61 protein-coding genes and 4 tRNA genes are annotated in these 46020 nt (G+C 51.9%); 11 read left to right on the top strand and 54 right to left on the bottom strand.

Annotated elements, in window-relative coordinates:
• From BUA93_RS14805 to BUA93_RS14785, 5 genes are all read right to left on the bottom strand, one after another.
• The coding region (locus BUA93_RS14805; RefSeq protein WP_139258098.1) for a GTP-binding protein at window positions 1-95 on the bottom strand (95 nt) is incomplete at its 3' end.
• Between the two features lie 22 nt (window positions 96-117).
• Window positions 118-189, bottom strand: a tRNA-Thr gene (locus BUA93_RS14800).
• 46 nt (window positions 190-235) lie between these two features.
• Window positions 236-318, bottom strand: a tRNA-Tyr gene (locus tag BUA93_RS14795).
• Window positions 319-327: 9 nt separating this feature from the next.
• Window positions 328-400: transfer RNA gene (locus BUA93_RS14790), tRNA-Thr, on the bottom strand.
• A 233-nt stretch (window positions 401-633) separates the two neighbouring features.
• On the bottom strand, window positions 634-1518 hold the full coding sequence (locus BUA93_RS14785; RefSeq protein WP_072980713.1) for a hypothetical protein: 885 nt from the start codon (window positions 1516-1518) through the stop codon (window positions 634-636).
• 102 nt (window positions 1519-1620) lie between these two features.
• On the opposite strand from BUA93_RS14785, the gene BUA93_RS14780 reads away from it, so the two are divergent.
• The 4 genes from BUA93_RS14780 to BUA93_RS14765 all read left to right on the top strand — a co-directional run bounded on the left by BUA93_RS14780 (window position 1621) and on the right by BUA93_RS14765 (window position 5508).
• Entirely contained in the window at window positions 1621-2031 is a 411-nt protein-coding gene (locus BUA93_RS14780; protein WP_072980711.1) for an acyl-CoA thioesterase, read from the top strand.
• A 19-nt stretch (window positions 2032-2050) separates the two neighbouring features.
• Window positions 2051-2905 carry a hypothetical protein gene (locus BUA93_RS14775; RefSeq protein WP_139258117.1) on the top strand — a complete coding sequence of 285 codons (855 nt, stop codon included), beginning with the start codon at window positions 2051-2053 and terminating at the stop codon, window positions 2903-2905.
• 182 nt (window positions 2906-3087) lie between these two features.
• A complete protein-coding gene (locus BUA93_RS14770) occupies window positions 3088-4065 on the top strand; it encodes a T9SS type A sorting domain-containing protein (protein WP_072980707.1) in 978 nt (325 codons plus the stop codon).
• Window positions 4066-4221: 156 nt separating this feature from the next.
• Window positions 4222-5508 carry a replication-associated recombination protein A gene (locus BUA93_RS14765; protein WP_072980705.1) on the top strand — a complete coding sequence of 429 codons (1287 nt, stop codon included), beginning with the start codon at window positions 4222-4224 and terminating at the stop codon, window positions 5506-5508.
• A gap of 58 nt (window positions 5509-5566) precedes the next feature.
• Here BUA93_RS14765 and BUA93_RS14760 read toward each other — a convergent pair whose 3' ends face one another.
• Window positions 5567-5887 (bottom strand): hypothetical protein, encoded by a 321-nt coding sequence (locus tag BUA93_RS14760; RefSeq protein ID WP_072980703.1) that lies wholly within the window; start codon window positions 5885-5887, stop codon window positions 5567-5569.
• A 219-nt stretch (window positions 5888-6106) separates the two neighbouring features.
• Here BUA93_RS14760 and BUA93_RS14755 point away from each other — a divergent pair, with 219 nt between their 5' ends.
• Window positions 6107-7060, top strand: a complete 954-nt coding sequence (locus BUA93_RS14755) for a WYL domain-containing protein (RefSeq protein WP_072980702.1) — start codon at window positions 6107-6109, stop codon at window positions 7058-7060.
• Between the two features lie 35 nt (window positions 7061-7095).
• Here the strand turns inward: BUA93_RS14755 and BUA93_RS14750 are convergent, their stop codons facing one another.
• From BUA93_RS14750 to BUA93_RS14725, 6 genes are all read right to left on the bottom strand, one after another.
• Complete coding sequence (locus tag BUA93_RS14750) at window positions 7096-7728, bottom strand: FISUMP domain-containing protein (protein WP_072980700.1); 633 nt, start codon at window positions 7726-7728, stop codon at window positions 7096-7098.
• A 148-nt stretch (window positions 7729-7876) separates the two neighbouring features.
• Entirely contained in the window at window positions 7877-8809 is a 933-nt protein-coding gene (locus tag BUA93_RS14745) for a patatin-like phospholipase family protein (protein ID WP_072980698.1), read from the bottom strand.
• Window positions 8796-9431, bottom strand: coding sequence for an OmpA/MotB family protein (locus tag BUA93_RS14740; RefSeq protein ID WP_072980696.1), 636 nt, complete (start codon window positions 9429-9431; stop codon window positions 8796-8798). Before BUA93_RS14740 ends, BUA93_RS14745 begins: the two co-directional genes overlap by 14 nt.
• 8 nt (window positions 9432-9439) lie before the next feature.
• Window positions 9440-10777 carry a hypothetical protein gene (locus BUA93_RS14735; RefSeq protein ID WP_139258116.1) on the bottom strand — a complete coding sequence of 446 codons (1338 nt, stop codon included), beginning with the start codon at window positions 10775-10777 and terminating at the stop codon, window positions 9440-9442.
• A 52-nt stretch (window positions 10778-10829) separates the two neighbouring features.
• Window positions 10830-12065 carry an AAA family ATPase gene (locus tag BUA93_RS14730; RefSeq protein WP_072980692.1) on the bottom strand — a complete coding sequence of 412 codons (1236 nt, stop codon included), beginning with the start codon at window positions 12063-12065 and terminating at the stop codon, window positions 10830-10832.
• Between the two features lie 12 nt (window positions 12066-12077).
• A complete protein-coding gene (locus tag BUA93_RS14725; RefSeq protein ID WP_217651021.1) occupies window positions 12078-13208 on the bottom strand; it encodes an ATP-binding protein in 1131 nt (376 codons plus the stop codon).
• A gap of 308 nt (window positions 13209-13516) precedes the next feature.
• Between BUA93_RS14725 and BUA93_RS14720 the strand changes: the two genes are divergently transcribed.
• Both BUA93_RS14720 and BUA93_RS14715 read left to right on the top strand, forming a co-directional pair.
• Window positions 13517-14269, top strand: coding sequence for an FISUMP domain-containing protein (locus BUA93_RS14720; protein WP_072980688.1), 753 nt, complete (start codon window positions 13517-13519; stop codon window positions 14267-14269).
• A gap of 434 nt (window positions 14270-14703) precedes the next feature.
• Window positions 14704-15624 carry an Rpn family recombination-promoting nuclease/putative transposase gene (locus BUA93_RS14715; protein ID WP_072980686.1) on the top strand — a complete coding sequence of 307 codons (921 nt, stop codon included), beginning with the start codon at window positions 14704-14706 and terminating at the stop codon, window positions 15622-15624.
• Between the two features lie 45 nt (window positions 15625-15669).
• Here BUA93_RS14715 and BUA93_RS14710 read toward each other — a convergent pair whose 3' ends face one another.
• The 3 genes from BUA93_RS14710 to BUA93_RS14700 all read right to left on the bottom strand — a co-directional run bounded on the left by BUA93_RS14710 (window position 15670) and on the right by BUA93_RS14700 (window position 17954).
• Window positions 15670-16722 (bottom strand): M48 family metallopeptidase, encoded by a 1053-nt coding sequence (locus BUA93_RS14710; RefSeq protein ID WP_072980684.1) that lies wholly within the window; start codon window positions 16720-16722, stop codon window positions 15670-15672.
• 180 nt (window positions 16723-16902) lie between these two features.
• Window positions 16903-17463, bottom strand: coding sequence for a LemA family protein (locus BUA93_RS14705; RefSeq protein ID WP_072980682.1), 561 nt, complete (start codon window positions 17461-17463; stop codon window positions 16903-16905).
• A 98-nt stretch (window positions 17464-17561) separates the two neighbouring features.
• Window positions 17562-17954, bottom strand: a complete 393-nt coding sequence (locus tag BUA93_RS14700) for an NADH-quinone oxidoreductase subunit A (RefSeq protein WP_072980680.1) — start codon at window positions 17952-17954, stop codon at window positions 17562-17564.
• Between the two features lie 68 nt (window positions 17955-18022).
• Between BUA93_RS14700 and BUA93_RS14695 the strand changes: the two genes are divergently transcribed.
• Entirely contained in the window at window positions 18023-18925 is a 903-nt protein-coding gene (locus tag BUA93_RS14695; RefSeq protein ID WP_072980678.1) for an FISUMP domain-containing protein, read from the top strand.
• A gap of 116 nt (window positions 18926-19041) precedes the next feature.
• On the opposite strand, the gene BUA93_RS14690 is transcribed toward BUA93_RS14695, so the two are convergent.
• On the bottom strand, window positions 19042-19356 hold the full coding sequence (locus tag BUA93_RS14690; RefSeq protein WP_072980676.1) for a hypothetical protein: 315 nt from the start codon (window positions 19354-19356) through the stop codon (window positions 19042-19044).
• Window positions 19357-19399: 43 nt separating this feature from the next.
• A complete protein-coding gene (locus BUA93_RS14685; RefSeq protein ID WP_072980670.1) occupies window positions 19400-20275 on the bottom strand; it encodes a hypothetical protein in 876 nt (291 codons plus the stop codon).
• A gap of 68 nt (window positions 20276-20343) precedes the next feature.
• Between BUA93_RS14685 and uvrC the strand changes: the two genes are divergently transcribed.
• Window positions 20344-22242, top strand: coding sequence for an excinuclease ABC subunit UvrC (gene uvrC / locus BUA93_RS14680; protein ID WP_072980668.1), 1899 nt, complete (start codon window positions 20344-20346; stop codon window positions 22240-22242).
• 417 nt (window positions 22243-22659) lie between these two features.
• Complete coding sequence (locus BUA93_RS14675; protein ID WP_072980666.1) at window positions 22660-23688, top strand: hypothetical protein; 1029 nt, start codon at window positions 22660-22662, stop codon at window positions 23686-23688.
• 120 nt (window positions 23689-23808) lie between these two features.
• Here the strand turns inward: BUA93_RS14675 and clpX are convergent, their stop codons facing one another.
• The 4 genes from clpX to BUA93_RS14655 all read right to left on the bottom strand — a co-directional run bounded on the left by clpX (window position 23809) and on the right by BUA93_RS14655 (window position 27141).
• Window positions 23809-25158: an ATP-dependent Clp protease ATP-binding subunit ClpX gene (clpX, locus tag BUA93_RS14670; protein ID WP_072980664.1), complete on the bottom strand. Its 1350-nt coding sequence runs from the start codon at window positions 25156-25158 to the stop codon at window positions 23809-23811.
• Window positions 25158-25748, bottom strand: coding sequence for an ATP-dependent Clp protease proteolytic subunit (locus tag BUA93_RS14665; RefSeq protein WP_072980662.1), 591 nt, complete (start codon window positions 25746-25748; stop codon window positions 25158-25160). The genes clpX and BUA93_RS14665 overlap by 1 nt, the downstream gene beginning before the upstream one ends.
• Before the next feature lie 12 nt (window positions 25749-25760).
• On the bottom strand, window positions 25761-27020 hold the full coding sequence (gene tig, locus BUA93_RS14660; protein ID WP_072980719.1) for a trigger factor: 1260 nt from the start codon (window positions 27018-27020) through the stop codon (window positions 25761-25763).
• A gap of 41 nt (window positions 27021-27061) precedes the next feature.
• Window positions 27062-27141: transfer RNA gene (locus tag BUA93_RS14655), tRNA-Leu, on the bottom strand.
• A 66-nt stretch (window positions 27142-27207) separates the two neighbouring features.
• Between BUA93_RS14655 and BUA93_RS14650 the strand changes: the two genes are divergently transcribed.
• Window positions 27208-28440 carry an oligosaccharide flippase family protein gene (locus tag BUA93_RS14650; protein WP_072980660.1) on the top strand — a complete coding sequence of 411 codons (1233 nt, stop codon included), beginning with the start codon at window positions 27208-27210 and terminating at the stop codon, window positions 28438-28440.
• Here the strand turns inward: BUA93_RS14650 and BUA93_RS14645 are convergent.
• The 33 genes from BUA93_RS14645 to BUA93_RS14485 all read right to left on the bottom strand — a co-directional run.
• Window positions 28363-29718, bottom strand: coding sequence for an O-antigen polymerase (locus BUA93_RS14645; RefSeq protein WP_072980658.1), 1356 nt, complete (start codon window positions 29716-29718; stop codon window positions 28363-28365). The two genes, BUA93_RS14650 and BUA93_RS14645, sit on opposite strands and share 78 nt — an antisense overlap.
• A 3-nt stretch (window positions 29719-29721) precedes the next feature.
• Entirely contained in the window at window positions 29722-30927 is a 1206-nt protein-coding gene (locus tag BUA93_RS14640; RefSeq protein WP_072980656.1) for a GumC domain-containing protein, read from the bottom strand.
• 6 nt (window positions 30928-30933) lie between these two features.
• On the bottom strand, window positions 30934-32109 hold the full coding sequence (locus BUA93_RS14635; RefSeq protein WP_072980654.1) for a polysaccharide biosynthesis/export family protein: 1176 nt from the start codon (window positions 32107-32109) through the stop codon (window positions 30934-30936).
• Window positions 32110-32113: 4 nt separating this feature from the next.
• The gene (locus BUA93_RS14630) at window positions 32114-33058 is read right to left on the bottom strand and encodes an acyltransferase family protein (protein ID WP_139258115.1); all 945 of its coding nucleotides are present in this window, start codon (window positions 33056-33058) and stop codon (window positions 32114-32116) included.
• A gap of 77 nt (window positions 33059-33135) precedes the next feature.
• On the bottom strand, window positions 33136-33600 hold the full coding sequence (rplQ, locus tag BUA93_RS14625) for a 50S ribosomal protein L17 (RefSeq protein ID WP_072980650.1): 465 nt from the start codon (window positions 33598-33600) through the stop codon (window positions 33136-33138).
• Between the two features lie 2 nt (window positions 33601-33602).
• Entirely contained in the window at window positions 33603-34577 is a 975-nt protein-coding gene (locus BUA93_RS14620) for a DNA-directed RNA polymerase subunit alpha (RefSeq protein ID WP_072980648.1), read from the bottom strand.
• 18 nt (window positions 34578-34595) lie between these two features.
• Window positions 34596-35036 (bottom strand): 30S ribosomal protein S11, encoded by a 441-nt coding sequence (gene rpsK, locus BUA93_RS14615; protein ID WP_083564584.1) that lies wholly within the window; start codon window positions 35034-35036, stop codon window positions 34596-34598.
• Between the two features lie 11 nt (window positions 35037-35047).
• On the bottom strand, window positions 35048-35416 hold the full coding sequence (rpsM, locus tag BUA93_RS14610; RefSeq protein WP_072799956.1) for a 30S ribosomal protein S13: 369 nt from the start codon (window positions 35414-35416) through the stop codon (window positions 35048-35050).
• A gap of 9 nt (window positions 35417-35425) precedes the next feature.
• Window positions 35426-35542, bottom strand: coding sequence for a 50S ribosomal protein L36 (gene rpmJ / locus BUA93_RS14605; protein ID WP_014546097.1), 117 nt, complete (start codon window positions 35540-35542; stop codon window positions 35426-35428).
• 28 nt (window positions 35543-35570) lie between these two features.
• Window positions 35571-35789 (bottom strand): translation initiation factor IF-1, encoded by a 219-nt coding sequence (gene infA, locus BUA93_RS14600; RefSeq protein WP_014546098.1) that lies wholly within the window; start codon window positions 35787-35789, stop codon window positions 35571-35573.
• Window positions 35789-37150 carry a preprotein translocase subunit SecY gene (secY, locus tag BUA93_RS14595; protein ID WP_072980646.1) on the bottom strand — a complete coding sequence of 454 codons (1362 nt, stop codon included), beginning with the start codon at window positions 37148-37150 and terminating at the stop codon, window positions 35789-35791. The genes infA and secY overlap by 1 nt, the downstream gene beginning before the upstream one ends.
• Window positions 37150-37590: a 50S ribosomal protein L15 gene (gene rplO, locus BUA93_RS14590; RefSeq protein WP_072980644.1), complete on the bottom strand. Its 441-nt coding sequence runs from the start codon at window positions 37588-37590 to the stop codon at window positions 37150-37152. The genes secY and rplO overlap by 1 nt, the downstream gene beginning before the upstream one ends.
• Window position 37591: 1 nt before the next feature.
• Window positions 37592-37771, bottom strand: a complete 180-nt coding sequence (gene rpmD / locus BUA93_RS14585; protein ID WP_072799953.1) for a 50S ribosomal protein L30 — start codon at window positions 37769-37771, stop codon at window positions 37592-37594.
• A 13-nt stretch (window positions 37772-37784) separates the two neighbouring features.
• The gene (rpsE, locus tag BUA93_RS14580; protein ID WP_072799952.1) at window positions 37785-38267 is read right to left on the bottom strand and encodes a 30S ribosomal protein S5; all 483 of its coding nucleotides are present in this window, start codon (window positions 38265-38267) and stop codon (window positions 37785-37787) included.
• 11 nt (window positions 38268-38278) lie between these two features.
• Window positions 38279-38650 carry a 50S ribosomal protein L18 gene (gene rplR, locus BUA93_RS14575; protein WP_072980642.1) on the bottom strand — a complete coding sequence of 124 codons (372 nt, stop codon included), beginning with the start codon at window positions 38648-38650 and terminating at the stop codon, window positions 38279-38281.
• Window positions 38651-38659: 9 nt separating this feature from the next.
• On the bottom strand, window positions 38660-39199 hold the full coding sequence (gene rplF, locus BUA93_RS14570) for a 50S ribosomal protein L6 (RefSeq protein WP_072980715.1): 540 nt from the start codon (window positions 39197-39199) through the stop codon (window positions 38660-38662).
• Between the two features lie 2 nt (window positions 39200-39201).
• Window positions 39202-39597, bottom strand: coding sequence for a 30S ribosomal protein S8 (gene rpsH, locus BUA93_RS14565; protein ID WP_072980640.1), 396 nt, complete (start codon window positions 39595-39597; stop codon window positions 39202-39204).
• 13 nt (window positions 39598-39610) lie between these two features.
• A complete protein-coding gene (locus BUA93_RS14560; protein ID WP_072980638.1) occupies window positions 39611-39796 on the bottom strand; it encodes a type Z 30S ribosomal protein S14 in 186 nt (61 codons plus the stop codon).
• Window positions 39797-39805: 9 nt separating this feature from the next.
• On the bottom strand, window positions 39806-40345 hold the full coding sequence (rplE, locus tag BUA93_RS14555; protein WP_072980636.1) for a 50S ribosomal protein L5: 540 nt from the start codon (window positions 40343-40345) through the stop codon (window positions 39806-39808).
• Window positions 40346-40354: 9 nt separating this feature from the next.
• The gene (rplX, locus tag BUA93_RS14550) at window positions 40355-40654 is read right to left on the bottom strand and encodes a 50S ribosomal protein L24 (protein ID WP_072980634.1); all 300 of its coding nucleotides are present in this window, start codon (window positions 40652-40654) and stop codon (window positions 40355-40357) included.
• A complete protein-coding gene (gene rplN, locus BUA93_RS14545; RefSeq protein ID WP_072799946.1) occupies window positions 40654-41022 on the bottom strand; it encodes a 50S ribosomal protein L14 in 369 nt (122 codons plus the stop codon). Before rplN ends, rplX begins: the two co-directional genes overlap by 1 nt.
• Before the next feature lie 21 nt (window positions 41023-41043).
• Window positions 41044-41298, bottom strand: a complete 255-nt coding sequence (rpsQ, locus tag BUA93_RS14540; protein WP_072980632.1) for a 30S ribosomal protein S17 — start codon at window positions 41296-41298, stop codon at window positions 41044-41046.
• 18 nt (window positions 41299-41316) lie between these two features.
• Complete coding sequence (rpmC, locus tag BUA93_RS14535; protein WP_072799944.1) at window positions 41317-41508, bottom strand: 50S ribosomal protein L29; 192 nt, start codon at window positions 41506-41508, stop codon at window positions 41317-41319.
• The gene (rplP, locus tag BUA93_RS14530) at window positions 41508-41921 is read right to left on the bottom strand and encodes a 50S ribosomal protein L16 (RefSeq protein WP_072980630.1); all 414 of its coding nucleotides are present in this window, start codon (window positions 41919-41921) and stop codon (window positions 41508-41510) included. The genes rpmC and rplP overlap by 1 nt, the downstream gene beginning before the upstream one ends.
• A gap of 2 nt (window positions 41922-41923) precedes the next feature.
• Window positions 41924-42583, bottom strand: a complete 660-nt coding sequence (gene rpsC / locus BUA93_RS14525; RefSeq protein WP_072980628.1) for a 30S ribosomal protein S3 — start codon at window positions 42581-42583, stop codon at window positions 41924-41926.
• A gap of 5 nt (window positions 42584-42588) precedes the next feature.
• Window positions 42589-42936, bottom strand: coding sequence for a 50S ribosomal protein L22 (gene rplV / locus BUA93_RS14520; RefSeq protein ID WP_072799941.1), 348 nt, complete (start codon window positions 42934-42936; stop codon window positions 42589-42591).
• On the bottom strand, window positions 42936-43220 hold the full coding sequence (gene rpsS, locus BUA93_RS14515; protein WP_072980626.1) for a 30S ribosomal protein S19: 285 nt from the start codon (window positions 43218-43220) through the stop codon (window positions 42936-42938). The genes rplV and rpsS overlap by 1 nt, the downstream gene beginning before the upstream one ends.
• A 3-nt stretch (window positions 43221-43223) precedes the next feature.
• Window positions 43224-44054, bottom strand: a complete 831-nt coding sequence (rplB, locus tag BUA93_RS14510) for a 50S ribosomal protein L2 (RefSeq protein ID WP_072980624.1) — start codon at window positions 44052-44054, stop codon at window positions 43224-43226.
• 2 nt (window positions 44055-44056) lie between these two features.
• Window positions 44057-44365, bottom strand: a complete 309-nt coding sequence (rplW, locus tag BUA93_RS14505) for a 50S ribosomal protein L23 (RefSeq protein WP_072980622.1) — start codon at window positions 44363-44365, stop codon at window positions 44057-44059.
• Window positions 44365-44985 (bottom strand): 50S ribosomal protein L4, encoded by a 621-nt coding sequence (gene rplD, locus BUA93_RS14500; RefSeq protein WP_072980620.1) that lies wholly within the window; start codon window positions 44983-44985, stop codon window positions 44365-44367. The genes rplW and rplD overlap by 1 nt, the downstream gene beginning before the upstream one ends.
• A complete protein-coding gene (gene rplC, locus BUA93_RS14495) occupies window positions 44985-45602 on the bottom strand; it encodes a 50S ribosomal protein L3 (protein ID WP_072980618.1) in 618 nt (205 codons plus the stop codon). Before rplC ends, rplD begins: the two co-directional genes overlap by 1 nt.
• A 5-nt stretch (window positions 45603-45607) precedes the next feature.
• Complete coding sequence (gene rpsJ, locus BUA93_RS14490; protein WP_072799935.1) at window positions 45608-45916, bottom strand: 30S ribosomal protein S10; 309 nt, start codon at window positions 45914-45916, stop codon at window positions 45608-45610.
• Window positions 45917-45925: 9 nt separating this feature from the next.
• On the bottom strand, window positions 45926-46020 hold a 95-nt coding region (locus BUA93_RS14485), incomplete at its 5' end, for an EF-Tu C-terminal domain-related protein (protein WP_139258114.1).

Raw genomic sequence — 46020 nt, 5'->3', positions numbered from 1 at the left:
ATTGCGGCGGTCAGAGTGGTCTTGCCGTGGTCAACGTGGCCGATGGTGCCGATGTTGCAGTGCGGCTTGCTTCTGTCAAAATGTTCTTTTGCCATGATTCTATCTCCAATTAGTGAGAGCCCAGATCGGGAGTCGGACCCGAGACCTCTTCCTTACCAAGGAAGTGCTCTACCACTGAGCTACCTGGGCTTAATCGCCTGCTGAAGCACTCTCTGCTTCAGCAGGCGTTTTATCGTGGGCCGTCGTGGTTTCGAACCACGGTAGGCGTAAGCCAACGGATTTACAGTCCGTCCCCTTTAACCACTCGGGCAACGACCCATTATGTCGAGCCAAAGATAGGAATCGAACCTACGACCGGCTGATTACAAATCAGCTGCTCTACCAGCTGAGCTACTTTGGCGTATCCTATTTTCATTACTGTAGATAGGAGTGAGCCAAATTTAATAAGATTTCCCCCGTCTTGTCAACGAAAAACCGCATTTTTTTCAAAAAAAAATCAAATTTTTCAAATTTTATGTACACACAATGCACAAAAGAGTGTTTATAGATTGTTGATAAAGTTCAAAACTCCTAAAAAAGGCCCTCTCCCTACCGGAGAAGGCCTCAATACTAATAAAACTTCCCTATCTGGTATTACTCGAAATCCTCGAACCACATTTCCTCAAGAGTGAGGTTTCCACTCAAGAGGGCCGGGCACATGCCGTCCCTATAGAAAGAAACAATCGATTCCAGCGGAGCACCTTCCGTAAGCTCCGTCGAGGTAATCGTCGCACCGTCGCAAACGACATTCACCGATTCCGCATCAGACTTGTAAGCATCGCATACAGCCTGCAAGGTCGCCGCGTCAACACCGGTATAGGATTCCGTGATAGTGATGTAATCGCCCCTGTACTCGCCCACGACAGTCACCGTCCTACTCGGGAAGACGACTTTCTGGGTCACGATATTTCCCGCGACATCGACATCGCAAGAAACCGCCCGCTCCGCGGAAACATCCCCCGGGGTTGCACTAAACTTATCAGCCACTTTCTGCATTTCTTCGCGGAAATCATCGCAGCTTTTCTTCAGACCCTCGACTATTTCCTGAATCAACTCATCATCCAGAGGACGCGCAGCGTCTTTCGAAATACTGCGATCCACACTGACGCGGTCTTCGGAACACACGACATAGTCGGCACCGAACCTGTCCTTCATACATTCGCACGCATCGTCAACCACCATCAAGTATCCCCCCGACATACGCTCGTCTACCAAGACACGATAAGACCCGTCTGCATTCCAGGTTCCCGATTCTTCCACTCTAATCGTCGAGCCGAACGCTTCCGCGCTGGCAATCTTAGTCACCGACGAGGACGTCGCATAGACATCGCAACGCCCCGTCACGTTCCCTTGTTTTATAGGGGCGCTGTACTTTGTTGCACCATACGGGGAACCGCCGTCCGACGAGGTCGAAGAATCGCAAGCGACGAGAGCCCCTGCAACAGCAAACGCAGACACATACTTGAGGGTATTTTTCATTTGTTCTCCTTTTTCTGGCAATTTGTATGAATAATGTAATAAACAGAATCAAAAAAACAAGGTTCGCATCGAGTTTTCACCCCTTTTTTATATATTTAGGCCATGGAAATTTGCACATTCAAGCACACCGCGCGGATTGACGTCCGCTACGCAGAAACCGACCAGATGGGAATCGTCCACCACGCCGTTTATCCCGTATGGTTTGAACAGGCCCGCACCGAGTTTTTTCGCGCCGTAGGCGCAGGTTACGCCGAAATGGAAGCCGAGGGCTTTGCCGCTCCAGTTCTGGAACTCTCCGTGCGCTACAGACAACCTACCCACTACGGGGAATTCGTGGATATCGAGACGACCATGGTCCGCGAAGGGAGCCTCAAGTTCCGCTTTGAATACAAGGCTTACGTGAACGGGACGCTCTGCACCACGGGATCATCGCTGCACTGCATGACCAAGGGCGGCCGTCCCACCCGCGAACTACCGAGTGGATTTAGCAAACTTGAATTTGTGACCGAATAACAAAAAGGAATGAGAACAAATGAAATTCACCAAGCTCGCATTGCTTACTTTACCGTTTGCCTTTTGGGCATGTGACGGATCCTCTTCGGGAACAGGTTCCCTAGGCGCGTCCTCCACTATGGGCGGCTACTACGGGGAATTGGTTCACGAACGTAGCGCTACCTTAGATGACTTTTTAAATAAGGAATGCAAAGTCTACGCGACCGATTCTAAAGTCGTTTTTGTGGGCACAGCCAGCGCCGAAGGAATGGACCCCTACATCAGCTTTTCCGAAATTGACATTTCAGGAAAAATGAAACTCAGGGACGAGTTTCACACAACAGAACCCTTATTTGAAGAAGTGATACAGGGGCAATGCGCCGTAATAAAGCAGTCTTACTCCAGCCTCGATAATCCTCACGTCTCGTGCTCGGACACAGCGATAATCGCCACCGCCGAAAGCAACGTCAAGAGGACCCTTGACGAAATCAAGACCTACGTGAACAACGTATGCGACAACTACATCAAGCAGGTAGAAAGCGGCTCCTACGAAAAAGCCCAGTCCTGCACAGTCGACTACGCAGGGAACATTGCCTACCTAAGTGCTCTTTACGCAAGCAAGGCGGCCACCGTCAAGGCGACCTACCTTGAGGGCGGAATGGTCCTTTGGGAAGAAACCTATGTAGGAGTCGACTCAGACTTGTTCCTTCAGGCATGCGAAAGCCATCGCGGCAAGGAAGGCATCTCCAATGTCAGCTGCGAAGGAAATACGCTTACGTATACAGAAACCGGGATAGACGTAACCTTCGAAAAATTCATCTCGGCATTGAATTTCAGCTGCTTCGTGGTCCGTCACGGACTGATTCCTTTAGAGAACATGATGTTCGAAGAATAAGTCAAGCGACTCACCTTGACAGAATAAGCCTCGACCCATAAGGTCGGGGTTTTCGTTTATGCATTTTTCCGTAAAAATCGTCACAGGTGCAATATATTTTTTTGCTATAAAAGTATTTTGTTGTTCGATTTGTATAAAATAAGATATATTTGGATTGTTGCCCTTGAGGTAAAGGAGTGATTATGAAACAGACAAAATTTATTCTTCCCGCCGTTGTGCTTTCTGCAGCGGGTTTCGCCATGGCTGCGGGCAGTCTCTGGAATATGGATGTCGATGCTTACCAGGTCCAGATGCCGGATGATCCCATTACCTGCAACAAGACTACTGACGACTACACTGCAGCTTGCTACAGTAACAACGCCGGTTGGTGGTATGCCTATTCCAGCGGCAACGAGAACGAGGTGGTATCGTTTGATCCCATTACGAAAAACGATGACGGAACCTACAAGTTGATTATGGCCGATGACGACGGCGACATTATTCCCGACGGAAACCTTGTTAAAGATGTCGGCCTTGTTGTGACCATGTCTGCTGCAGGCGGAACTCTTTCTGCCCCTGCAATTGCCGGTATTGGTTTTGACTGGAAGAAACTCAAAACCGAAATCGATATTTCTGTAAGCCACGACGGTTACTGTATTCTTTACCAGTGGACCAGTCCTACGCCTCTCCAGATGGAACTTTCCTGGGACGAAGATGCCAACGGTTACGATACCTGGTATGCAGAGCTCCCTATGGGATATAAATCCCTTGACTTTGCTTGGTCCGACTTCAAACAGAACGGCTGGGACAAGAAACCGATTACCATCGCCATGGAAAAGTCCGTCGGTTTGAAGATTCGCCTGAGGAATTCGAGTACCACAGAAGTCAAGGGAACCTTCACCCTGGTTGAGCTCGGTTGGAAAGACGAATGTTCTATAATCAGTACTGATTATTTAAAAACAGCAAGGGCAAATTCCGCCAAGGCGACCCTTACGAACCGTACGCTTTCTTTCAGCGGCATCCGTGGTGATTCCAGCGTAGAAATCGTAAACCTCCAGGGTCAAGTCATGCTGAAAGGTTCGACCGCATCGGCAATGGACCTTTCCCGCCTCGATGCGGGCGTGTACATGGTGCGCATTGCAGGCTCCATGAATCTTGCGCAGAAGATTCTGCTTAAGTAACTACTTTTTAAATTTCAAATGAAAAGGCGCCGGATTTTCCGGTGCTTTTTTTGATAGACTTGACAAACTCCCTAATTTTAGTGTATATTTGTGCAGTGCAGGATTAGGCCAGGCCTCCCCTGCGAAGGAATTCACACGTTTTAGTATATTTGAATTATGGACCAGCCGCTCGCCGAAAGATTACGCCCCAGGAACCTCGATGAGTTTTTAGGCCAGAACAAGATTCTGGGCGAGCAGAGCCTGTTGCGCAAGAGTCTTGAAAACGACAGCGTGCCGAGCATGATTTTCTGGGGCCCGCCGGGCTGCGGAAAGACGAGCCTCGCCCACGTGATCCGCCAGCATACCAAGAAGGCGTTTGTGGCACTTTCGGCGGTGGCCAGCGGCGTGAAAGAAGTCAAGGAAGTCTTGGCGGATGCCCGCAAGATGAAGGCGATGTTCAAGGACACAATCCTCTTTATCGACGAAATCCACCGGTTCAACAAGGGGCAGCAGGATGCGCTGTTGGGTGCCGTCGAGGACGGCACGGTGACGCTCATAGGCGCCACCACCGAGAACCCGGGGTTCGAGGTCAACAGCGCCTTGCTTAGCCGCTGCCAGCTGATTTTATTTGCGCCCTTGAGCAAAGAAGATTTGCGCACGCTGATTTTTAGCGCACTCCGCGACCATCCGCGTGGGCTTCAACTGAAGGACGTGGAAGTCGAAGAAGCCGTTGTAGACAAGTTAATCGCACAGTCCGATGGAGACGCAAGATTCCTGCTGAATCAAATCGAATGGATCGGCAAGAATCTTGGCGACAAGAAAGTCATCGACGAAAAGCTCCTCGAAGAGTTCCAGTACAAAAAGCCCCTGCGTTACGACAAGGGCGGCGAAGAGCATTACAATTTAATTTCTGCCTTGCATAAGTCCGTTCGCGGCTCGGATCCCGACGCGGCTCTTTACTGGCTGCACCGTATGCTGCAAGGTGGAGAAGACCCGCGATTCATTCTGCGCAGACTCATGCGCATGAGCATGGAAGACATCGGCCTTGCCGACCCGAACGCATTGCTACTTGCCACGAGTGCACGCGAAGCCTACGACTTCATGGGAATCCCCGAAGGACTCATCGCCCTCGACGAGCTCGCCATTTACCTTTCGCTTGCTCCCAAGAGCAACAGCGTGGAACTGGCGGGAATGAAAGCCGACCAAATCGTGAAGCAGACAGGCACGCTCCCTGTACCTCGCGCCTTCCGCAATTCCGTCACGAAGGTCGGCGAAAAGTTGGGCTACGGAATCGACTACCAGTACGATCACGACAGCCCCGGCGCTTACTCCGCCCAGGAACATTTGCCCAAGCAGCTCGAAGGCGTCGAAATTTATGCGCCCAAGCCCTACGGCAAGGAAAAACAACTCGGCGAAAGACTCGCGCAATTAAAACAGATTAAGCGGGAAAAGAATCAGAAGTAACATGCCGACGCTGGTCCTGAAACAAGTTCAGGGAAACCAGCAGTATGAAACGCTGCGCTTAGTCGCGATGATTGCGTTCGTAGATCTGGTCGATCGCGGCCCCGATGGGACTGTGCTGCACCTTGTCGATTGCCTTCAGGCTCTTTTCCTCGGCACCATCCAAAAAGTTCATTACCTTGTTGAAGATGCGGTCGCAGCCCGCCTCCCACGAGGGCGTGATGTTTTCGATGTAGTTGACGGCACTCTCCAGCATGTCGCCCACCTTCTTGTGAAATCTTTCGGTCGCATCAGGGAAAATGTCATGGGCGATGTCATAGATGTCGTCGAGGATGCTTGACGATTCTTCGGTTTCAAATTCGATTTCTTCTTTCTTAGCCATAACGGCCTCCTTTGTTTTTTGAATAAATCTAGCCTCGGGCGGGGCTTGCTCAAACAGACATTATTTTTTTGTTCTACAGGCAGGAACTTTTACGAGAATGGACTTTGGCGAAAACGACCGAAATTCGCAATTTTTTTTATAAAGCGGCCCATTTTCTGGAACTTTCGTTTTTAGGGCGCTGGGGTTCCTCTTTGGCGTTTTGAAATGTATCTTTATGACATGATTAATGTATCGCAGAAAATAAAAGTCGCCGTATCGCACCTGCTGCGTTCGCAAATGGAACTCGACGCCGAAGATTACGGACTCAAGAGCCTGAGCGACCTGTGCAACAGGATACTCGCCCGCTATGCGGAATTTGCGCCGCCCGACCCGACCAAAATCGGCGCCGACGATACTTTGTACAAAAACGTGCCGCCGCTGCAGTTCTCGCTGAACCAGGCAGGCGAAAGCTTTGCGAACTTCGCGAATTCATTTAACAAGAACGCGGGCACCAAAATCGCGACCCTCTGCCGCTACTATTTCGAATGCTACGTGAACATGCCCCGCGGCAAGCGCGAATGCTTCATTTTTCGCAACGAACTGGACAAGTTGACCGCCGCCGCGGAGTCCCGCACCAATGTTTCACTCACCTACCGCGGAGAACGAAAGTGCGTTTCGCCCTGCTTCTTGGCGTTCTCGCCGTCGCAGGTGCGGGCATACGTGGTGGTGTGCGACGACAAAGTAGACTGCACCGCTGCCGGTGCGCGATTCCATTCACTGCGGCTCTGCCACATCCGGGGAGTCGCTCCCGATACCGCAAGCAAGGCGTTCCACTGCGAAAACTTTGAACTCTCGCACCAGGCGGAAATGTTCCGCGAACACTTCGACCCGTTTTTGTGTTACGGACAAAGTGTCAAAGTAAAACTCACCGAAGAAGGCGCCAAACGCTACAACAAGCTCACCACCAACCGCCCGAAAGTGATCGCCAAAGTTGGCGAAAGCGGATCAGCGCAAGCTGCCGCAACCGCCGAGGTAAACAGCGCCGGCACCTACACCTTCGAATGCTCCGAGAAACTCGCAAAGGTGTATTTTCCGCAATTCCTAAGCGACGCCGATGTCCTCGCCCCGCGTGAACTGCGCCTCTGGTTCAAAGAAGAGTTCGAGAAGGCTGCGGGGGTGTATAAGGGCATTTAACATTTTGTATACTACAAAATGTTAAATGGATTTCGTTATTCCGCATCCTTAATCAGACGGACAGACGCATAAGCCGGATAATCCTCGTCATCGATTTCGTCACAGCCGTCTTCGAAACGCACACACGTATAGAATTTTTCGCGACCAATCGCATGGCTTATCGGGTCAACCGTTTTTTCGACACACCAAAAATAAGCCGAAAAATCAATTAAATCAAAATCTCCGTTTTCACAACGCATTCCACCTGCGACCATAGAAAAGCCGTACTTGTCAGAGCTTGACTCGATCCATTCCTCCGAGGCAATAACGCTCAAAACGTCCTTGCAACGGGAATCCTTCTTTGCAAAGCGGACCATCGTCTCCCATTCCTTTTTGCTCGGCAAGTGCCAACCCTCGGGAACCGCTTCCTTCAAGCCTTTTTCGCTATATAGATAACCGTATTTGTCAAAATACTGGTAATCCTCATCGTAGGCGACGCAGTCGTCTGAATCCAGCTCGAATTTCAGATTCTCGGCCAACCAGACCTGGTTGCCGATTTTGCAGGTCTTGTATTCGGTACCGTCGCGCGTGTCAACGAATGTACCCATTTCGGCGGCGGTTCTCTTTGCAGTCTTTTCCCCCTCGGCCTGGGGCTGGGCGGTTTTCTTGGCCATAACCATAATGGACATAAGCTTTCCTTTTTAAGTGATTTACCTTTTGCTATAAGGCAAATCTAGGTAAAAAGGGATGCTTCAGGAACGATTTTTAAATTAAGCCATTTTTCTGGAACTTTTGAGGATATGTAAAAGTTCCAGTTTAGAACGGATTCTTAAAACATCAGTCGAATATAATTTTGGGCAATATCGTAGAATTGCTTAAAAAACTCTCTAAGTCCAATTGAACCTCGTTATGGTTCAACCATTTTAAACCATCTTTATACCCAAGATCAATTAACTCATTCACAAACGATTGTTCAAATTTTATCGTTCCATCTATAAAATCGCCCAAATGTTTAGATGGAACAATTTTAGCAGTATGGAAACCTTTTTTTGTCTTTTGAATGCAATCATTATTGTTTTTAAATTCTAATTCCAGCGTAATGATTAGATCAAGCGGCAACCTTTGCAGAGGAGCTTTAGGGGCATTGTCATATTCATCGCTTTCATAGTCAAACAAAAAATTTAGAACTCCGCCACCACCATCATTATATTCTTTCCCCCGAATATTTACAGAAGAATATATTACGGGAATAGCCGCGGATGCCAATAAAATATCTGTTATTTCTTTTGGCGACCAATCATCTTTGGAATTAATCGCGAAATATTCAGGGCAAGATTTTTCAATGGAATGTGCACAAACAAAAATAGGAAGCCAAAGATTTCGCCTATTTAAGTTCAGATGGTGTTCTATCAATTCTTGTAACCCATCCTGCAAACAAAATCCATCTTCTTTTGAAGATATTCCTAACAATTCCATAATTGTAGTTGCAGAAAAATTGTAACATGTCCAAAAAGCTGTTGGCAGGCCCTTCATAATAATGTTAAAAAGATCGGGGTGCAAAAGTCTCCAGGAGTCTATTTCATTCCAAGCACATGTCGCTTTTTTTATATCTCCTTGAGCATATAGACAAGCGTTTAGTGCACCAACAGAAGTGCCTGATACAACTTTCGCTCTATACCCTTTTTCCTCAAATGCCTTCCATACACCTAATTGCCAAGCGCCCTTTGCACCACCACCTGAAAAAACAAATCCGAAATTATTCAGCATCATCTTTTTCCGGCTCCTGCACAACTAAACGAATTTCTACTCGGCGGTTTTCCGCAGCTTCAGGATTTTTTTTTATCTTTAACTTATCGGAAGCATAACCGACTACAGCAATTCTCTGGGCAATCTCTTTATCATTGTCTACAGCATTCAAAATGGCCTTGCGCGCTTCTCTGGCTCGACCAGCAGAAAGGCTATAATTGTCATCAAAAAGGGCGCATTTTGCTTTAATGTCCGTAGATATATTTTTTACAGGCAAAATGTCCGTATGTCCTTCTATATACACTCGAATATTCGGGTATTCTTTCATCTTCTTTGATAAGATTGGTGCAATTTTTTGCGTGAGTATTGAATCCATTTTTTCACTCAAACATGCACTTCCGCGCTCAAACGCAGCATCTTTTAAAGTAAGGCCTCTATCAGTCACTTCAACATTTTGTGTACCTTTATCCAAACTATCACTAATTTCTTTTATCGCATAGAAGATACCTTTTTTTTGGTTTAATTCTGCCTGTGCAGACATTACCATCGTCCGAACAACCATAACAACCAGCATCAACATGATTACTGCAGAAACTCCAGCCATCAAGTCGGAGATAGAAACGAATGGATTTGGTTTTTCACGCATAAAACTTTTTATTTACCAGCCTTTTCGTGTCCTAGAGCTATAGATTGCGTTGATTTATTTCTTGAATCAGTTGATTGCATTGCATTTTTCAAGGAAACATCAATATATTCATTTATTTTATTCAAAGGTATTTGATCAATGACGTCTTTCAGCATAATATTGGAAGAGGCAATGCTAACCAAACGATCACAAATTTCTTCTCTTATCTTGGCCATTTCATCCTTTGATGTTTTTGCTTGACGACCTATATCTTTTGTCATTCTCGAAATGTCCATCATAATATCGCCCAATTCTGTCCTGAAAGTACTTAATGTTGAGTTTAAAGAGTTTTGTCCATCTTCTGTTTTCTTTGACATTTTCTCAACTGCGTTTCGGATGTCAACACCAGCACGTTCCATTATTTGGCCACTAGCATTTATGCTATTTACAAATTTAGTCTGAATATTGTCTAAAGTTGTTTGAACTGCCGGTGTGAAATTTTCAACGGATTTTTTCAATGATGAAGATGCCTCGCTCATTTCCTTGGCAGAATCTGCAACAGAGTTAAATGAGCTAATCATTGTCTGGTTCAATTCCTTTAATGCATCAGCGGTTTCTGCAGTATCATCCGCAACAGCCTTTAAACTCCTTTTAGCCGATTCAAAGCCTTTAGATATAGTTTCTTTCATAGATTCTCCCAGACTTTTATTAATCGTCAACAAAGAATCGTTAATATGACGCATCCCTTCATTCAACACATTTATCAGCACTTCTTTCAAGTCATTTCCCAAACTTTTGGACACATTATTCAATGCACCAATTATGGGTTCGGTTTCATCCATTTTTTTCTTTGCAAGCAACGCATTACATTTTTCTATGCAAAATTTTAACCTTTTCCCATCTGTGCCAAATTTGCTGTGCCATGCAGAGAATAGGAAAAAGAAGATTATTCCATATATGGAGGACTTAAATAATGCACCCATCTTGTCAAGCATTTCCGTCATACCAGCCAATATCGGCTTCATTTGCCCTATCATATCCGCATTTGGCTGCAATGACAAAGCCGGACTGTTGAGAATGCCCGCCGCCTCATTCAAAGAGAGCCCAATACCTAAAAATGTACCTAGTAAGCCAATAATCAAAAGCATACTAGGTAATGCATTTGCAAATTTTTCTATTGGTGTAGCGATAGCTTCTGACAACTCAAAAACAGAGCCATGTTCCACATTCAAATCATCCATTGTGGTATCTTGCGTCTTGCCAATCCAATTAAATTCCCATGATTCTATAAATTTCAAGCATTTCTTTCTTGCCTTGAAATGAATGATTAGCATAGTTCCGAAAGACAATACTACAATTACACGCAAAAAATCTTTTCAATACCATTTTGAGGGATGAGAAATTCAATACACTCGTTCATTATGCAACCCCGACAACGACATTTACAATTTCTTCAGCTCGTTTTGCAGCAGCTATTTTGAAAATATTTGAGAAATCTTGAATCAACATCCTTTCTTCGGTAGAGAGATCCTCCCAATTTTTTCCACCTTCCATACACTGCAGAATCGCATTAGCAACATTTTCAATCTGGTTCTTTATAGCTTCAACAAGCCTATTCAAGTCTACACGCCCTTCAAGTGCAGAACGTAGGGCATCATCACCTTCGTAAACCAAAAGCATTCCTTCAGCAGCTTCAATATAACATTGCCTATGATTAATGGATTTTTTCAACAATTCCCGTTCGTTTGCAAGAGCTTCTAGCTTCTCAACCAATTCCTTATAACGCGCTTCCTTCTTTTCATCCATCCTACCAAATTTACGATATTCCTCTAAAGTTTCCTTGTCTATTTCTATATCGCATATCGTATCAGATATTTCTTCTTCTTTCTTTCTATCCAACTCCAAGTCTGCAGCCCATTGCTTTACCATTTCATCAAACACAATCGCAAGAATTGGCTTTCCAAACATAGATTCAACTATATCGCCAAATTTATTCGCTTCAGTTTCAGAAACTTCCCGTCCAACAATCAAATTCTCTGTAAATTTTAACACAAACGCATCTTCGCTTGTAAAATCCGAGGCTTTCAATTCATGAGCGTTCCATTTTTTCTGCATTTGTTCTAGTATCCTACTTGCCGCACGAAGTTGCAAATAACTATCCATATAGCTAACATCATTTTCCTTTATCTTTTCAGCAACCTTAGACACTAATATCTTGTGGTGTAGAAGAATCTTGCAAACGAGAAGTTCTTCTCTCTGTCGATTCGTCATTTCTTCTCGTTCTGCCTCCTCTACTTTTTTTCTAGCAGCCTCGGCTTCCTTGATCTCAGCCCAATCCTTCAGTTTTTCACCGATGCGACCAACTATAGGCAACCATTTTTCTGCCAACGATCCGACAGCTCTTAAAAGAGGAGATTTATCTAATGCTAAAAGGCCCTGTGCCGCAGAAGCCAAATAAGGACCTATTCCAGGTATTTCAGCTAACTTACTGCCAAATTCTTCCAACCAGGGCTTTATTCTAGGCCAAACCTCCTTTACTGTTTTAATAACCTTTTCCCCTACTTCAGCGACTTTAGTTAAGACGGTTCCAACAACTTTAACCGCCTTGACAGCAAAAGTTTTTACGCCATTCCATATGTTTCCGAAGAATCCCATTATGTACTCCGATTATTTATTGGTTGAATTTTCATTTGAAATCTTTGCACCGAGCATTTTCAAAGCAGCTCGATTCTCTTCCTGTCGAGAGCTGCCTATTTCCATTCCTACGGAATAGTTCTGCGTTCTGACATCTTGAATAGCGGAATCAAAATCCGTCCAAGAGACTTTGATTTCGTCATCTCCACATCGATGGATTGCTTTGGGTAGCGCGAGGCGCATACAGGTTCGAATATCTCGTCCAGAAAAACCACCTGAATTGTCGGCCAACTTAGACAGTAACGATTCGCGTTCGTCCCCTAAGGGAATGCCCGAAACAAGGAACTTGTCCCAAATATGGCGACGACCGTCTGCATCAGGAAGTTCAAAACACACATGCTGTGTTATTCGGCTTACAAAAGCTTTATCGTAGTTTCTCTCAAAATTTGTTGCAAATATGACAATTCCTTCAAATCGCTCTAATTCTATAAGTAACGTGGAGCGTAAAGAATTGACTTCGTTATCAATGCCTTGCGTAACATTAGAAAGTCTTGCTCCAAGAAGTGTGTCAGCTTCATCAAAAAAAAGTACAGCATCTTTTTTCTGTGCAAATTCAAAAGCCAATTGGATATTCTGTGCCGTTTCTCCCATAAATTTGCTTTCGACATCAGACATGCCAAGACAGAGCATTTCTTTTCCAAGCGTTCCGGCCAAGGCTTCGGCAGTCAATGTTTTTCCAGTACCAGGCTTACCATAAAAATTCAAAATAGTCCCCGCTCCATCGGGATCAGCACTTTTGAAATTCCATTCTAGATAGATTTTTTTGTAGTTCTTAATTTTAGAAAGAGCTTCATCTATCTGTATCTTTGCCTTTGGCATTAAATACACATCTCCAAGAGTGAATCTTGGATGTTGTAGGACAAAAGTTTTTTCTTTCGGTCGGTCCATCATATCCTTGTCTTTCCGTAAAGAAAGTTTTCTAGTTTCTGCTTGTGCACAAAAAGGGCATTTCTTTCCTTCGATTTCTGCAAGATAATTACAAGTTGATTCCATATCTTTGGATGGATTATTTCGGTCATATCCACCCGCAGAACCGACCCATTTCCCTCCACACTTAGGACAGGAATATTCTTGCGTTTTCTTTTTTTTGAAACTAAATACCATCGGTGGATTAGCGTTAAAATTTGTGAAACAAGCTCTATTTCTTTTTTGAGCCTTTACAAAGCATATTTTTTGTCTCTGAATAAAACATTTATTCTAGCACCTTTCTAAAAAAATACAAAATCTCTACAATTATCAATATGACCTATATTAACAAAATATATAAAAAACTCATTCCAACTTGGAATACACATTTTTAAAGCATGAATTCATTTTTTGATAAAAGTTCCACTTTCTGGAACTTGGATTTTTTGTGTATTTGAATCCGGCCATAGCCGAGGTATATTTATCCTCCCTACCAAAGGATTCTTATGAACAGCGAAAACGAAGCGATAAAGTATTGCCCATTTTGCAAGAACCAAGTAAAGAAATCTCTTGACGACATCCGTAGCGACATCAACAAGTTCCTGTCGCCTTATTTTGACTTGTACGGAGACGACATTATTACCGATATTCTTGATGACGAGATTATTCAGAGAAAACCCGCAATGTCTGCGTTGCACATTGAACAAGGCTTATTTGAGGACCCGCGCGATGGCGAGCTCTACGAGACGGTCACTATCGATGGCAGGGAATGGTTTGCCGAGAACTTGCGATTCCATTGCAGAAATAGCGTCGTTCTCGACGACAACAACATTTATCAAGGCACTTTCGGTCTACTGTACACTTACCACGACGCCAAGAAATACATTCCCGAGGGGTGGCGGCTGCCCACGATCGAAGATTGGGATTCCCTGATTAATTTTGCCGATGAAATCACGTGCAATTCCACCAGGTCGCTTATGCATAAAGACGGCTGGAAAGGCACCGACGGTGTGTACCCTATTGACAATTTCGGTTTCGGAATTTATGCCGCAGGCTATGTCGACATCCTTGGAGAATCCGTCTATGTTGCAGAATCGAGAGATTCCGAGGTGACGTGTTTCTGGGCCGACAGTTCAACGGATTGCGATAGCGAAGGCCACCACGCTGTCAATAGTTTGTCTTTGAGCAAGCACGGGTGGGAAAAGAATTACCGCGCCCCGGATTACAAGTTCTCCGTCCGGTTGGTGCGAGAAAAGTAAGAACGTTCCATCCCTCGCCTCTTGCTTTTCCCACGCAAGTATTGTATATTACTCCCTGTAAATTCCGACAATCCTGCTGACTCCGAGAAAATGACGCTGAGGGCGTCCGTATCATAGTCTCAGTCATCGTTTCAAGCAAGCTTAAAACTGCGACTTTCGACTCAGTACTATTCAGGGCAGGAAGTTTCACTATCTGCTTGAGGTCGTTACTCTTTGCGCAGTTGACCACTTCGCAAATTGCGACAGTTGCCCTGCAGGGAACCGGCCCTGTGGCTATCAACGTAGAGCACCGTCTGGCGTGCATTATTCGCCTGACGTAAAACAATCAGTCATTTAACTGGTTTGCGAGCGGCAACCGTCTGGTGCCGCAGGTGTTCTACGTCCCAGCATTTTCCGTTTGCAAGCCAAAACCAAAAAACTTTCGAACGGAGATTATGATGATTCGTAAACCCCATGATTCCTTCTTTCGCTGGCTATTTGCCATAGCAGCCCATCTTCATTCATTGCTCAAACTTGCTGAAAAATTCAACTGCGAAATCGCCGAATTTCTCAAGGCGGTGAACCTCGATACGCTGGTGCGTATTCCCGACTCGTATTCGGAGGTGGATGATACTGGCGAGGCGGATCTCGCCTTCCGCGTGAACGTCTCCACGGGGGCGCCCCTGATTGTTGGCGTTTTGTTGGAACACAAGTCCGGACGCGATTCGAATGTCTTTGAACAGATTGCCGATTACGTGCATTCCGTTATGAGGATTTACGACAAGACGCGTGCGTACAGCGGAATCCCGACAATGACTATCATCATTTACAATGGCCCCACTAATTGGAACCCCCTCGATAAGCTCGAAGACGGGTATCCCGAATTCTTCCGCGGTAGGGTTCTGCCTTTCCGGTGTGCATTCGTGAATGTGGCAGACATTCCCGATAGCGCATGTTTCGCGTGCGACGATATCGCGACGGGGATGGGCGTTATCGCAATGAAATATGCATTCAACGAGCAGAAAATCAAGGAAATCTTACCGAAATTCGCAGACGCCCTGCGCAAGTTGCCGCACTACGAGGCCTCTTGCTTGCTACATAAAATTAGTGTATATTTGGCAGAGTACCTCAGCGAAGAGGCGCAAAAGGAGCTTGATATGGCATTCGTAAGCGTGGGACAGAAATACGGGTTCGTCAGTGCCGGCGATGTTTTCCGTCAGCGGATTGCCGATGAACGCAAGAAAGCAGATGAAGAGCGCGCGAAATCCGAAGCCGAGAAGCTGAGCACCGCCCGCGGGCTCCTGGAAGATGGCGTTGCGATGGATATGCTTGTACGCAGGTTCAACTTGACTGAAGAGCAGATCCGCGGGAAATAATTACTCAAACAGCCCCCAAATGAACGGGGGCTCTTTAAGCCCCCCCTAAAACTGCTTCAACAGTCTAATCCTTTCAGGTGTATCGGGATGGGTGCAGAACATGATGTTCGCCTTCGCGATGATGCCCTTGAGTTTCATGTCGTTGTCGAATTCTTCGTCGGGGTGGATGATGTAGAGTTGCGCCACATCGCTACGGCGCACGGTGTCGAGGCCGGGGTAATCCGAGATTTTCTGCAGGGCAGAAGCGAGCGCCCACGGGTCGCCACAGAGTTCGGCGCCGCCGGCATCGGCCACGTACTCGCGCGAACGCGAAATGGCTAGACGCGTGAGCCAGCTGAAAATGTAGCCGATTGTGCTCCAAATCAAAACAAGAATCAACGCAAAGATGATGATGACGCCACCGCTTCCACCGCCGCGTCTGTTGCGGGAATGGTTGCGGGGGCCGCGGAGCATTGCCGAAAGTAGCTTCATCGATACCATCTGAATGGTCGAAAAGATTCCAACGAACACGATGCACACCACCATGAGTCGCGTGTCGCGGTTCTTGATATGCGTGAGTTCATGCCCCACGACGGCGGCGAGTTCCGCATCGTTTAATTTGTCTATAAGTCCGGTCGTAAGCGTAATCGTGAACGAGGGAATGTCAATTCCGCTCGCAAACGCATTCAGGCCGTTATCCTCGACGATGTTGATTTGCGGCATCTCGATTCCGCCTGCAATGCAGAGGTTCTCGACAATGTTGTAGACGCGCAGGTTATCCTTGCGCTCAAGGGGTTTCGCATGCGTCGCATGCCGTATAATGGCGGTATTCGCGCAATAGGCGATAATGAACCACACGCCGACAATCTGCAAAGTGTAGGGAAGCACCTCCCAAAAACTATGCCGCACTTCGGGCCAGTGCAGAATGCCGTACTTCATGTATGTGGCGTGGCCTTCGGGGCACCCGCCTTCGACAATCGGGCAGAGTACGCCAAAAAAGTCCAGACACAAAATGACCGCAAACACCATCACCAAGATAATAACGGGGAACAGGCACAGCAGCAAGATGCTGTTGCGGTTGTTCCGCCAAATCTGGGTCTGGAGTCCAACGTATTTCATTACAGGTCGCTCGCGTCGCTCGCTTTGAGGTGTGGGCACGGTCACCCTATCGCTACGCTCCAGGGTTCCCTTTGAGGCATGAGGTTTTCAGAACTGCATCGAAGGCAGGTTGCTTTAACACAAAGTATTGCATCGCATGCCGCCCCCAAAGGGCGTAGCCCGACCTCGCCGCTCATACCTCTAAAACTTCACCTCGGGAGCCTTGTTCAGGTCTTCGCGGCTTTCGGTGGCCTCGTACATGGAGGCACGCTTGAAGCCGAACATGCCAGCAACAATGTTGCTCGGGAATACTTCGCAGGCGTTGTTCAATTCGCGAGTGGTAGAATTGAAGAAGCGGCGGGCGGCAGAGAGTTTGTTCTCAATATCGGCGAGTTCGTTCTGCAACTGCAGGAAGTTCTGGTTCGCCTTGAGCTCAGGGTAGGCCTCGAGCGAAATACGGAGCCCCGCAAGCGCACCGGACAGCGCCTTGTCGGCGGCAACCTTTTCGTCGACAGTCGTCGCGCTCATGGCGGCGGCACGGGCGGCGGTCACCTTCTCCAAGGTTTCCTTTTCGTGCCCCGCATAGCCCTTGACGGTGTTCACCAGCTGCGGCACCAGGTCATAGCGCTGCTTGAGCTGCACGTCGATATTCGCGAATGCGTTCTCGCGGTTGTTGCGCAGCTTCACGAGTCCGTTGTACATCATGATAAACCAGGCGACAAAGACGACCGCCACGATGGAGACAACTAATCCGACTGTCATATTCAACTCCTTTTTATTTCTTATAAAGAAATGTATATAAAACGAACGCGACCCCGTAGGACCGCGTTCGCTAGTTGAGATAGAATAAGCTTCAGAATCTAGTCTTGGATGCGGGTCCAGTTAAGGATGCCCTTCTTGACCAGGTAAATGTAGCCCGCTTCGAGAATAACCAGGAAGCCGAGCAACACGAACAGCAGGTCCCAGCCGCCCTTCAGGAACTGGACGGTCCAGGGGTAGAGGAACGCCACTTCGAGGTCGAAGACCAGGAACAGCATGGCGACCATGTAATACTTGACGGGATAACGTTCACCCGAGGTGCCGGACACATGGGCCACGCCACATTCGTAGGAAGTTCCCTTGATGGAAGTTCCCTTGATTTTACCCGGATGCAAGAACCAGTTTGCGACCAACAGAGCCGTAGGCACGACAAGAGCCAGAACCACGAGAATGGTAATGGCAAAGGTAGTATCGAAAATCTCAACGTTCGTCATAGTGAGGCAAAACATAGTAAAAATCTTTTTGCTAGTGAAGTGCTAAAATGTAAACTATATTTGCAAACATGAAAAAGATCACTACATTTTTGGGATGTGTGGGTGTGGTGTGCTTGATTTCGGGTTGTTCGTCGAACGACGATTTGGAGAAAATCGTTCATCCAAACCAACCCACCGCCGAAGTGGCATCTTCCAGCAACTCAAATTCCCCCAGTTCCTCCGCGACTGCGGCTCCCGGCAAATCTTCCAATTCCGGCAACGCCAGCAACCCCGCATCGTCCGAAAACTCGCCGATTGAAGCTACTATTGATACCGTCCATAAAGAAGTCGTTATCACGTCCTCTCCTAGCGACTACCCCGATCCTTATTTCAGCAGCGGAATTTTCTGCTGGACCGAAGAATGCGAAAAGCAATGGGCGGGCGTATCCTCCGCCTCTGCCCCCAAGTCGTCTTCCTCGATAACCATCGACATCGGCATGTCCGTCGAGGCGCCGGTGTACCCGACCGTAACCGAGACACAGATGATCGACGCGCGTGACCAGAGCGTCTACAACCTGGTCCGCATCGGCGGCGTCCATTGGATGAACGAAAACCTCAAGTACAAACCGAGCAGCGGCGTGTACTGCGATCACAACGGCGAAGACGTCTGCGCAACTTACGGCGGATTCTACACATACAGCAGGGCCCAAGCGGTCTGTCCCGCAGGTTGGAGACTCCCGACCCAGGCCGAAGCCGAAGCTGCAAACCTGGAAAAAGGTCACGACTGGTGGACTATCGGCGGAAGATTCAAGCTCACCTCCAGCGGGGAATCCGATGGATACGGCCTGGATGGCGAACAGGGATACCTTTGGCTCGCAGCAGGTACCGAAAACAACGCCTGGCGCGTCGAGGACTACTCCGACAAGCAGATCGAAGAAGCTACTTCCGCAACTGACCGCGCCTTTAATGTCCGCTGCGTCGAAGGCGAATAGCCTCGCCACAGAGCCGACACCGGCGCATATCCAAGTCGCTCCGACCAGGAACGCCGCATAAAAACTAAAAGACCCGGACCAAGTCCGGGTCAAATTTTTTTCCGCTGGAACGGGGCCTATACACCGCCAATGCGGTCCATTCCCTCGTCCAGGAGAAGCGACACGTTCTCGATTTCCTTTTCCATCTGGTCATGGTAAATCTTCGCACGGGATAGCTGCTTGCGCAGTTCCATGTTTTCCGACATCAGCTCCACCGCCAAAAGCGCAAGACGCTTGCGGTTGTCCATCTGGAACTTCGCCGAACGGGCGAAGCGCTGGTCGATGTTGCTTACGATATCCGAAAGGTCCGCATCGGGCAAGTCGGTGCGGATCTGGATAGTCTCCTGCGCTACGGAAACATTTACCGATCTCAAAGGTTCGATACTAGCCATTACTTTATTCCTACGCCGAATGGATCATCGTCCATCAGCATCCTTATCCGAAAAAACTTGTCTGCGAGCCCTCCTGCTTGCTCGCGAACAGGTCGTTGTCTTTTTCGTCTGCACTGTGAACTTCGATGGTCGGGACGTCGTCCTCGGTTTCCTGCGAAACGGATTCGTCCACCTGCGGTTCTTCTACGGTCGCGTCGGCAGATTCTTCGGCGACCTGCTCTTCGGCAGCAGCCGGTTCCTCTGTCGGAACTTCGGTAAATTCATCTTCCGTCGCCGCAGTTTCAGTGGCAGCCTCGGCGGCGGGCGCCATTTCATCGCCCTGGTCGAGCGCGATGTCGGTACCCAGTTCGCTTTCGATGGTCGCCACGAGCTGGTTGAACTTCTCCTGGGCCTCGGCGATTTCGTCGTTCTGCGCCTGCAGCTGTTCGTTCAGACCCTCGATCGTGTTGTTCTTCTCGTTGAGCTGCGTCATGAGCGATGCGATGGTCGCATCCTTTTCGATCATCTGGGCGTTGAGCGAGCTCAGGAGTTCGGACTTCTCGTTCACCTGGCCGTTCAGCAGGTCGGCGTTGGAGTTCAGTTCCTGCACCTTCGCGTTCAGGCTTTCGATGCAGCCGTCCTTCTCGATAAGCTGCTGGCCGAACACGTTGATTTTCTCGTTGAGCGAAGCGAGTTCGGCATCCTTCTGGTTCAGCATCTCGTCCTGGGCGTTCACCTGGTTCGCACGGGCGTCAAGGGCCGCCTTGCAGTCGGCGAGGTCGTTCTTGGCAGCCTCCAGCAACAGCGACTTGTCCTGGGCCACGGCCTGTGCCTGCGACAGTTCACGCTTGATTTTTGCATTTTCTTCCTTGAGGGTGCGGACCATTCCCAGGACACCCTCGATTTTCTGGGACAACATGCTCACTTTTTCTAAATTCATCTTTGCTCCGATTTACATTTTGGAACTTTTACATTATTAAGATAACTAAATTTTTGCATAAAAGCCAAATGATTTCTGTAAATGAACATATACAGCGGCGGCTGACGGAATTGCCGGACCGGCCGGGCGTTTACATCATGAAGAACGCCCAGGGGAAAATCATTTACATCGGAAAGGCGAAAGTGCTCAAGAACCGCGTGCGCAGCTACTTCGACGGCAGCGAGCACAACGGGCACCGCGCGGCAACGCTCATGCTCCCCTTCATCCGGGACATCGAATGGATCATTACCGAAAGCGAGCAGGAGGCGCTGATCCTCGAAGCGAACCTGATCCGCAAGCACACGCCCAAGTACAACGTGCTCCTGAAAGACGACAAGCACTTTCCGTACCTCGCGTTCTCGGTCAAGGAACCCTTCCCGAGACTCACCCTTTCGCGTTCGGTCAAGAAGGACGGCCGCCAGTACTACGGCCCCTACATGGGCTCCCGAGTTATAGACAAACTAATAGACCTCGGGGCAAGGCTTTTCAAGTTGCGGGAATGTTCCATGGAACTGCCCTCGAAGCGCCCCGTACGCCCCTGCCTCAACTACCACATCGGCCGCTGCAGCGCCCCTTGCGCAGGACTCATCAGCCAGGAAGATTACGCCAAGGATGTCGCCAACGCGCGGCTCATGCTCGAAGGCAAGCGCGACGACCTGATCGATCAATGGCAGCGCGAAATGGAAGAGGCAAGCGCGAACCTGGACTTTGAAACCGCGATGAAAAAACGCGACGCCATCCAGGCGCTGCAGGCGACGGGCACGCACCAGAAAACCGATACCAGCGACCCGAACCTTTCCCTGGACGTGGTGACGCTACGGCGCAACGGCGACATGGCCGCGGCGGTGATTCTCGAGTACCGCAAGGGCGTGCTCATGGGCCGCAGGCATTACCGGCTGGAATGCAAGCTCGAAGACGACGAGACGGAAATCTTCAGGCAGATGGTGCTCCCGTGGTACATGGAGGCGCCCCTGATCCCGGCCGAAATCGCGACCGATATCGCGCTCCCCGAAGACAAGGAGGAACTCGAGGCGGCACTCAGCAAGCAGGCAGGGCGTAAGGTGCAGTTCTCGGTTCCCCAGCGCGGCGAAAAACTCGGCTTCTTGAGGCTTGCCGGCGCGAACGCCGACATGATCCTGGTGGAAATGCGCGCCGAGGTGCAGAAGTACAGCGAAATCGACCAGAGCGTTTTCGAGCTGCAGAAGGTTCTCGGATTAAAGAAGACTCCCTTCCGCATCGAGTGCGTGGACATTTCGCACCTGAGCGGCACGAATACCGTGGCAAGCCTCGTGGCGTTCAAGAACGGGCGCCCCGACAAAAGCAACTACCGCAAGTTTATCATCAAGACCGTCGAAGGCGTCGACGACTTCGCGAGCATGCGCGAAGTGATGACCCGCCGAATCCGCAGGCTCGAGAACGAAGGCGTGCCCATGCCCGACCTGTGGGTATGCGACGGCGGCAAGGGCCAGGTGGACGCCACGATGCAGATTCTGAAGGAGCTAGGCCACGATCAGGATCTGCCGCTGATCGGCCTCGCGAAGCGCCTCGAAGAAATCGTGTTCCCCGACGACCGCAAAAGCATCGTGCTGCACCGTACGAGCCCCGCGCTGAAGCTGTTGCAGAACGCCCGCGACGAGGCGCACCGATTCGCCATCACCTATCAACGCAGCAAGCGCAAGAAGGACCTCGAAGTCGAATGGCTCAAGATGCCTGGCGTCGGCCACGAAACCCGCGTGAAAATCCTCTCGAAGTACCGCAGCGCCGAAGCCTTCATGGCGGCACCCCTCGAAGACATCGAACTGCTGCTCGGCAAGGTCCGCGGCAACAACCTCCGCGAAAAAGTGGCAGAATACTGCGCCGAGTTTATAAGACCGGATTATGAAAAACAAGATGCCGCCAGCACCGCCGACCCCGACGTCGGACAGTAAAAAATAATACTCCAAGGTGGAATAGGGCCCATTTGTCTATAAACGCCCTTTAAACACAAAATTCGCCATTCGTAGAAAACATTTATTTACTTTGCGTATTTTTGCCGTAGCCCTAAAAAAATTTTTCCGTTTTACTCTTGTTTTTGTGTTTCAAGTTGGGTATATTAGGGGTAAAGGCATCCCACGGATTAACGCCCGATCTAACAGTATTATCAAAGCTCGTCGCTCTTGGTGTTCAGTTTAGGCGCGCTCCGACGCGAAAAACAAACCACCGAGGCACTGCTATCATTTCTAATGAAGTAGTTTCGAGTGTTCCACCGTGGCGTATGCCCTTTTTTTATTCCCAGAAAACGGCAACGCGACCGACGACCCAAAAAAAGCTATCTTTGCACCGCTATTTGCAACGATGGAGTTTTTATGGCCTCTGAAAATGCGATTGTCGAACGTGCCGAAATGTACCTGCGCAAGCTTTCCTGCGGAATCAACCCGCTGACAGACGAAATCCTGCCCGAAGGGGATTCTTGCAAGCAAGAACGCATCAGCAAGTGCCTCGCCTACGTGGCCTCCCTGTTGCAGCAGCAACTGAACCATGACCAGGTCGCCCCCATCGTCACCGACAAGCCCCCCCGCGCCGCAAAGCGCGCGCCCAGGCCCCAGATGCAGGAACTTTCGATCGACGCCGAGGCGCTCAAGCGCTACCGTTTCTTCGACTACCCGGTCTCGATTTCACGCGTGGTGCGCAACATCAACGAACTGCTTCCCGACAACATGAACCACCTGCTCTATGCCGACGTGGCAAATTTCCTGGTACAGGAAGGGATCCTCTCGAGACAGGTCGCCGAAGACGGCAAGGAAGCGAACCTCCCTACGCCCGCAGGCGAAACCTACGGATTCGAGAAGGGCGAATCGGACCTGCGCGGACACCACAACATCTACACGCAATGCTGGCAGCAGGCACAGCAGTACATTCTGGACAACATCCAGAAATGCGTCGCCATCGCTAACGAGCGTTTCGCGAACCGCAAGGCAAACCAGGACGAATGGGAAGAAAAACCCTCCCGTAAGGCCAAGCAGAAATTCCGCGTGACCGTCGAGGAACTTGGCAACTACCCGACCGACGACACGCCCGTTCCCGTAAGCGAAATCGCACGCCGCCTGAACGCGCTCGTCCCGGACAACATGGAACGCATTTACTACAAGGTCATCCGCGACTGGTACGTGGCCGGAGGCTACCTTGAACTCAAGACTTCTCCCGAAGGGAAAGTCGCCTTCCTACCCACCGAAAAGGGCTCGCTTGCGGGCCTCATGGTGGAATCGCGCACCGGCAAGGACGGAGAACTCTACGACGTGGTGATGTACGACATCAAGGCCCAGCAGCTTTACCTGGACCACCTCGCCGAGCAGGACGCACCGGGCGAAAATTCCGGCGAAAGCGAACAGGCGTAGCGACGCGCAACGGCGAAAAGCCTTTCCTGCGTCAAAGGACATTTGCATATACAAAAAAGTTGCCGTTTCCTGCGGCAACTTTTTCGCTTTTCGAACTTGGAATAAATCCGAGATTCGCCCCTACGAAGCCTTCTTGCGGCCCCTGCGGGGCAACGACTCGCCGGCATCGCCGGATGCACCCTTGGCGGCATCCCCGGCAACTTCAAGTGCGAGCGTCTTGTCGGCGGACTTCTTGTCGGGAGCCTTGAGACCGTTCTTCACGATTTCGGCGGTCACCACGAATTCCTTGTTGCCGGATCCCGGCATCTCGAACATCGCACGCTGCAAGGTCTTTTCCATCACGGAGCGGAGTCCGCGGGCACCCGTCTTGCGGACCATCGTCTCGCGGACGATTTCCTTGAGGGCGTCGTCTTCGAACTTGAGCTCGATACCGTCCATCTCGAACAGGCTCTTGTACTGCTTCACGAGCGCGTTCTTCGGCTGGGTCAGAATATTCAGGAGCGCGGCCTCGTCGAGTTCCTCGAGGGCGACTGCGACCGGCAAGCGGCCCACGATTTCGGGAATCAGGCCGAACTGGATCAGGTCATCGGGCTCGAGCATCTTGAAAAGTTCGCTGAGCGAGTTTTCCTCGGCGCTGCGGATATCGGCACCGAAACCCATGCCGCCTGTATTCACGCGGCGGGAAATAATCTTGTCGAGCGTCTCGAAGGCGCCACCGCAAATGAAGAGAATGTTCTTGGTATTCACCTGCACCAGCGGCTGTTCCGGATGCTTACGGCCACCCTTCGGAGGAACGGCTGCGACGGTACCTTCCAGGAGCTTCAGAAGTCCCTGCTGCACGCCTTCGCCACTCACGTCGCGAGTAATGGAGGGGTTCGCCGTCTTACGCGCAATCTTGTCGATTTCGTCGATGAAGATAATGCCGCGTTCGGCGCGGGCCACGTCATAGTCGGCGGCCTGCAACAGGCGCACGATGATGCTGTCCACGTCTTCGCCCACGTAACCGGCCTCGGTCAGCACGGTCGCGTCGGCAATGGTAAAGGGAACATCCAAGAAGCGCGCCATGGTCTGCGCCAGGAGCGTCTTGCCCGAACCGGTAGGCCCCACCAGGAGCAGGTTCGACTTCTCGACTTCCTGCGCGTCGGGGTGAGCTTGTTTGTAACGCAGGCGCTTGTAGTGGTTGTACACTGCCACGGAAAGGGCGGTCTTCGCCTGGTCCTGGCCGATTACATATTCGTCCAGGTGCGCCTTGATTTCGGTCGGGAGCGGAAGCGGTTTCGAAGACACCTCGGCAGCGGCAGATTCCTGCCTTGCACGGGCACGGTCTTCCTCGATAATGCGGTTACACATGGTAATGCAGTCGCTGCAGATCTGCACGCCTGCACCCGTAATCATCTTCTCGACGCGTTCGGCGGGCTTGCCGCAAAAGCTGCAAGTCACCGTCGGGTGATTCTTCCCGCTACGATACATTAAATTCCCTCTTTACGCGGAACAAAGATTTCGTCGATGACACCGAAAGCCTTGGCTTCTTCGGGGCCCATGTAGAAATCGCGGTCCGTCTTTTCGCGGACTTCGTCAATCGACTTGCCCGTGTGCTTCGCGACGATCTCGGTCAGGGTCTCCTTGGTACGCACGATTTCCTTCGCGGTAATCTGGATATCCGTAGACTGACCGGTGGCGGCACCGGACGGCTGGTGAAGCATGATGCGGGAATGCGGCAAGGCGTAACGCTTGCCCTTGGTTCCCGCGGCAAGGAGCACGGCGGCCATCGAGGCGCAACTGCCGATGCAGATGGTCGCGATATTCGGGCGCACGTGCTGCATGGTATCGTAAATGGCAAGCCCTGCCGACACGTAACCACCCGGGCTGTTGATGTACAGCGTGATATCCTTTTCCGGATTCTCGTACTCAAGGAAAATCAGCTGGGCCATGACGTTGTTCGCCACTTCGTCGTTGATCGGCGTGCCCAGAAAGATGATGCGTTCCTTGAGGAGACGGGAGTAGATATCGTAGGCGCGTTCACCGCGTCCGGTGGTCTCTATGACGGTAGGGATGATCATTCAGTTTACCTCTTACTTGTTTTCTTCGGCGGCCGGGCGGATACCGACGATAAAGTCGGCAGCCATCTGGACGCGCAGTTCGTCACGCAGCTGGTTGATGCGGCCGGACTGGCGGAAGTGGCCCTTCAGTGTTTCGAAATCCACATGGTAGGCCTTCGCCATTTCCTGCAGGCGGGCGTCAACGGCAGCCTGGTTCGGACGAATCTTTTCCTTTGTTGCAATAAAGTCGAGAATGCGGTGCTTCTTGATTTCGCGGATAGCTTCCGGAGTGAGACCGTTCAGCTGTTCTTCGGTCGGTTCCACCACGTCCTGTTCGCTCTGGGCGTTACGGTTCAGCGTCCACTTGATGAGGTCGTAAACGCGGGACTTCGGCACTTCGAACGGGTTGGCTTCGATAATCTTGTCGAGGGCTTCGTTGATGGCCTTGTTCTTCGCGGAGTCCTGCTTCTGGCTTGCGAGACCTTCGGCGAGGTTCTGCTTGAGTTCTTCGACGTCCTTCACGCCAATCTGCTTGCAGAATTCTTCGTCCATGGTCGGCGGAACGATTTCACGCACGTCGGTCACTTCCACCTTGAACTGGGCGGTCTTGCCGCGGTAGCGTTCGTCCTTGTGGTCATCCGGGTACTTGAAGTTGATTTCCTTGGTTTCGCCGGCAGATGCACCGGTGAGGCCTTCGTCGAATCCCGGAGAAGCGGACTGGCCGAGCAGGCTGCGGAATTCCTTGTTTTCCGGAAGTTCCTGCTTTTCACCGTCGATCACCACTTCGAGGTAGTTACCCACGACCACGTCGCCCTTCTTGGCGGCACGGTCCACATGTTCGTCCTTGCTCCACATCTGGATCAGGCGGTCGTATTCTTCCTTGACTTCTTCTTCGTGGACGGCGGTTTCCGGAACGGTGATACCCGTGTCGGCATAACCCTTGATGTCGATTTCCGGATCCATTTCGACTTCGACCTTAAGTGCGATGTCGTTTTCCTTGTCATCCTTGAAATCCACGACCTTCATCTGGCCCACCGGAATGATGTTGGCGTTCTTGAGCGCTTCCTGAACGAGCTTGTTCACGACTTCATCCACGGCTTCCTGACGGATGGCACCGCCAAACTGCTTGAGGACCATTGCCTTCGGCACCATGCCCTGACGGAAACCCTTCATGGTGACCTGCTTCTTGTACTGGTTCAGCTTCTTTTCGAAGGGGGCAGTGAGGTCCGCCTGCGGGATGGTGATTTCGAGGGTGCGCACGGTTGCGCTTGTTTCTTTGATTTCTACGCTCATGATGAACTCCGAGAGTCGGTTGAAAAGAGTAATGAAAAACATGCGAGAGGAGGGAGTCGAACCCTCACACCGAAGTGCCAGATCCTAAGTCTGGTGCGTCTGCCAATTCCGCCACTCTCGCGATTTTGCACCCAAAGATACAAAATCTCGAAGACATGCACAGCGGAAACATCTATTTTATGGCACGTTGCAAGCGCTCAGGAACATTAAAATCGGTGTTTTCATTTCTCTGGTCAACATCCTCATCCAGGGGGTGTCCGTCCTTGTACAGAATATTATCGCCAATAATCTCGGAATTGTCAAATTCGGATCGTTCGGAATTTTACAGAGCGACTACACCATCTTCTGCGCCATCGCCGATTTCGGCATGGCGACGCTGATTCTCGCCTTTTTCGGGAAACGCGCCACCCAGGGGCAGCTCTTCAGAAACGTCCTGCAGCTCAGGCTCTCCATGACCGCCGTTGCCGCACTGGCGATGGCAGTTTTCGCGTGCACCGTCCGCAGGGGCAGCGACATCTTCGAGGGGGAACTGATCCTTGCGCTCGGGCTCCTGTTCCAGCACGCTTTCTTCGACTGGTTCTTCATCTGCGGCCAGTTCTGGAAAAAGCTCCTGCTCTCCAAAATACTCCATACGGTTTCGTACTGCACCGTCATGGGTGTCGCCCTGTGCGTCTTCAAGTTCGACACCATCCCCTCCATCGCGGGCGCCATGATCGTCGCGGCGCTCCCCGCGTTCGGTTTCGGTGTCGGCCAGGCCTTCAGCCTGAAGGTACTGCAGGTGGGCCAGCACACCTTGCGGTTCTTCAAGCTCATGTTCAAGGCGGCGTGCCCCTACGCGCTGTCGAGCCTCGCGAGCTTCGCCTACCTGCCCGTGGGCCTCTACACGGTCGCCCACTTCTCCACCCCCGAATTCCTGGGCGCCTACAACTTCTCGCACAAGCTGGTCATTCTCGCCTCGGGACTCATGGTACACTTCATCTCGTCGAGCCTGATCACGCTGCACCAGACCGACAGCCGCATGCTCCACCTGCGCGACCAGGCCACCTTCACGCTGTTCATCGTCGCGGTAACGACCCCCTTCTGGCTTTTCCCGCAGTACACGCTCCGCATCGTCTTCTTTGCGGCGCCCTGGACTCCCGACGTCCTCGAGACCAGCTGTCACTGCCTGCGAATCCTCGCCTGTTCGCTTATCCTGCAGGCCACCCGCATGGGCATGATTTCGACACTTCTAAAGGAAAAACGCACCTGGCTCTACGGCGCCATGATTACCGCAGGCGGGCTCCTGAACATCGCCGTCTGCATCACCGGGGCAAGCAGGCTCCCGTCCGCCTATCTCCCGGCGCTAACGCTCACCGGCGACCTGTTGCTCAGCCTGCAGCTCGCCGCTTACTTTATCCGAAACAGGCGTATCCGCTGGTAAACGCCCCTTCGGCAATTTCCAGGCACAGGCAGTCGTCGCCAGAAAAACGTACATGCACCAGACGCAGTAAATTCCCTGTTTGTAGCTTGACGTAAAGAACCACCAGCCGACAAAGTAGATAAAGAACGCATAAAAGGCGACCTGCCTTGGCGAATACGGCCCGCACAGCTTGAGATACAGGAGCGTAAGCCCCATGCCGCACAGCAACGGAAGGAAGAACACCCCGAGCATGTGGAAGTCCTTGTAGACATCCCAGAGGTAACTCACCGAATTGAAACCGTACACCTTCTGGATGCGCTCGTTGAACGCATCGTCCCAACGGAAGCTCTGCCTGAAACTGCCACCGATACGGGCATATTCAAAAATACCATGAAAGAAATCTATGCCGTAAGTATGCGGATGGATTTCCCTGTCCGTCGGAGAATTGACCGCGTAATCCAGGTTCCAGTAATTGTTCGCCACGTAAATGTACGGAAGCTTCATCACCACGTCCATGGCCTTGCCCTGCACATCGCTGCCGCCATACTGCGCACGCAGACTACTGATCCCCACGAAAACCGCAACGGCAAGAACAAGGAAAATGCTGATTATCACCGGGGATACCCGCTTATACATGTAATTCACCAGGATAATCAGAAATCCCACACTGAAAAAAAGCGACGTTCTGTTGGGATAGGCAAAGAGATTCAGCGTTATCGTAAAGAGAACCATGAACTTCGATACAACCCGAACCGCACGGTCGTCATTGAACTTTTTAAAGGCGGCTACGGAAAAAAGCAAAACCGACAGCGGGCCGCTACTGACCAGCAACGCATAATAACCGTAGTTGATGTCCTTCGACATCCACTTGGCCGGATCGTCCGTAAAGATAAGCAGGTTCCCGGCCATCTGCACCACGCCGAAAACACCGACGGCAAAAGCGGCAAAGGCCACAAACGAGAACACCAGGTGCAAACGCCAGTTGTAGTTCCTCGGCGGCGAGGGCGGGGCGATATCGCAGGGAACCCGTTTCGACTTGGCGATCAGCTTCACCAGGAAACTCCCCGTACAGAAGGAAAGCATCCCGAGAATCCAGATCATCCAGGTCTTGGGCTTGAAATCCGACATCGCCTCGTCGAGACGCAGGTACGCAATCCCGAGAGTGAGGCTCTGCGAAAAGACATAGACGGTAATGGGGCTGAAGAAATCCTTCTTGAGCCAGATCGCCTGCACCAGACAAAAAAGGGACAGCGCAAAGGCGAATGTCGACTCCGGATATTCCGTTACCCAGGAGAACATCAACTATCCCTTGGATTTCCTGCGGAAAAATCCCTTGAAGGCGATCCATTCACGGGCGACATCGGAACCCTTGCGTTCTTCCTCCTCGAAGTAGACGAGCAGGTTGCAAAGGATCGTTCCCAGGAGCACGGCGACGGCAAAGGTGAAGACGAGCGTCACGCCACGGAGCGGGTAGATCTTCTTGTCGTTTTCCCAGGGAGCCTCCAGGATGTGGAGGTTCGTCAGCATCTTCGCTTCTTCAAGCTTCATCTGCTCGCTCTGCTGGCGGAGCAGCTTGTACATCGCCTCCTGCACGCGAATCTCGTTCTCGCGGCGCATGTACTCGAGGCCGAGCCCCGGAGACTTCTTGAGGGCGACCATGCCCACGTTGCGGTTCTTGCCGTTCAGGGCGCCATGCAACGCGGTATTCACGCTGCTGTAGCGCTTGCTGAGTTCATCGTAACGCTTGCTGCCCGTGCCGCGGTCCGCCTTCTCGAAGGCGAGCTCCATCGCCACTTCCTCGCGCTTCGCCTGCAACGAGCTCATGTACTTGAGAGTCGATTCGAGCTGTATCTCGGGATCGTAGAAATCGTTATCCACCTGGAACTTCACGAAATCCTCGAGGAGCGAATCCAGCGCGTGTTCGCAGCTGTCGAGCCTCGACTGGAAATATTCCCTGGACTGCTTCGCCTGCGCCGTCTTGAACGCGTTGAACGCGGAATCCGCCTTCTCGAGCATGAACGAGACCATCCTTGCGGCAAGCTTGTAGTCCTCGTCCTCCATCGAAACCGCGAACATGTCGTCCTTGTTCATTTCGACACCAAAGTGCTTGCGGAACTTTTTAAGAAGATCGGCATGGAACCTTCCGTCGAACTCGTAATGCTCCGCCAGGTTGAACTCGCGGATGACCTGGTCATGGAGTTCCCAGGAATTGAAAATCGTGGAAACCGCGTTGGCGTCCTCGTCGCTCGAGGTCAACCCGAGCAGGGAACTCATCCCGGACATCCCACCCATCATGGAACTGAGGCCGCTCAGCGATGCCTGCGAGGCGGGCGGAGGCGTCACGACCGCGGTCGCCGCGTACATGGGCTTGATCACCCACATGACCGCCACAAAAACGGCAAGCGTAGGCAACAGGACTATGGCCGAAAACAACTTGAAGTGCTTCAGGTCGCCGTTGATCGCCTTCAAAAGGATTTCAATCAAGCCGATGGAGGATTGTCTTTCCATAAAACGCTAGTTGTTGTAGTTTACGTAAATGATGAACGCCGAGGAAATCACGGTCAGGAGCGACGCGAGGAACAAGGTGAAATCCTTGAACGATTCGTAATGGCTCTTGGGAACCTCGATATAGTCTCCCGGCATAATCTGGTCCTCGGTCACGCTCAGCTTGAGCGCCTCGGGGTTCTTGCCGCGCCAGACCTTGATCTGGTTCCAGGATCCCGAAATCGTGTTGATTCCCGATGCGGCCACGTAGTCGATTGCGTGCCACGAGGGGTCGTACGGATGGCGCCCGATATAGTTGACGGCACCGCCCACGTACACGAGCATGTCCTGCACCGTGAACTCGACTTCCGTATTGGGGGCAACCTTCGTCTGCTTCATCTCGGAAATCGTAATCCAGCGGGGAGCCTGCCCCGGTTCGCGGACGCACACGGCCTTGTAGCCATAGTTCTGCATGCGGGCACCGCCCGCGAGGTCAAAGTATTCCTGCAGGGTGCGGCCTTCCTGGTAGGCGACGCTCGTCCTGTAGCCCGGGAACAACAGGGACACGTTGTCGCTAATTTCCACGAACGGGACGAAAACCTTGTCGCCCTGCTTGAGCATGATGTCGTCCTCGAAATTTCCCTTCATGTACATGGCGCTGTAGTCGATATGCAGGGTGTCGTTGTCACGGATGACCATGATGTTCTCGTTGTTGGCCGTCGGAAGGAGACCGCCCACCTGGCGCAGGAAATAGCTCAGGCGCGTCTGCGGTTCCACCAGCTGCTGGCCCACCATGGAAATGGCGCCCATCGCATTCACCTTGAACTTCTTCAGCGCCGCGAGCTGCACAAAGCACTGTTCGCGCTTGTAGCGCTTGGCCGCTAGGTCCAGGATCATCTCGCGAGCCTCGGCAAGCGTATGCCCGCCCACCACCACGGCGCCGCATTCCTCGATGGCCACGGAGCCGTCCGGGTACACCTGCAGCGACAAGTAGTTGTCCTCGAGCATCAGGTCCAGAAAGTCGCCTGGCCCGAGAATGTAGGTGGAGTCCACGGGAACTTCCGAAAAGGACGGCTGCAGGGCCGCGCTGCTACGCGACGAGACACCGCCCTTCCTCGCGGAAAAAGCACCCGACGACTGAAATAAATCATCGTCCGCAAAAGCCGATACGCACAGAAAAGCTATAAATAAGACAAAATAACGCATGTTTCTATAAAATACAAAATTTCCTAACGAAAGGAATCTTCGAAAGCACAAACGAAACTGCCAAATCCATGCCAACACGGAACGCGACAAACGCATATCCAGGCAGGAAAGAAAGTTTCTCGTTCAAGAACAGCGCCATGAACTCGAAATAATGCACCATGAGCACCAACAGGGAGAACCGACCTGCCCAGGACAGAAACGACAGTATCTTATAATTCGAGGATTCAACAGCATAGAATACATTCCAGAGCAGACTGCACGCGGCCACAGAAACGACCAGATTTAGAGCGTAACAGGGAAACAGGCCGGTATGCATATCCAATGAATGGATAAAAAACGCCGGCACCGTACACAGCGCGGCAACAGGCAGCGCCCCCCTGCCCTGGAACCTCTCCCGGTGACCTGCGGCAACACGGCCCATGGCGGCAAAGAAAAGTCCCACCATCCCGTGCATCAGCCCAAATGGCAGGCAAACCACCGAACCGGCGCAACAGTACAAAGCGCCCAGCATTATGGAAATTCCGATACCATAACGCAACCGCAACAGCAGATTAAAAACAGTCCTGCACCAGAATAGGGCAACCAGGAACCAGACCGGCCCCACATCCAGGTCAGACCACCTCAAAAAATCAATGCCGGGCCCAACCACAAGCGCGCTGATCAAGTAGCGGACCAACGCCTCGCCATCTCCCAAACGAACTGAATCTATTCCGTACCTGAAAGAAACCGCCAGAATACAGACAACATAAGGAACAAGCAGCCGACGCGCGTCAGAACGCAGCCTGTCCCCTATAGGAGCGGGCTTGAAGAAGAAACCCGCAATAAAGAAAAACATCGGGATATGAAAAAGGTAGATCGCATCGTGAAGCGCCTCGGGAATAAGGCAATGCCCCACAATCATCAACACGATGCATAGACCCTTCAAACGGTCGGCAGTTTCAATTCTCATCAACCCAGATCTCCTCAATAAAAAACGGGGACCGAATCATATCGGCCCCTGTTTTTCAATCTTTTTGCAAAGATCAATTATGCCTTGCTTTCGCCTTCGACCATGCTCACGGCTTCGGACTTGGCAGGTTCGGCTGCCTTCTTGGCCTTCACGACGATTTCGTCTTCGACGAGACCGACGAGAGCCATTTCGGAAGCGTCACCAGCGCGGTTCGGGCCGAGCTTGATGATACGGGTATAGCCGCCGTTACGGCCAGCATAGCGAGGACCGATCGTTGCGAACAGGTCCTGCACGGCCTTCGGGCTCATCACGAAGCGGGAAGCTTCACGACGTGCAGAGAGGTCACCCTTCTTTGCATAAGTGATCATGCGATCCACGCAGCTGCGGACGAGCTTAGCCTTGTGGAGAGTAGTGCGCACGTAGCGGTTGCTCTGCTCGGCTTCCATGCCCTTCTCAAGAATAGAAGTGGTAAGAGCGCGGAGGATGGCACGCTTGTGCTGGGCATTCACACCCAATTTCTTGTTTTTTACACCGTGTCTCATGTTTAATCCTTCAAGTAGTCATCGACGTCCATGCCAAAGGAAAGGCCCATGGAGGTCAACACCTCGTTAAGTTCCACCAAGGACTTCCGACCGAAGTTCTTGTATTTAAGCATATCGTTTTCCTTGTTGCGCACAAGTTCGCCAATCGTATGGATGTTAGCCATACGGAGGCAGTTGCTGGAGCGAACGGAGAGTTCCAGGTCGTCCACGCGGGTGCGCAGGAGCTGGGCGATACGCTGACGTTCTTCATCCATTTCAAGTTCTTCGGGGCTTTCGAGATCGCCTTCGAAGTTGATGAAGATTTCCAGGTGGTCCATGAGGAGCTTTGCAGCGTATGCAAGAGCGTCTTCCGGATCGATGGAACCGTCAGTCGTGATTTCCAGTTCCAGACGGTTGTAGTCCGTCTTCTGGCCAACGCGGGTATCGCTGATGTGCATCGCGACTTTCTGCACCGGGTTGAAGTTGGCGTCCATGGCGATCACGCCGATCGGAGCGTCCTTGTCCTTCAATTCGTCGGCAGTGACGTAGCCGCGACCGCTGGAAATCTTCACTTCCAGGGAGAGCGATGCGTTACCGTTCAAAGTAGCGATATGGACGTCCGGAGTCAAGATGGCAACATTCGGATTGTCCATGAAGTCCTTGGCCGTGACTTCGCCTTCGCCGGACATGTCCAGGCGGAGGGTTTCATCGTGGTCGGACAGGAGCTTCACGCGGATGCTCTTGAGATTCAGGATGATGTCGGTGACATCTTCCTTCACACCCGGAATCGTCGAAAATTCCTTATCGACGCCTTCAATTTTCACGGAGACAATAGCCGCACCCTGCAGAGAGGAAAGGAGCGAGCGACGGAGGGCGTTACCGAGGGTAATACCCCAGCCACGTTCCAAAGCCTCTACGACAAACTTGGCGTAGCGACCGTCTTCGCCGGTTTCCACTTTCTGGAAGCTGCGCGGCATCTGAAGTGATTTCCACATCATTGGCGATACCTCTTTTAATTAGACTCTTCTCTTCTTTTTAGGACGGCAACCATTGTGCGGAACGCCCGTCACGTCTCGAATAGAGAGAACTTCGAGGCCCGCATTCTTGATAGCACGGACAGCGGATTCACGACCGCCACCTGCGCCCTTGACGCGGACATCTACCTTGCGCATACCGAGGTCGAAAGCCTTGTGGGCGGCGACTTCAGCGGCGAGCTGGGCAGCGAACGGAGTGCTCTTGCGAGAGCCCTTGAAACCGGAGTTACCCGGAGAGCCCCAAGCGACCACGTTGCCGCGAGCATCGGTGATAGAAACGATTGTATTGTTGAAGGAAGCGAACACGCAGGCGATGCCCTGGATGTCAATACGCTTCTTGCCCTTCTTGACCTTTTCTTCTGTAGCAGCAGCGACCGGAGCTTCGGCAGCGGCAGCAGTTTCCTTAATTTCTTCTTCAGCCACGATGAATCTCCTTACTTCTTCTTGTTAGCCACAGTCTTCTTGGGGCCCTTACGAGTGCGGGCATTGGTACGGGAGCGCTGACCGCGGACCGGAAGGCCCTTGCGGTGGCGGATGCCACGATAGCAGCCAATATCCTGCAGACGCTTAATGTTCAAGGTAATTTCTGCGCGGAGCTGACCTTCCACGGAGTATTCGTCTTCGAGGAGATGGCGAATCTTACCTTGTTCTTCTTCAGTCAGGTCGTCACACTTCTTGTTCTTGTCGATGCCCAGCTGAGCACAGACCTTGTTAGCGGTGAACAGACCGACACCATAGATTGCCGTCAGACCGTACTCGACGGTCTTGTTTTTCGGTAAATCGACACCAGCGATACGTGCCATACGATCTCCTTATCCCTGCTTCTGCTTGTGACGGGGGTTCTTCGAACAGATGATGCGCAATACACCCTTGCGGCGGATGATCTTGCAGTTTTCACATCTGGGTTTGATGGAGGCTTTGATTTTCATAGGTTTGACCTTTCTTTGAAAATACCTATTACTTGTAACGGTATGTGATTCGCCCACGATTGAGGTCGTAGGGGGAAATCTCTACCAACACTTTGTCGTCCGGCAAAATTCGAATGAAATGCCGACGCATTTTTCCTGAAACATGAGCGAGAATCTCGTGGCCATTTCCAAGCTGGACACGGAAGAAGGCGTTGGGAAGAGCTTCCAACACAACACCTTCTACTTGTATTCCTTCTTCTTTAGCCACTAAGACGCCATCCTGCCGCGAATGCGGCCATGCTTGAGGAAACCTTCATAATTCTTGGTATGCAACTGGGCTTCGAGTTGACGGAGCGTATCCAGCGCCACACCGACCACGATAAGTACCGAGGTGCCCCCAATATAGAAACTCATATTGAGTGCGTCTTTGAGATGGAGCGGACCAACGCTGATTAAAGCGAGGAAAAGCGATCCAGGCAAAGAAATTCTCGTGAGAACGTGGTCTATGTACCTTGCAGTTTCGTTACCCGGACGGATTCCCGGTATAAATCCACCACTTCTCTTGAGGTTTTCGGCAATGTCGTTAGGGTTGTACTGGATTGCCGTGTAGAAGTAGGTGAAGAATATAATCAGGAGAGCGAAGATCACACTGTAGGTAATGTGACCCGGGATGAACGCAGCCGCAAAGGACTGCATCGCGGAAACGTTCGGGAACCAGGAAGCGATCATGGCCGGAATGAACATGATGCAGCTTGCGAAAATCACGGGAATCACGCCAGCGGTATTCACCTTGAAAGGCAGATAGCTGGACTGACCGCCCACGACCTTGGAGCCGACCGTCCTGCGAGGACTTTGGAGTGGAATGCGACGGTTCGCTTGCTCGACGAATACGATAAAGCCGATAATCAGCACGACGACAGCGAGAATGAAGATCTCGATGGCGAGCGGCTGGATATCTTCCTTAAACATTTCGAATTCTGCAAGGGCAGCCCGCGGAAGGCCGCCGACGATACCGGCGAAGATGATAAGAGAAATACCGTTACCCACACCGTGCGAGGTAATCTGCTCGCCCAGGTACATCACGAAGATCGTACCAGCGGTGAAGGTCAGGGTAGCTAGTAAGCGGAAACCGATGTTTCCGGCACCAGAGGAGAAGTCATCAGCCAAGACAGACACTCCGGCACCGGTAGCGGTTGTCACCTTAAGGGACGAAAGCCACACAGAAATGCCCCATCCCTGCAAGGCAGCGAGTGCTACCGTAAAGTAACGGGTATATTGGTTCAGCCTAGCGCGCCCCTCCTGACCTTCCTTCTGAAGCATCTGGATAGCGGGAATCACGGAGCCCATCAACTGGATGATGATGCTCGCGCTGATGTACGGCATGATACCCAGGGCAAAGATGGTCGCCTTGGCGAACGCACCGCCCGTGAAGGAGTCATACAGGCCGAACAAATTATTCGAGTTACGGAAGAACTCCGCCAGAACGGCAGAATTCACTCCGGGGATGGTGATGTGAGCGCCAAGGCGATAGATGATCAGAACACCGAGCGTAAAAAGGAGCTTTTTACGCAGGTCCTCGATCTTGAACGCATTGGCGAACGCATCGATAGCTTTCTTGAGAGCTTCCATTAGACGATCTCGACTTTGCCGCCAGCAGCTTCGATCATGGCCTTGGCCTTTTCGCTGATGGCGTTAACCTTTACATTGATTGCCTTGTCGATGGTACCAAAAGCGAGGACCTTGACCGGCAGTTCGATGTTCTTGATGAAACCCTGGTCAAACAGAGCCTGGGCGTCGAAGTCCGTCACGCTGCAAGAAGCGAGCTTCTTGAGGTTAACGATCTGGAATTCAACACCGGCGTGCTTGAAGCCACGCTTCGGGATGCGACGGTGGATCGGCATCTGGCCGCCTTCGAAAGCGACGCGACCGGCCCGTGCACTCTTACGAGCGCCGGCACCCTTCTGACCACGGCCAGCGGTGGTGCCCCAACCGGAACCCGGACCGCGACCAATGCGCTTGCGGCTCTTGCCCTTGGCAGCCTTGCCAGGATTGAGAGTATTGAGTTCCATCTTAGATCTCCTCGACCTTCACCATGTCAGCCACGGCATTGATCATGCCCTGGATGCTGGGGGTCAAAACGTGTTCAACAGACTGTCCGATCTTGCGGAGGCCGAGAGCAGCCACGTTAGCGCGGTGCATCGGGAGACGACGGACAGTACCCTTAATCAAAGTAATACGAACTTTCTTCATCGTGTATTACTCCTTAGGCATTGGCACCGCGGAGAGCGGCGCAGTCCTGTTTGTTCTTCTGAGCCAAGAGACCTTCGAGGCAGGCGCTCACGACAGTGCTCGGGTTGGAAGAACCGTGAATCTTGGTGAGGATGTTGCGCACACCGGCCAGTTCGAGAACGGCACGGGCAGCGGCACCGGCGATAACACCAGTACCCGGGGCAGCCGGCATCAAGAGGATGCGGGTTGCGCCGCTCTTGACTTCGATGTCGTGGGGGATGGTGCCGTCGAGGAGCTGCACTTCAACGATGTTGCGCTGAGCGGCTTCGGTACCCTTACGGATGGCTTCGGAAACTTCCTTAGCCTTGCCGAGACCGACACCGACCTTGCCGTTCTTGTTGCCGACGACAACGAGAGCGGAGAAGGACATGCGGCGACCGCCCTTGACGGTTTTCGCGCAACGGTTGATGTGTACAACCTTGTCTTCAAATTCAGAAACTTGAGCTTCGCGTTCCAAAGTGTACCTCACTAGAATTTGAGTCCGCCTTCACGAGCTCCCTCAGCGAGAGCCTGAACGCGACCGTGATAGATGTAACCGCCGCGGTCAAAGACCACGGATTCAATGCCCTTGGACTTAGCGACTTCAGCAATCTGGAGACCGAGCTGCTTGCTCTGTTCCGACTTCGTCATTTCACCGAACTTAGCCTGGAATTCCTTGGCGGTGGTGGTGAGCTGGACGAGAGACTTGTTGTTTTCGTCGTCGATAATCTGGGCTACCATGTGGGACAAGGAACGGCGAACAGCCAAACGAGGGCATTCTGCAGTTCCGACAACAGACTTGCGCACACGTTCGTGGCGTGCGATTCTGGACTGGATTCTTTTCTTAGCAATTGCAGTCATAGTTTACCCTTATTTACCTGTCTTCTTACCTTGCTTACGACGGACAATTTCGCCTTCGTACTTGATGCCCTTGCCCTTATACGGTTCAGGCTTGCGGTACTTGCGGATTTCTGCCGCAGCTTGGCCGACCTTCTGCTTGTCGATGCCCTTGATGGAGATCTTCAGCGGGTCGAGAGCCTTGAGTTCGACACCTTCGGGAGCCTTGAAGATGACCGGGTGAGAGAAGCCGAGAACCAGGTTGAGGTCCTTGCCCTTCTGTTCAACACGGTAGCCAACGCCCACGATTTCGAGCGTCTTCTGGAAACCCTTGGTCACGCCTTCGACCATGTTGGCGACGAGAGCGCGGGTGGTGCCGTGGATGGCACGGGTGAACTTCTGATCGTCAGGACGGGAGAAGGAAAGCTGGTTGCCTTCGAGCTTGATTGCAATCAGTTCATGAACGTCGGTCTCGAGCTTGCCGAGAGGACCTTCAACCTTGATGTTCTGACCATTGACGGCGACTTTCACGCCGGCCGGGATATTGATAATAGCTTTACCGATACGGGACATCTTTACCATACCTTTGCGATGACTTCACCACCCACGTTTTCCTTGCGGGCTTCGTGGTCGGTCATCACGCCTTTAGATGTGGAGATGATAGCATAGCCAAGGCCGTTACGGACGCGCGGAAGCTTGGCGGCGTCAACGTAGTGACGCAGACCAGGCGACGAAATGCGCTGGATGCCCTGGATTGCGGATTCGCCCTTCGTGTAACGGAGGAGGACCTTGAGAACGCCCTGCTTACCGTCATCGACGACGACGAACTTTTTAATGAAACCTTTTTCCTGCAACACGCGAGCGATTTCACGCTTCAAGTTGCTGGCAGGAATGTCCACCACGGGGAGCTTTGCCGAAGCGGCATTGCGGATACGGGTGAGCATATCGGCGATAGGATCTGTCATTGCCATGAGTATACTCTCCTTACCAAGACGACTTTGTGATACCGGGGATTTCGCCGGCGAGTGCCATTTCGCGGAAGCAAATACGGCAAAGGCCAAAGCGGCGCATAAAGGCGTGCGGCCTACCGCAACGCTTGCAACGGTTGTACCCACGAACGGTATACTTCGGAGTACGCTTGCATTTTTCAATCATTCTTTTGCTTGCCATGGTATTACCTTACTTCCTGAAGGGGAGTCCAAGTTCTTCAAGCAGGGCGCGGCCTTCGTCGTCCGTCTTTGCAGAGGTCACGAAGGAGATGTCCATACCGAAAGTACGAGAAATCTTGTCAATGTCGATTTCAACAAAGATGGTCTGTTCCTTGATGCCGAGGGTGAAGTTACCCATGCCATCAAAGCCACGGCGTGCGAGACCACGGAAGTCACGGACACGCGGAAGGTCGATGTTGATGAGACGGAAGAGGAAGTCCCACATGTTGTCGCCGTGCAGGGTGACCTTGGCACCGATGCCAATGCCTTCGCGCAGGTGGAACTGGGCGATAGCCTTCTTGGCGTTGGTGACGACGGCCTTCTGACCGGTAATGGCGGTCAGGGTATCGACGGCTTCATCCAGGATCTTGCGGTTAGAGGCGGCAGCGCCGACACCCATGTTGAGCACGATCTTCTGGAGGCGGGGAATTTCCATCACGTTCTTGTAAGCAAACTTCTGCTGCAAGGCCGGAACGACTTTTTCGAGATAAAATTGCTTCATCTGGTTCATGTGTTACCTCTAGATAGCCTTGCCGGACTTGACGCTCACGCGGGAAGCCTTCTTGCCGGCTTCGCGCACGATACGTGTACGGACAGGAGTGTTGCCTTCGAGAAGCATCACGTTGGAAATGTCGATCGGCAGTTCCTTTTCGATGATGCCACCCGTCTGATTGGTCTGGGACGGCTTTTCATGACGCTTGCGGACGTTCACGCCCGAAACGGTCACCTTGCCATCCTTGACACTAATCACGGTGCCGGTCTTGCCCTTGTTGGCACCGGAAATCACCTTGACGTTATCATTCTTCTTGATGTTTGCCATTAGAGAACCTCAGGTGCGAGGGAGATGATCTTCATGTATTTCTTGTCGCGGAGCTCACGAGCCACCGGTCCAAAAATACGGGTTCCACGGGGTTCACCATCCTTGTTGATGAGAACCACGGCATTGTCCGAGAAACGGATGAACGTTCCATCCGGACGTGCGATTTCCTTGCGCGTGCGAACGACGACGGCGTCAGCTACGGAACCCTTCTTCACCTTGCTCTGGGGGATTGCGTCCTTGACGGCAACCTTGATGACATCACCGATGCTGGCATAGCGACGGTTGGTGCCACCCAAAACGCGGATGCAGGCGACTTCCTTGGCTCCACTGTTATCGGCCACGACGAGTCTGGTTTCTTCTTGAATCATATTCGCCTTACTCCAAAACGATTATTTCTTCTTAGCTACAATGCGAACGAGGCGCCAGCGCTTCGTTGCAGAGAGCGGACGAGTTTCCATGATTTCCACCAGGTCGCCTTCGCCGGCTTCGTTGTTTTCATCGTGAGCCTTGAGCTTCTTGGTGGTGGTCATGATCTTGTTGTACACCGGGTGACGCTTACGGTTTTCAACTACGACGGTGATGGTCTTGTCCATCTTGTCAGAGCTGACGACACCCTGTCTTACCTTACGAAGGTTTCTATCCATTTCCTGCTCCTGCCCGGCTTATGCCTTGGCCTTTTCGGTGAGGATGGTCTTGACCCTAGCGATATCCTTGCGGGTATTGCGGATCGAAGAGGGTTTTTCCAAGTTACCGAGCTTGGCAGCCATACGGTAATTGAACAAATCGAGATTCAACTGAGCCAGTTTTTCCTTGAGCTGGTCAACGCCCAGTTCCTTTAATTCACGTGCCTTCATTAGATCTCCGATTCTTCGATGATTTTGCACTTGAGGGGGAGCTTCTGTGCTGCGACATGGAGAGCTTCCATGGCCAGTTCACGTTCGACACCACCCATTTCGAAAATGATGCGACCCGGGAGGATAACGGCTGCCCAGAATTCGACGGCGCCCTTACCCTTACCCATACGGGCTTCAGCGGGGTGACGGGTAACCGGCTTGTCGGGGAAGACGCGGATCCAGACGCGGCCACCGCGCTTGATCTTACGGGTCATGGCGATACGAGCGGCTTCAATCTGACGAGCAGTCAGCCAGCACTTTTCAAGAGCCTGAATGCCGAATTCGCCGAAGGCGATGGAATTGCCGCGGGAGGCAATGCCCTTCATGCGGCCTTTCATCTGCTTACGATGTAATGTTCTTTTAGGACTCAGCATAATTACTTCTCTCTCTTGTTATCGTTCATGACGTCCTTGCCAATCTTTTCGCCGTGCATGATCCAGACCTTGATACCGATGGCACCATAAACGGTCTTGGCGATTGCAGTAGCGTAGTCGATGTCGGCACGGAGAGTGTGCAGAGGCACGCGGCCTTCGGCATACTTTTCGACGCGGGCAATTTCGGCACCACCGAGACGGCCACCGCACTGCACCTTGATACCTTCCACACCCATGCGCATAGCGGACTGGATGGCGCGCTTCATGGCGCGACGGAAGGAAATACGCTTTTCGAGCTGACGTGCAATGTTTTCGGCAACCAGCTTGGCATCCGTTTCGGGACGCTTGATTTCCTGGACGTTAATATAGATTTCTTTACCGGTGAGGAACTGGAGTTCGCCCTTGAGCTTCTCCAATTCTTCGCCCTTACGGCCGATCACGATACCCGGACGGGCGGTAAAGAGGTTCACGTTCACCTTCTTGACGGTACGTTCGATGCCGACCTTGGAGAGGGAGGCATGTTCGAAACGCTTCATCAAGTAGCGACGGAGCACGATGTCTTCATAAAGAAGATCGGCAAACTTGTCTTCGGCATACCACTTGGATTCCCAGCCGCGGATAACGCCAAGACGAAGACCATTCGGATGAGTTTTCTGACCCATTGTAATTACTCCTTGTTGGCCACAACGACTGTGATGTGAGAGAGCGGCTTTTCGATACGGAAAGCACGGCCCTGGGAACGCGGGTGGATACGCTTCATGATGGTACCACCGTCGGCAGTGATGGTCTTGACGACCAGTTCTTCGGCGGCAACGGCACCAGCGGCCTTCTGCTTGAAGTTAGCGACAGCGGACTTCAGAGCATTTTCGACCAGCGGGGCACCCTTGGTCTGCGTGTGGAGAATAGAAAGCATTGCGAATGCTTCTGCAACGGACTTGCCGCGAACCAGGTCGACAACGCGACGGAGCTTGCGGACGCCGTAACGGACGTTTTTCACTTTAGCAACAGCTTGCATTATTTCTTTCCTCCAGCGGCGGTTTCAGTCTTACGGTGACCGCGGAAAGTGCGGGTCATGGAGAATTCACCCAGCTTGTGGCCGACCATGTTTTCGGTCACGTAGACGGGGATGAACTGCTTGCCGTTATAGACGGAGAACGTAAGTCCGACCATATCAGGAATGATGGTGGAACGACGGGACCAGGTCTTGATAGCCTGTTTCTTGTCGGAACCGGCCATCGCCTGGGCTTTGCTCAAAACGTGGGAATCCACGAAAGCGCCTTTTTTAAGGGATCTGGACATGAATTAGGCCCTCTTCTGACGACGACGTACGATAAACTTATCGGTACGCTTATTGTTACGAGTTTTGGCACCCTTAGAGTTCTTACCCCAAGGAGAGCACGGATGACGACCACCAGAGGTACGACCTTCACCACCACCAAGGGGGTGATCGACCGGGTTCATAACGACACCACGGACGGACGGGCGAATACCGAGCCAGCGAGAGCGGCCAGCAGAACCCGAGGATTCATTCATGTGATCGATATTGGAAACCTGACCGACGACTGCGAGGCATTCTTCCGGAATGTAGCGAACTTCGCCACTCGGGAGCTTGACCTGGCAGAGCTTTCCGTCCTTGGCAACCAGTTCTGCACCGGCACCGGCGGAACGGGCGATCTGGGCACCCTTGCCCGGTTTCATTTCGATGTTGTGGATAATGGTGTTCAGCGGAATATCGCGGAGCGGAATAGCGTTACCCACGCGGAATTCGGCACCTTCGCCGGAATTCAGCACGTCACCGACCTTGATTTCGGCCGGGGCGATGATGTAGCAGCGCTTGCCGTTCTGGTACTTGACCAGGGCGATACGAGCGGAACGGTTCGGATCGTATTCGATCGTTTCAACCGTGCAGGGGATGCCTGCGAACTTGCGCTTGAAGTCGATGATACGATACAGTTTCTTGTGACCACCACCGCGACGGCGGGAGGTGATTTCACCGGCGTTGTTACGGCCGGAGCTACGCTTGATGCCTTCGGTGAGCGGCTTGTACGGCTTGTCCGCAGTGATTTCCTTGCGGTCACCAATCTGCTTGTAGCGCAGCGTCGGGGTAAGCGGGCGATAAGACTTCAGACCCATGATTATACTCCTTCGAACTCGGCAATCTTTTGCCCGGCCTTAAGCGTGATGTAGGCCTTCTTCCAGTTGGACTTCTTGCCGGCGACCATGCCCATACGAACGCGCTTCATCTTGCCGCGGTTGATAAGGGTGTTGACGGAATCGACCTTGACATTGAAACGCTTTTCGATGGCGTCCTTGATCTCGGTCTTCGTTGCGGTCTTGGCAACCTTGAAAACATACTTGTGCACGTCGTTACGCTTGTTGACCATGTTCTTCATGGTCTCTTCGGTAATGTGCGGTGCAACGAGGATTTCGTGAAGTTCACTCATTAGCGGCCTCCTTCCAGTTCGGCGAGAGCTGCCTGGGAGATGACGACGTTGTTGGCGCGAACGATGTCGTAAGTGTTGACATCGGCAACGCGGGCGCAACGGCACCAAGGAATGTTGTTAGAAGACAGGTAAAGGTTCTTGTCAGCTTCGCTCACGAGGAAGAGAGCGTTGCGCTGTTCGAGACCGGCCTTAGAAAGGACGGCGAGGAGATCCTTGGTCTTCGGGGCGTCGAAAGCGAGAGCTTCGAACACCTGCACCTTGCCTTCGGCAGCCTTAGCAGCGAGAGCAGAGCGGAAAGCGATCTTCTTGACCTTCTTGTTCACCTTTTCAAAGTAGTCATGGGACTTCGGACCATGAGCCTTGGCACCACGAACCCACACTGCAGAGGTGTTCTGACCGGAACGAGCGCGGCCCGTACCCTTCTGCTTCCAGGGCTTCTGACCACCACCGCTAACGGCGGACTTGTTCTTGGTCTGGGCAGTGCCCTGACGGTTGTTGTTCAGAATAGCCTTGATATGCAAGTACATGCAGACCTTGTTGACTTCCTGATCGAACATGGCCGGGAGCTGAATATCATTCTTGAAATCGCCAGTAGCGGCGAAAAGCTTTGCTGTAGCCATTAGTCTTTCCTCACCACGATGATGCTGTTCTTTGCACCGGGAACTGCACCGCGGACAAAGATCAGGTTGCGGTCGCCGTCAACCTTGACGACCTGGAGGTGCTTCACGGTCACTTTCTTGTTACCGAACTGACCGGCCATACGCTTGCCCGGGAAAACGCGGCCCGGATAAGAGTGAGCGGACGTACCACCCGGTTCGCGCATGTTGTGCGTACCGTGAGAACGAGGACCGCTGTGGAAGTTATGGCGCTTGATGGTACCGGAGAAGCCGTGACCCTTGGAGAGGCCAGAGACATTCACCATCTTCACATCGGCGAAGTCAGCTGCACCGAATTCCTTGCCAACCGGCCAGGCTTCGAGATCAGCGACATCGAATTCAGCGAGGTGTTCACGAACAGCGACATCAGCCTTCTTGAAGTGGCCGATTTCTGCCTTGTTGGCGCGCTGTTCTTTCTTGAGACCAAAGCCGATCTGGACAGCAGTGTAGCCGTCCTTCTCTTCTGTCTTATGGCAAACGACCACGCACGGACCGGCTTCGAGAACCGTTACAGGGACGCGTTCGCCCTGTTCCGTGAACACTTGGGTCATTCCCAATTTCTTTGCGAGAATACCGTTCATTGTTATTAAACCTTAATTTCGACTTCAACGCCTGCCGGCAAGTCAAGTTTCATGAGGGAATCTACAGTCTGCGGCGTAGCATCAAGGATGTCGATCAGACGCTTGTGCGTACGGGATTCGAACTGTTCACGGGAAGTCTTGTTGATATGCGGAGAGCGAATCACCGTATACTTCTGGATCTTCGTCGGAAGAGGGATGGGGCCGGCAATGCGTGCCCCAGTGTTCTTAGCTGTATTCACGATGTCTTGAGCGGAGCGGTCGATCATACGATGGTCGAAGCTCTTCAAGCGAATACGAATGCGTTCACCAGCCATGATAATTCCTTACTTGATGATTTCGGTTACGGAGCCAGCGCCAACGGTACGGCCACCTTCGCGGATTGCGAAGCGGAGCTGCTTTTCCATTGCCACCGGGGCGA

The sequence above is a fragment of the Fibrobacter sp. UWH4 genome, from assembly GCF_900142475.1.
Taxonomy (GTDB): Bacteria; Fibrobacterota; Fibrobacteria; order Fibrobacterales; family Fibrobacteraceae; genus Fibrobacter.
Note: the sequence above shows the minus strand (reverse complement) of the source record. Positions and strands in the feature narration are given on the sequence as shown.

What these genes read in the sequence shown, in the direction of transcription:
- BUA93_RS14620 (WP_072980648.1), bottom strand. Translation starts at nt 34,577, where the DNA reads ATGATGTGGAAATCACTTCAGATGCCGCGCAGCTTCCAGAAAGTGGAA.
- rpmC (WP_072799944.1), bottom strand. Translation starts at nt 41,508, where the DNA reads ATGAAGGCACGTGAATTAAAGGAACTGGGCGTTGACCAGCTCAAGGAA.
- BUA93_RS14725 (WP_217651021.1), bottom strand. Translation starts at nt 13,208, where the DNA reads ATGGTATTTAGTTTCAAAAAAAAGAAAACGCAAGAATATTCCTGTCCT.
- BUA93_RS14740 (WP_072980696.1), bottom strand. Translation starts at nt 9,431, where the DNA reads ATGCGTGAAAAACCAAATCCATTCGTTTCTATCTCCGACTTGATGGCT.
- rplO (WP_072980644.1), bottom strand. Translation starts at nt 37,590, where the DNA reads ATGGAACTCAATACTCTCAATCCTGGCAAGGCTGCCAAGGGCAAGAGC.
- BUA93_RS14780 (WP_072980711.1), top strand. Translation starts at nt 1,621, where the DNA reads ATGGAAATTTGCACATTCAAGCACACCGCGCGGATTGACGTCCGCTAC.
- rplV (WP_072799941.1), bottom strand. Translation starts at nt 42,936, where the DNA reads ATGCAAGCTGTTGCTAAAGTGAAAAACGTCCGTTACGGCGTCCGCAAG.
- rplQ (WP_072980650.1), bottom strand. Translation starts at nt 33,600, where the DNA reads ATGAGACACGGTGTAAAAAACAAGAAATTGGGTGTGAATGCCCAGCAC.
- BUA93_RS14630 (WP_139258115.1), bottom strand. Translation starts at nt 33,058, where the DNA reads ATGAGAATTGAAACTGCCGACCGTTTGAAGGGTCTATGCATCGTGTTG.
- rpsC (WP_072980628.1), bottom strand. Translation starts at nt 42,583, where the DNA reads ATGGGTCAGAAAACTCATCCGAATGGTCTTCGTCTTGGCGTTATCCGC.
- BUA93_RS14715 (WP_072980686.1), top strand. Translation starts at nt 14,704, where the DNA reads ATGATGATTCGTAAACCCCATGATTCCTTCTTTCGCTGGCTATTTGCC.
- rpmJ (WP_014546097.1), bottom strand. Translation starts at nt 35,542, where the DNA reads ATGAAAATCAAAGCCTCCATCAAACCCAGATGTGAAAACTGCAAGATC.
- BUA93_RS14635 (WP_072980654.1), bottom strand. Translation starts at nt 32,109, where the DNA reads ATGCGTTATTTTGTCTTATTTATAGCTTTTCTGTGCGTATCGGCTTTT.
- BUA93_RS14750 (WP_072980700.1), bottom strand. Translation starts at nt 7,728, where the DNA reads ATGTCCATTATGGTTATGGCCAAGAAAACCGCCCAGCCCCAGGCCGAG.
- clpX (WP_072980664.1), bottom strand. Translation starts at nt 25,158, where the DNA reads ATGTATCGTAGCGGGAAGAATCACCCGACGGTGACTTGCAGCTTTTGC.
- tig (WP_072980719.1), bottom strand. Translation starts at nt 27,020, where the DNA reads ATGAGCGTAGAAATCAAAGAAACAAGCGCAACCGTGCGCACCCTCGAA.
- rpsJ (WP_072799935.1), bottom strand. Translation starts at nt 45,916, where the DNA reads ATGGCTGGTGAACGCATTCGTATTCGCTTGAAGAGCTTCGACCATCGT.
- BUA93_RS14745 (WP_072980698.1), bottom strand. Translation starts at nt 8,809, where the DNA reads ATGATGCTGAATAATTTCGGATTTGTTTTTTCAGGTGGTGGTGCAAAG.
- rplP (WP_072980630.1), bottom strand. Translation starts at nt 41,921, where the DNA reads ATGCTGAGTCCTAAAAGAACATTACATCGTAAGCAGATGAAAGGCCGC.
- BUA93_RS14695 (WP_072980678.1), top strand. Translation starts at nt 18,023, where the DNA reads ATGAAAAAGATCACTACATTTTTGGGATGTGTGGGTGTGGTGTGCTTG.
- BUA93_RS14675 (WP_072980666.1), top strand. Translation starts at nt 22,660, where the DNA reads ATGGCCTCTGAAAATGCGATTGTCGAACGTGCCGAAATGTACCTGCGC.
- BUA93_RS14665 (WP_072980662.1), bottom strand. Translation starts at nt 25,748, where the DNA reads ATGATCATCCCTACCGTCATAGAGACCACCGGACGCGGTGAACGCGCC.
- BUA93_RS14760 (WP_072980703.1), bottom strand. Translation starts at nt 5,887, where the DNA reads ATGGCTAAGAAAGAAGAAATCGAATTTGAAACCGAAGAATCGTCAAGC.
- rpsS (WP_072980626.1), bottom strand. Translation starts at nt 43,220, where the DNA reads ATGTCCAGATCCCTTAAAAAAGGCGCTTTCGTGGATTCCCACGTTTTG.
- BUA93_RS14640 (WP_072980656.1), bottom strand. Translation starts at nt 30,927, where the DNA reads ATGGAAAGACAATCCTCCATCGGCTTGATTGAAATCCTTTTGAAGGCG.
- BUA93_RS14765 (WP_072980705.1), top strand. Translation starts at nt 4,222, where the DNA reads ATGGACCAGCCGCTCGCCGAAAGATTACGCCCCAGGAACCTCGATGAG.
- rplF (WP_072980715.1), bottom strand. Translation starts at nt 39,199, where the DNA reads ATGTCCCGTATCGGTAAAGCTATTATCAATATCCCGGCCGGCGTGAAA.
- BUA93_RS14755 (WP_072980702.1), top strand. Translation starts at nt 6,107, where the DNA reads ATGATTAATGTATCGCAGAAAATAAAAGTCGCCGTATCGCACCTGCTG.
- rpmD (WP_072799953.1), bottom strand. Translation starts at nt 37,771, where the DNA reads ATGAAGAAAGTTCGTATTACTTTGATTAAGGGTACTGTCCGTCGTCTC.
- BUA93_RS14560 (WP_072980638.1), bottom strand. Translation starts at nt 39,796, where the DNA reads ATGGCAAGCAAAAGAATGATTGAAAAATGCAAGCGTACTCCGAAGTAT.
- BUA93_RS14730 (WP_072980692.1), bottom strand. Translation starts at nt 12,065, where the DNA reads ATGGGATTCTTCGGAAACATATGGAATGGCGTAAAAACTTTTGCTGTC.
- rplR (WP_072980642.1), bottom strand. Translation starts at nt 38,650, where the DNA reads ATGACTGCAATTGCTAAGAAAAGAATCCAGTCCAGAATCGCACGCCAC.
- BUA93_RS14700 (WP_072980680.1), bottom strand. Translation starts at nt 17,954, where the DNA reads ATGACGAACGTTGAGATTTTCGATACTACCTTTGCCATTACCATTCTC.
- BUA93_RS14710 (WP_072980684.1), bottom strand. Translation starts at nt 16,722, where the DNA reads ATGAAATACGTTGGACTCCAGACCCAGATTTGGCGGAACAACCGCAAC.
- rplN (WP_072799946.1), bottom strand. Translation starts at nt 41,022, where the DNA reads ATGATTCAAGAAGAAACCAGACTCGTCGTGGCCGATAACAGTGGAGCC.
- BUA93_RS14685 (WP_072980670.1), bottom strand. Translation starts at nt 20,275, where the DNA reads ATGAATTTAGAAAAAGTGAGCATGTTGTCCCAGAAAATCGAGGGTGTC.
- BUA93_RS14705 (WP_072980682.1), bottom strand. Translation starts at nt 17,463, where the DNA reads ATGACAGTCGGATTAGTTGTCTCCATCGTGGCGGTCGTCTTTGTCGCC.
- rplC (WP_072980618.1), bottom strand. Translation starts at nt 45,602, where the DNA reads ATGAACGGTATTCTCGCAAAGAAATTGGGAATGACCCAAGTGTTCACG.
- BUA93_RS14645 (WP_072980658.1), bottom strand. Translation starts at nt 29,718, where the DNA reads ATGTTCTCCTGGGTAACGGAATATCCGGAGTCGACATTCGCCTTTGCG.
- rplX (WP_072980634.1), bottom strand. Translation starts at nt 40,654, where the DNA reads ATGGCAAACATCAAGAAGAATGATAACGTCAAGGTGATTTCCGGTGCC.
- rplD (WP_072980620.1), bottom strand. Translation starts at nt 44,985, where the DNA reads ATGGCTACAGCAAAGCTTTTCGCCGCTACTGGCGATTTCAAGAATGAT.
- uvrC (WP_072980668.1), top strand. Translation starts at nt 20,344, where the DNA reads ATGATTTCTGTAAATGAACATATACAGCGGCGGCTGACGGAATTGCCG.
- rplW (WP_072980622.1), bottom strand. Translation starts at nt 44,365, where the DNA reads ATGAGTGAACTTCACGAAATCCTCGTTGCACCGCACATTACCGAAGAG.
- BUA93_RS14775 (WP_139258117.1), top strand. Translation starts at nt 2,051, where the DNA reads ATGAAATTCACCAAGCTCGCATTGCTTACTTTACCGTTTGCCTTTTGG.
- rpsH (WP_072980640.1), bottom strand. Translation starts at nt 39,597, where the DNA reads ATGGCAATGACAGATCCTATCGCCGATATGCTCACCCGTATCCGCAAT.
- secY (WP_072980646.1), bottom strand. Translation starts at nt 37,150, where the DNA reads ATGGAAGCTCTCAAGAAAGCTATCGATGCGTTCGCCAATGCGTTCAAG.
- BUA93_RS14785 (WP_072980713.1), bottom strand. Translation starts at nt 1,518, where the DNA reads ATGAAAAATACCCTCAAGTATGTGTCTGCGTTTGCTGTTGCAGGGGCT.
- BUA93_RS14720 (WP_072980688.1), top strand. Translation starts at nt 13,517, where the DNA reads ATGAACAGCGAAAACGAAGCGATAAAGTATTGCCCATTTTGCAAGAAC.
- BUA93_RS14690 (WP_072980676.1), bottom strand. Translation starts at nt 19,356, where the DNA reads ATGGCTAGTATCGAACCTTTGAGATCGGTAAATGTTTCCGTAGCGCAG.
- BUA93_RS14770 (WP_072980707.1), top strand. Translation starts at nt 3,088, where the DNA reads ATGAAACAGACAAAATTTATTCTTCCCGCCGTTGTGCTTTCTGCAGCG.
- rplB (WP_072980624.1), bottom strand. Translation starts at nt 44,054, where the DNA reads ATGGGTCTGAAGTCTTATCGCCCGCTTACCCCGACGCTGCGCTACAAG.
- rpsM (WP_072799956.1), bottom strand. Translation starts at nt 35,416, where the DNA reads ATGGCACGTATCGCTGGTGTCGATTTACCGAAAAACAAGACCGTCGAG.
- rpsQ (WP_072980632.1), bottom strand. Translation starts at nt 41,298, where the DNA reads ATGGATAGAAACCTTCGTAAGGTAAGACAGGGTGTCGTCAGCTCTGAC.
- rplE (WP_072980636.1), bottom strand. Translation starts at nt 40,345, where the DNA reads ATGAACCAGATGAAGCAATTTTATCTCGAAAAAGTCGTTCCGGCCTTG.